The organism is Sorangium sp. So ce145, assembly GCF_051525985.1.
In the GTDB taxonomy this organism is placed as follows: Bacteria; Myxococcota_A; Polyangia; order Polyangiales; family Polyangiaceae; genus Sorangium; species Sorangium cellulosum_B.
In genome coordinates, this window is the sequence record NZ_CP150315.1 from 1,669,956 (window position 1) to 1,727,626 (window position 57,671).

At 70.6% G+C, this 57,671-nt stretch carries 45 protein-coding genes, 1 pseudogene and 1 riboswitch (2 of these 47 cut by a window edge); of the genes and pseudogenes, 22 read left to right on the forward strand and 24 right to left on the reverse strand.

Going from position 1 to position 57,671, the window contains the following annotated elements:
* From WMF34_RS06285 to WMF34_RS06300, 4 genes are all read left to right on the forward strand, one after another.
* Positions 1-138, forward strand: the 3' end of a protein-coding gene (locus WMF34_RS06285) for a response regulator (RefSeq protein WP_157906476.1). 366 nt of this gene lie to the left of the window's left edge; only the last 138 of its 504 coding nucleotides appear in the window; the start codon falls outside the window, past its left edge; its stop codon occupies positions 136-138.
* Between the two features lie 179 nt (positions 139-317).
* The gene (locus tag WMF34_RS06290) at positions 318-1,904 is read left to right on the forward strand and encodes an alkaline phosphatase D family protein (protein WP_049876178.1); all 1,587 of its coding nucleotides are present in this window, start codon (positions 318-320) and stop codon (positions 1,902-1,904) included.
* An 86-nt stretch (positions 1,905-1,990) separates the two neighbouring features.
* Entirely contained in the window at positions 1,991-3,412 is a 1,422-nt protein-coding gene (locus tag WMF34_RS06295) for a multicopper oxidase family protein (RefSeq protein WP_012233814.1), read from the forward strand.
* Positions 3,413-3,669: 257 nt separating this feature from the next.
* Entirely contained in the window at positions 3,670-4,716 is a 1,047-nt protein-coding gene (locus tag WMF34_RS06300) for a hypothetical protein (RefSeq protein WP_437992723.1), read from the forward strand.
* Here the strand turns inward: WMF34_RS06300 and WMF34_RS06305 are convergent.
* The 4 genes from WMF34_RS06305 to WMF34_RS06320 form a co-directional block, all read right to left on the reverse strand.
* Positions 4,713-5,198: a hypothetical protein gene (locus WMF34_RS06305; protein ID WP_012233816.1), complete on the reverse strand. Its 486-nt coding sequence runs from the start codon at positions 5,196-5,198 to the stop codon at positions 4,713-4,715. The two genes, WMF34_RS06300 and WMF34_RS06305, sit on opposite strands and share 4 nt — an antisense overlap.
* 1 nt (position 5,199) lies before the next feature.
* On the reverse strand, positions 5,200-6,744 hold the full coding sequence (locus WMF34_RS06310; RefSeq protein WP_157906478.1) for a hypothetical protein: 1,545 nt from the start codon (positions 6,742-6,744) through the stop codon (positions 5,200-5,202).
* On the reverse strand, positions 6,741-7,469 hold the full coding sequence (locus WMF34_RS06315) for a hypothetical protein (protein WP_437992724.1): 729 nt from the start codon (positions 7,467-7,469) through the stop codon (positions 6,741-6,743). Before WMF34_RS06315 ends, WMF34_RS06310 begins: the two co-directional genes overlap by 4 nt.
* Before the next feature lie 521 nt (positions 7,470-7,990).
* Complete coding sequence (locus WMF34_RS06320) at positions 7,991-11,347, reverse strand: outer membrane protein assembly factor BamB family protein (protein WP_437992725.1); 3,357 nt, start codon at positions 11,345-11,347, stop codon at positions 7,991-7,993.
* A gap of 543 nt (positions 11,348-11,890) precedes the next feature.
* Here WMF34_RS06320 and WMF34_RS06325 point away from each other — a divergent pair.
* The gene (locus WMF34_RS06325) at positions 11,891-13,384 is read left to right on the forward strand and encodes a hypothetical protein (protein ID WP_437992726.1); all 1,494 of its coding nucleotides are present in this window, start codon (positions 11,891-11,893) and stop codon (positions 13,382-13,384) included.
* A gap of 24 nt (positions 13,385-13,408) precedes the next feature.
* Here WMF34_RS06325 and WMF34_RS06330 read toward each other — a convergent pair whose 3' ends face one another.
* The 4 genes and pseudogenes from WMF34_RS06330 to WMF34_RS06345 form a co-directional block, all read right to left on the reverse strand.
* Entirely contained in the window at positions 13,409-13,909 is a 501-nt protein-coding gene (locus WMF34_RS06330) for a DNRLRE domain-containing protein (RefSeq protein WP_437994619.1), read from the reverse strand.
* Positions 13,910-13,960: 51 nt separating this feature from the next.
* Positions 13,961-14,266, reverse strand: a pseudogene (locus WMF34_RS06335) (thrombospondin type 3 repeat-containing protein); the annotation flags it as partial.
* 143 nt (positions 14,267-14,409) lie between these two features.
* Positions 14,410-15,081 carry a glutathione S-transferase family protein gene (locus tag WMF34_RS06340; RefSeq protein ID WP_437992727.1) on the reverse strand — a complete coding sequence of 224 codons (672 nt, stop codon included), beginning with the start codon at positions 15,079-15,081 and terminating at the stop codon, positions 14,410-14,412.
* Complete coding sequence (locus tag WMF34_RS06345; protein ID WP_437992728.1) at positions 15,078-15,227, reverse strand: hypothetical protein; 150 nt, start codon at positions 15,225-15,227, stop codon at positions 15,078-15,080. The genes WMF34_RS06340 and WMF34_RS06345 overlap by 4 nt, the downstream gene beginning before the upstream one ends.
* 408 nt (positions 15,228-15,635) lie before the next feature.
* On the opposite strand from WMF34_RS06345, the gene WMF34_RS06350 reads away from it, so the two are divergent.
* Together WMF34_RS06350 and WMF34_RS06355 are read left to right on the forward strand one after the other, a co-directional pair.
* On the forward strand, positions 15,636-17,651 hold the full coding sequence (locus WMF34_RS06350) for an ATP-binding protein (protein WP_437992729.1): 2,016 nt from the start codon (positions 15,636-15,638) through the stop codon (positions 17,649-17,651).
* Complete coding sequence (locus tag WMF34_RS06355) at positions 17,635-18,012, forward strand: response regulator (RefSeq protein ID WP_012233824.1); 378 nt, start codon at positions 17,635-17,637, stop codon at positions 18,010-18,012. Before WMF34_RS06350 ends, WMF34_RS06355 begins: the two co-directional genes overlap by 17 nt.
* On the opposite strand, the gene WMF34_RS06360 is transcribed toward WMF34_RS06355, so the two are convergent.
* The 3 genes from WMF34_RS06360 to WMF34_RS06370 all read right to left on the reverse strand — a co-directional run bounded on the left by WMF34_RS06360 (position 17,957) and on the right by WMF34_RS06370 (position 21,312).
* Complete coding sequence (locus WMF34_RS06360) at positions 17,957-18,493, reverse strand: glutathione S-transferase family protein (RefSeq protein WP_012233825.1); 537 nt, start codon at positions 18,491-18,493, stop codon at positions 17,957-17,959. The genes WMF34_RS06355 and WMF34_RS06360 overlap by 56 nt on opposite strands.
* A 289-nt stretch (positions 18,494-18,782) precedes the next feature.
* Positions 18,783-19,913, reverse strand: coding sequence for an alpha/beta hydrolase family protein (locus WMF34_RS06365; RefSeq protein ID WP_012233826.1), 1,131 nt, complete (start codon positions 19,911-19,913; stop codon positions 18,783-18,785).
* A 391-nt stretch (positions 19,914-20,304) separates the two neighbouring features.
* Positions 20,305-21,312 carry an aldo/keto reductase gene (locus tag WMF34_RS06370; RefSeq protein ID WP_437992730.1) on the reverse strand — a complete coding sequence of 336 codons (1,008 nt, stop codon included), beginning with the start codon at positions 21,310-21,312 and terminating at the stop codon, positions 20,305-20,307.
* A gap of 57 nt (positions 21,313-21,369) precedes the next feature.
* Here WMF34_RS06370 and WMF34_RS06375 point away from each other — a divergent pair, with 57 nt between their 5' ends.
* A complete protein-coding gene (locus WMF34_RS06375) occupies positions 21,370-22,281 on the forward strand; it encodes a LysR family transcriptional regulator (protein WP_437992731.1) in 912 nt (303 codons plus the stop codon).
* A 213-nt stretch (positions 22,282-22,494) separates the two neighbouring features.
* A complete protein-coding gene (locus WMF34_RS06380; protein WP_437992732.1) occupies positions 22,495-23,262 on the forward strand; it encodes a TIGR02996 domain-containing protein in 768 nt (255 codons plus the stop codon).
* Between the two features lie 64 nt (positions 23,263-23,326).
* On the opposite strand, the gene WMF34_RS06385 is transcribed toward WMF34_RS06380, so the two are convergent.
* The 7 genes from WMF34_RS06385 to WMF34_RS06415 form a co-directional block, all read right to left on the reverse strand.
* On the reverse strand, positions 23,327-25,123 hold the full coding sequence (locus tag WMF34_RS06385) for a hypothetical protein (protein ID WP_437992733.1): 1,797 nt from the start codon (positions 25,121-25,123) through the stop codon (positions 23,327-23,329).
* Between the two features lie 2 nt (positions 25,124-25,125).
* The gene (locus WMF34_RS06390) at positions 25,126-25,905 is read right to left on the reverse strand and encodes a hypothetical protein (RefSeq protein ID WP_012233831.1); all 780 of its coding nucleotides are present in this window, start codon (positions 25,903-25,905) and stop codon (positions 25,126-25,128) included.
* A gap of 73 nt (positions 25,906-25,978) precedes the next feature.
* Positions 25,979-26,626 carry a peptidoglycan-binding domain-containing protein gene (locus WMF34_RS06395; protein WP_437992734.1) on the reverse strand — a complete coding sequence of 216 codons (648 nt, stop codon included), beginning with the start codon at positions 26,624-26,626 and terminating at the stop codon, positions 25,979-25,981.
* A gap of 105 nt (positions 26,627-26,731) precedes the next feature.
* On the reverse strand, positions 26,732-27,466 hold the full coding sequence (locus WMF34_RS06400) for a hypothetical protein (RefSeq protein WP_437992735.1): 735 nt from the start codon (positions 27,464-27,466) through the stop codon (positions 26,732-26,734).
* 3 nt (positions 27,467-27,469) lie between these two features.
* A complete protein-coding gene (locus tag WMF34_RS06405; protein WP_437992736.1) occupies positions 27,470-28,795 on the reverse strand; it encodes a PAAR-like domain-containing protein in 1,326 nt (441 codons plus the stop codon).
* The gene (locus WMF34_RS06410) at positions 28,792-29,889 is read right to left on the reverse strand and encodes a 3-oxoacyl-ACP synthase (RefSeq protein WP_437992737.1); all 1,098 of its coding nucleotides are present in this window, start codon (positions 29,887-29,889) and stop codon (positions 28,792-28,794) included. Before WMF34_RS06410 ends, WMF34_RS06405 begins: the two co-directional genes overlap by 4 nt.
* The gene (locus WMF34_RS06415) at positions 29,886-30,908 is read right to left on the reverse strand and encodes a DUF2169 family type VI secretion system accessory protein (RefSeq protein WP_437992738.1); all 1,023 of its coding nucleotides are present in this window, start codon (positions 30,906-30,908) and stop codon (positions 29,886-29,888) included. Before WMF34_RS06415 ends, WMF34_RS06410 begins: the two co-directional genes overlap by 4 nt.
* Before the next feature lie 139 nt (positions 30,909-31,047).
* Here WMF34_RS06415 and WMF34_RS06420 point away from each other — a divergent pair, with 139 nt between their 5' ends.
* The 4 genes from WMF34_RS06420 (at position 31,048) to WMF34_RS06435 (ending at position 36,640) form a co-directional block, all read left to right on the forward strand.
* Positions 31,048-33,210: a type VI secretion system Vgr family protein gene (locus tag WMF34_RS06420; protein ID WP_437992739.1), complete on the forward strand. Its 2,163-nt coding sequence runs from the start codon at positions 31,048-31,050 to the stop codon at positions 33,208-33,210.
* Between the two features lie 91 nt (positions 33,211-33,301).
* Positions 33,302-34,558 carry a TIGR02270 family protein gene (locus WMF34_RS06425; RefSeq protein WP_437992740.1) on the forward strand — a complete coding sequence of 419 codons (1,257 nt, stop codon included), beginning with the start codon at positions 33,302-33,304 and terminating at the stop codon, positions 34,556-34,558.
* Between the two features lie 78 nt (positions 34,559-34,636).
* Positions 34,637-35,977, forward strand: coding sequence for a DUF2169 domain-containing protein (locus tag WMF34_RS06430; RefSeq protein ID WP_437992741.1), 1,341 nt, complete (start codon positions 34,637-34,639; stop codon positions 35,975-35,977).
* Positions 35,978-36,076: 99 nt separating this feature from the next.
* The gene (locus WMF34_RS06435; RefSeq protein ID WP_012233840.1) at positions 36,077-36,640 is read left to right on the forward strand and encodes a hypothetical protein; all 564 of its coding nucleotides are present in this window, start codon (positions 36,077-36,079) and stop codon (positions 36,638-36,640) included.
* 49 nt (positions 36,641-36,689) lie between these two features.
* On the opposite strand, the gene WMF34_RS06440 is transcribed toward WMF34_RS06435, so the two are convergent.
* Together WMF34_RS06440 and WMF34_RS06445 are read right to left on the reverse strand one after the other, a co-directional pair.
* Complete coding sequence (locus WMF34_RS06440) at positions 36,690-37,643, reverse strand: serine/threonine-protein kinase (protein WP_437992742.1); 954 nt, start codon at positions 37,641-37,643, stop codon at positions 36,690-36,692.
* 166 nt (positions 37,644-37,809) lie between these two features.
* The gene (locus WMF34_RS06445; RefSeq protein WP_437992743.1) at positions 37,810-39,633 is read right to left on the reverse strand and encodes a vWA domain-containing protein; all 1,824 of its coding nucleotides are present in this window, start codon (positions 39,631-39,633) and stop codon (positions 37,810-37,812) included.
* A 120-nt stretch (positions 39,634-39,753) separates the two neighbouring features.
* Between WMF34_RS06445 and WMF34_RS06450 the strand changes: the two genes are divergently transcribed.
* Positions 39,754-40,788, forward strand: a complete 1,035-nt coding sequence (locus WMF34_RS06450) for a lipoyl protein ligase domain-containing protein (RefSeq protein ID WP_437992744.1) — start codon at positions 39,754-39,756, stop codon at positions 40,786-40,788.
* Positions 40,789-40,803: 15 nt separating this feature from the next.
* On the opposite strand, the gene WMF34_RS06455 is transcribed toward WMF34_RS06450, so the two are convergent.
* Positions 40,804-42,258, reverse strand: a complete 1,455-nt coding sequence (locus tag WMF34_RS06455; protein WP_437992745.1) for an aminotransferase class V-fold PLP-dependent enzyme — start codon at positions 42,256-42,258, stop codon at positions 40,804-40,806.
* Between the two features lie 36 nt (positions 42,259-42,294).
* Positions 42,295-42,409, reverse strand: a riboswitch (SAM riboswitch).
* 224 nt (positions 42,410-42,633) lie between these two features.
* Here WMF34_RS06455 and ggt point away from each other — a divergent pair.
* Positions 42,634-44,550: a gamma-glutamyltransferase gene (gene ggt / locus WMF34_RS06460; RefSeq protein ID WP_437992746.1), complete on the forward strand. Its 1,917-nt coding sequence runs from the start codon at positions 42,634-42,636 to the stop codon at positions 44,548-44,550.
* Between the two features lie 24 nt (positions 44,551-44,574).
* Here the strand turns inward: ggt and WMF34_RS06465 are convergent, their stop codons facing one another.
* Positions 44,575-45,036 carry an ester cyclase gene (locus WMF34_RS06465; RefSeq protein WP_437992747.1) on the reverse strand — a complete coding sequence of 154 codons (462 nt, stop codon included), beginning with the start codon at positions 45,034-45,036 and terminating at the stop codon, positions 44,575-44,577.
* A gap of 581 nt (positions 45,037-45,617) precedes the next feature.
* On the opposite strand from WMF34_RS06465, the gene WMF34_RS06470 reads away from it, so the two are divergent.
* The 6 genes from WMF34_RS06470 to WMF34_RS06495 all read left to right on the forward strand — a co-directional run bounded on the left by WMF34_RS06470 (position 45,618) and on the right by WMF34_RS06495 (position 54,201).
* The gene (locus tag WMF34_RS06470) at positions 45,618-46,610 is read left to right on the forward strand and encodes a 3-oxoacyl-ACP synthase III family protein (protein ID WP_012233847.1); all 993 of its coding nucleotides are present in this window, start codon (positions 45,618-45,620) and stop codon (positions 46,608-46,610) included.
* Between the two features lie 35 nt (positions 46,611-46,645).
* Entirely contained in the window at positions 46,646-48,403 is a 1,758-nt protein-coding gene (locus WMF34_RS06475; protein WP_437992748.1) for a thiamine pyrophosphate-binding protein, read from the forward strand.
* A gap of 226 nt (positions 48,404-48,629) precedes the next feature.
* On the forward strand, positions 48,630-49,388 hold the full coding sequence (locus WMF34_RS06480) for a hypothetical protein (RefSeq protein ID WP_437992749.1): 759 nt from the start codon (positions 48,630-48,632) through the stop codon (positions 49,386-49,388).
* A gap of 63 nt (positions 49,389-49,451) precedes the next feature.
* Complete coding sequence (locus WMF34_RS06485) at positions 49,452-50,123, forward strand: hypothetical protein (protein WP_437992750.1); 672 nt, start codon at positions 49,452-49,454, stop codon at positions 50,121-50,123.
* Positions 50,124-50,292: 169 nt separating this feature from the next.
* Positions 50,293-53,382, forward strand: a complete 3,090-nt coding sequence (locus WMF34_RS06490; RefSeq protein WP_437992751.1) for a TonB-dependent receptor — start codon at positions 50,293-50,295, stop codon at positions 53,380-53,382.
* A 27-nt stretch (positions 53,383-53,409) separates the two neighbouring features.
* The gene (locus WMF34_RS06495) at positions 53,410-54,201 is read left to right on the forward strand and encodes a hypothetical protein (RefSeq protein ID WP_437992752.1); all 792 of its coding nucleotides are present in this window, start codon (positions 53,410-53,412) and stop codon (positions 54,199-54,201) included.
* Between the two features lie 129 nt (positions 54,202-54,330).
* Here WMF34_RS06495 and WMF34_RS06500 read toward each other — a convergent pair whose 3' ends face one another.
* Complete coding sequence (locus WMF34_RS06500) at positions 54,331-55,341, reverse strand: methyltransferase (protein ID WP_012233853.1); 1,011 nt, start codon at positions 55,339-55,341, stop codon at positions 54,331-54,333.
* 230 nt (positions 55,342-55,571) lie between these two features.
* On the opposite strand from WMF34_RS06500, the gene WMF34_RS06505 reads away from it, so the two are divergent.
* A complete protein-coding gene (locus WMF34_RS06505) occupies positions 55,572-57,404 on the forward strand; it encodes a M20/M25/M40 family metallo-hydrolase (protein WP_437992753.1) in 1,833 nt (610 codons plus the stop codon).
* 42 nt (positions 57,405-57,446) lie between these two features.
* On the opposite strand, the gene WMF34_RS06510 is transcribed toward WMF34_RS06505, so the two are convergent.
* On the reverse strand, positions 57,447-57,671 hold the 3' portion of the coding sequence (locus tag WMF34_RS06510) for an SDR family oxidoreductase (RefSeq protein WP_437992754.1). 654 nt of this gene lie beyond the right edge of the window; 225 of the gene's 879 nt are visible here — the last part of the coding sequence; the start codon falls outside the window, past its right edge; its stop codon occupies positions 57,447-57,449.

Genomic DNA, 57,671 nt, shown 5'->3' on the forward strand with positions numbered 1-57,671 from the left:
CCCGCGATCTCCGACGTCCCCGTGGTCGTGCTGACGGCGGGGGCGGCGCCGCGGGCCACGGAGCTCGGATCGGTCGACATCCTGAAGAAGCCTGTCGATCTCGTCGCGTTGCTCGACGTGGTCGGTCGCAACACCTGAGTCGGCGCCGGGACGCCCGAAACAAACATCGCCGAGAGCGCGGCGCGACGGGCGCGTTACAGCGCTCGTTTCCGCTTGCCGGGGCGGCGGTGCGTGCGTCATACGCAGCTCACCGCACGCGGTCGACAAGGGGCGTGATCATGTCGATGGCCCGGCGAAGCATCCTTTGCAGCGTATCCATGTTCAGCCTCGCTGCGCTCCCCGGATTGTCGGGCGGCTGGGGCGCCGCGCCGGACGGCGACGCGCCGTTGCCGGCGTCGGGGGACGCTCCATCGCCGGCCAGCGAGGTGTCGAAGACGGTATTCCAGCACGGCGTGGCGAGCGGGGATCCGCTGCCCGATGCCGTCATCCTCTGGACGCGCGTGACGGCGGGGAAGGCGGGCGCGGTGGCGGTGACATGGCAGATCGCGCTCGACGCCGGCTTCACGCGGATCGTGGGCTCGGGGGCGCTCCTGACGGACGAGGAGCGCGATCACACGGTCAAGGTCGACGCCGGCGGGCTCGACCCAGGGAAGACCTATTATTACCGGTTCATCGCCCTCGGCGGATCGTCGCCCGTCGGGCGCACGAGGACGGCGCCGCGCGGCCGCGCCGGGCGGCTGCGCTTCGCCGTCGCGTCGTGCGCGAGTTATGCGCACGGGCTGTTCCACGGGTACAGGCACATCGCCGCGCGCCTCGACCTCGACGCGGTGATCCACCTCGGCGATTACATCTACGAATTCGGCGCCGGCCAGTACGGGAGCGCGCGGCATTACGAGCCAGCGCACGAGATCGTGACGCTCGCCGACTACCGCGCGCGTTATGCCCAGTACCGGCGCGACAGGGACCTCCAGGCGGCGCACCAGCAGCACCCGTTCATCACGGTCTGGGACGACCATGAGCTGGCGAACAACACCTGGAAGGGCGGCGCGGGGAACCACGCGTGGCCTGCCGAGGGGGCGTGGGAGGAGCGCAGGGCGGTCGCGCAGCGCGCCTACGCGGAGTGGATGCCGATCCGCGAGCGCGGCGAGGAGCTGCGCTGCGCCGGCCGGATCTGGCGCGCGCTGCGCTACGGCGATCTCGTCGACCTCTTCCTGCTCGACACGCGCGCCTGGGGGCGCGACCGGCAGGCCGACCCGGGCGATCGCGCGGCGATCGAGGCGCCGGCGCGGACGATCCTCGGGCGCGATCAGGAGGCGTGGCTGCGCGCGGAGCTCGCGGGCTCGACGGCGGCGTGGAAGGTCATCGGTCAACAGGTGCTGATGGGCCAGCTCCCGCAGGACCTGAACACGGACGCGTGGGACGGGTATCCGGCGGCGCGCCAGCGCTTCTTCGAGCTCCTCGACGAGGAGCGCGTGCGCGACGTCGTCGTGCTCAGCGGCGACACCCACGCGTCGTGGGCGATCGATCTCGCGCCGGCGCCGCTCGATCCGGCGCGCTACGACGCCGCGACGGGCCGGGGCGCGCTGGCGGTCGAGATCGCGGTGCCGGGGATCACCTCCCCGTGGCTCACCGAGGAGCAGGCCCGGGCGGCCGAGCCGTTGTTCCTCGCGAACCCGCACGTCCAGTACGCCGACCTGTGGCGCCGCGGGTACGCGATCCTCGACGTGACGCCGGAGCGCGTGCAGGGCGCGTGGTTCCTGTACGATGCGCCCGAGCGCCCGCAGGTCGACGAGGTGTTCGCCGCGGCGTTCGCCGCGCGCCGCGGCGAGAGCCACCTGCGCCGCGAAGAGGCGGCGGCGCTCGCCATCGACGACCCGCCCGAGGCCGCGCCTCGGGTGAGCTGACCTGGAGCCGGCGTGCGGCGGGCCCGCGAAGCCCGCGAAACCACGCGGATTCTCCGCCGGCTGGTGGTACGATCCGTCCCCGCGATATGCCGTACGGGCGTTCTGCTGGTCCTTTCGCGAGCTTCTGGCTCGCCGTCGCCGCGATCGGGTGTGCGGGCGAGCGTCCGTCGCAGCCCGAGGGGTGGGACAGCGCGGTGGCGTTGCGACCGGCGCGCGATCTCGACGCGAGGCCGGGGGTGCTCGAGGTCGATCTGACGGCGCGCGTCGAGGACGTGGAGATCGTGGCCGGCAAGAGGACGCCGACGTGGACCTACAACGGCGGGCTCCCCGGCCCGCTGCTGCGCGCCCGGGTGGGAGATCGCGTGATCGTGCACCTCCGCAACGAGCTGCCGGCGCCCACGACGGTCCACTGGCACGGCGTGCGTTTGCCGGCGGAGATGGATGGCGCGCCCGGGCACAGCCAGCCCGAGACGCCGTCGGGCGGCGGCTTCACGTACGACTTCGTGGTGCCGGACGCGGGGCTCTACTGGTACCACCCGCACGTCGACTCCGCGGTGCAGGCGGGCAATGGCCTCTACGGCCCGCTGCTCGTCGAGGATCCGGACGAGCCCGCGGCGCTCGGCGACGAGCTCGTGCTCGTGCTCAGCGACATCACCGTGCGCGAGGACGGCTCGCTCGAGGACCCCGAGGCGGGCGGCAACCTCGGCACGCTGTTCGGGCGCGAGGGCGACATCCTGCTCGTCAACGGGCGCGTCAACCCGGTGATCGGGGCGCGCGCCGGGCTCAGGCAGCGGTGGCGCATCGTCAACGCGGCCAAGTCCCGCTATTACCAGCTCCTGATCACGGATCACCGCTTCACCCGCATCGGCGGCGACGGCGGGCTCCTGGAGCACCCGGTCGAGGAGGACAGGATCCTGCTCACCCCCGGAGAGCGCGCCGACGTGCTGGTGACGCCGCGCGGGGCGCCGGGCGCGACGCTCTCGGTGCGCTGGGTGCCCTACGATCGCGGCTACGGCGCGACCTTCGGGAGGCCCGAGGTCGAGGCGTTCCGGCTGCGCCTCGCGGACGAGCCCCTGGCCGAGGGCGATCCGCTCCCCGCGATCGCGCGGGGCATCGAGGCGCTCGACACGGCGGCGGCGAGGCGCGTCGATCTGCAGCTGACGCGGGAGGAGGGCCCGGGCGACCTCGTGATGGGCATCAACGGCGTGCCCTCCTGGGAGGCGGAGCCGCTCGTGGCGGCGGTGGGCGAGACCGCGGTGTGGACCGTCGAGAACACGATGGAGTTCGATCACCCGTTCCACCTGCACGGCTTCTTCTTCCAGGTGCTCGGCGCCGATGGCCAGCCGGTGAGGCCGCTCGCGTGGAAGGACACGGTGAACGTGCCTGTCGACGGCGCGGCGCGCTTCGCGGTGCGTTACGACAACCGGCCCGGCATGTGGATGTTCCACTGCCACATCCTCGATCACGCCGACGCGGGCATGATGGGGATGCTGCAAGTCGTACGTTGAGAGCGTTGAGCGCGTTGAGCGCGTTGAGCGCGGTGAGCGCGGTGAGAGGCGGCGGCGGGGGAAGGCGGCGATGCGCGCGGAGCGGGACGCGGGAGGCGGGCGGCGCGCGGTTGGATTGATAACAGCGCTGTAGAAAAACAGGGGCTCTGTCGGTATCTCGCACAACACAACACCTCCGCCGCGGCGGGCGGGGGCTTCGAGGCGCGGAAAGGCATGATCCCGAGACGGGGACGCCCTGGATCGGGTAGGATGGGAGCGTGGTGGATCTCGATGTGATCTCGGACCGAACCTACGTGGCTGCGGGGGCGGACTTCGCGTTCGTGATCACCCGGCGGGGGCGGGTCGTCACCAAACGCGTGCCGCGCGACATGCCCAGGGAGGGCCGCAGCCAGATCGTCGAGGCGGCCCTGAGCCTCGGGGAGCGGGGGCGGCTCGGGTGCGTCGAGCTGCGGCGCGAGGATCTGGTGCCGTACGGGGGCGCGGCGCCCGTCGACGTGTACTTCGGCGTGGCCGCCGAGGCGATCCTCTGCGTGGTGATGCCCACGTGGGCGGACCGGCGGGACGTGGCGTCTGCGATCGAGCGCGGCCTGCGTGCCATCGACGAGGGGACCCCGGCGGCGCCGCAGCCGATCCGGAGCGCGCCGCGGCGCACCCGGTCGCGGCCGCGGGGGGAGGCGGTGCCTGCCTCGGCGCGCCGGCCGGTCGGTGAGGTGCGCGAGGTGCCGCCGGCCATCTGCGGGGCCGCGGTCGTGTGCGAGGCGCCGGCCCCGGCCTCGTGGCGCCCGCCGCCGCCGTCGCCGCCGGCCCGCAAGCGGAGCGCCGTCGCGGGGCTGGCCCTCCTCGCCAACGGGGGGCCGCCGCGGTCGCTGGCGCGCCCGGTGGCGCTGCGCGAGGCGCCGGCGCCGCCCGGGGCGCCGGCGCGGCCGGCCGGGTCGCTGCCGGACATCCGCATCGGCGAGGCGGCGCTCGGGCGCGAGAGCCTCGACGCCATCGGGCGAGAGCTCGGCGGGGCGTGGCCGTCGGCGCCCGAGATCCGGGTCGATGCGGCGCCGGCGGGGGAGGGGGACGCGGCGGCGGCGATCGGGGTGGAGATGCCGGAGCCGGCGCGGGCGGGATCGATGCCGGAGGCGGTGCGCCTCGAGCTGGTGAGCATCAGCCGCGAGAGCCTGATGGAGATCGCGGCCGAGGAGGGGCGCATGGCGGCGGCGGGGCCGAGGCCGTGGGTGCCGCTGGTGCGGCCCGCGCAGGTCACGCGGCCGTGGGAAGAGCCGCCCGAGGAGGCGGGGCGCATAGGCGAGGCCTAGAGACGATACCCCGGATCGCGGGGGAGCTTGCCGTCGACGCGAAGCACCTTGACGTCATTGCCCGCTGCAGACGCGCGAACGAAGCCGATCGCTCCGTCCACCCTGCCCACGATCCAGACGACCGTAGCCGCGTTCGGCACGCCTTTCGGCGGACCGGATTGGCCACGAATCTTGCGATCGATCCAGTAGAGACCCACCTCCTCGGGTGACATGCCGAGGACCGCCTCGTCGAAAGCGATGCGCTCTGGAGCGGACCTGGGATAGGTGATGGGCACCAGCAGCTTCCCGTTCACCATGACCTGGCTGCCCATGTACGCGCGCTTCAGATCTCCGAACGAGATCCCCTCCGCGGGGAAGCTCTTCGAGACGACGATCGCCAGAGGTCCCAGGTCTCCCGCGCCGTACGTCTCCTCCGGCGCTGCCGTGACCACCGCCGCGAACACCAACGCGCACGACGTCAAGAGGGTTCTTCGAGCGATCATGCTAGAAACTCCACGCGGCCTGCGTGATGAACTGATCCAGATCGATGCTCTTCTCTTTCAGGTAGGGCATCCATACATGCACGCCCACGACCTTCAGCACGACGTTCTCCGTGGGGCGTATGTTCAAGCCCCCGACGATATCGCACGCCTCGTACACGAAGCTGGATTTGCCCGTGCGATCGTATTCGAAGCCGAACCAGGGCATGATGCCGTACCAGGGCAATCGATAACCCGTCTGAAAGTAGAAGCCCCAGCCACGGTTGTCAGGGGTCCATGTCCCTGGCGTAAGGCCGGCAGGCCGGTGGTCGTCGTCGTAGCGTACATCATGCATGATGTACTCGGACTGGAACAGGAAGCCGCCCCAGGTGTACTTGAGATCTGCGGCCAGGCCGAGCTCGTCGTACCTCGCGGTGACCGGGAAGCTGGTAGCGAACGCGCCGTCCTCCAGCGTCGTGACCTGCCCGGCGTCGGTGTAGCGGCCCTTGTAGCCCGATGTGCCGACGGCGACGTTGCCGAACGGAGTGTCTTGCCGTAGCCAGAGGCGCCAGCCAACCGCCTTGTTGTTGTCCAGGTCCATGTAGCTGTCGACCGGGCCACGGCCATTGGACAGCGTAAGGTGGTACCCTATCTGCGTGTCACCGATGCCATGACTTCCATGCGCTTCGATGCCGGTTTGTCGCTGGGGCAGCCACTCGGAGCCGACGATATAGGGTCGCGTGACGCTCAGGATGACGGGTGTCCCGTGGTCCACGTTCCAGATCCCATACGGGGTAAGCCACTGTCCGAGCCGGACGTTGAAGAGAGGATGGGCGGCGTATTCGAGCCACGCGCGCTCGATGATCACCCCGCCCACCTTCTTCGGCCGATTGAAGTCGGTGTAGTCTGGAAAGGCAGCGCTGATACGGGCGCTCTGGAACGTCGCCGGGTCGGTCACGATCGCCCCGTCCGGCAGGTAAGTGAAGCGGAGCTCGATCAAGGAGCGGAATTTCTTGCCCAGGTTCGAGTCGAGGTAGACGTTGAGATTGCCGACGTAGAACGTCGGGTTCGGGCCCACTCCGGTCAAGGCCCCGGAGGTCTTCTCGTCGCTGAGCAGCGTGGCGAAGGTGAAATCAGCGAAGCCGTAGACGCTGAGCTTGGTCTCTTCGGAGGTGAGCTCCTCCGCGACTTCCTCGCCGGCCAGCGCTTGAGTGAGCGATTCTCCGCCGGCTCCCGGCGCAGCGCCCGCGTCGACCGGGCCGGCAGCCCCTGCCTGTGGTCGAGGCGCCGCGGCGCTCGAAGCCGGGCTGGCCGCCGGCGAAGGTGTGTTTGCTGCGCCCGGCTCTGCGCTCGCGGCAGGTTGAGCCGGAGGCGCCGGCTCCGGAGGTTGAACGGCGCCCGAGCCGTCCGGTGCCGGAGCCTGTCCGGAGGGGGCCGCCGGACCCGTGGCCTCCGCAGGCGTCGGAGCTGCTTGTGCCGCCGCGTACGACGACCCGAGCAACAGCGCGGAGGAGACGGCGAAGGCAAGGTGAACGGGCACGCCGCGGAGCTCAATGGATCGCGTCTTCAATTGGGGCAGCTCCCTTCCGCGACGCACTGATATTGCTCGATCCCATAGGCGGTAAGGTCGCAGCACACGGTGCCGGTGAAGCAATTGTTCGGCGAGAGCGTGCAGCCTTGGACCTGACACCTTTGCGTCAGATGGATATTGCAGTACGTGGCCTCGGTCCCCGCGCAATCCGCGTCGCCGGCGCAGGGCTTCCCCGCGCCGATCGGCGGCCGGCGACAGTAGGATGGGGTGACCGTGAGGTCGCACATGTACCCACCCGCGCAGTCGGCGGAGCCCTCGCATCCCTGGCTGGTGCAGTAGCCGCTGGTCCCCGAGACGGCGTGACAGGTGTTGTAGGTGGCTTCGGGGCAAGGCGTCGTCGCGGTGTCGCACGCCGCAGCCAGGCCGGCCGGGGTCGGCGTGCATGGCGCCCCGGCGGACGCCCTGCTGAACCCGGTCGCGCATTCGCACGCCCCTGTCGCTCCGGTCACCTCGTTCTCGCCACACGCCGTGCAGGACGCCGCGGCGTCGGCGCGGCCATATCCGGCTTTGCAGACGCAGCCGCCTGGCCCGACCTCCTCGTTCTCGCCGCAGCGCACGCAGCCCGCCGCCGTCGCAGCATGACCCTCGGCGCAGACGCAGACCTCAAAGTACTCCGACTCGGCCCTGATGGTCTGGCCAGGTCCACAGGGCTGTTCGCTGTCGTACACGCAACCAAGGAACGAAAAAGCAACGGTATTGACCATCAGAAAGACTCGACCCCATCGGCGTGACGCCGAGGGGGGAGGTCCATGCAGCAGTCTCGCAGACATCACGCTCATTCCTTGTTGTTGGGTTCGTTACACAACCTTCGAACGAAGAGCTTGCAAGAGGAGCGAACCTCTCTGTTGTCGAGCCCACCGGAGGGCAGCTCGACTGTCGCCGTCGTGGCTGGTCTGCCCAGATCCCAGCGTGCCCGTCCACTGCGGCCATGCCCCCGAACCGTCCGCACATGGACGATGCTACAGAGATCGGCGGCCAGTGGAAGACGTAATCTGTGCACCTGGGACGGCGGCTCGGCGCAGGGCGACCCGAGCTCGCGCTGCGCTCCGCGGAGCTGCGTGGCCTCTTGCAGGCGTCAAGCGGGACCGGCTGCGCGCAGGTGTGAGCGATCGCGCTACACGTAGGGCTGTCGTCGGCGCCGCCTCGATCTCGGGCGCATGACGTGACGCGAAGCGCGTCGAGGTGACGGGGCGCGGCGGGCGCGCTGGCGCCGCCGCCGGGGCGCTCAGGGGCTCATCGTGGCGACGAAGACGTCGGCGCCGGCCGCGTGGGGGATCGGCCCGGTCCCGAAGTCCGTCGGTCCCTCGGCGGCGCCGGTGATGGCGATCGTGCCGTTCGGAGAGACGGTGATATCGTTCGCGCTCGCGTCGAAGCTGCTCGTCCAGAGCGCCGTCCCGGCCGCGTCGAGCCTGGAGAGCCCGTCGCCGGCGATGACGATGCCGCCGGAGCCATCCAGGGCGATCGCATCGCCGAACGGGATCGAGCGGCTGAAGACATGCTCGCCCGCGGCGTCCAGCTTGACGAGCACCGGGCCCTCGGGGAGCACGCCGCCGCCGAAGTCGACGGTCCCGTCGGTGTAGGCCGTCAGGAGGATCTCGTCGTCGGCGGTGAGCGCCAGCGCGAGCGCCGACGCTCCGAGCTCCGCCTCCGAGGGATCCGAGGGACCGAACTGGCGGCTCCAGACCACGCCGCCGGCCGGGGTGAGCTTCTGGACGGTGAACCCGTGAGGGCAGGGGCAGGACGGCTGACCGGAGATGGACGCGCTCGTCGTGATCACATCGCCAGCGCCGTCGACCGCGAGAAGAACGTTGTCGCTCTGGTGCTGGTAGTCGTTGTGGGACGGGATCGCCGTGGCGAGCGGTTGAGTCCAGAGGATGTTCCCTGCGGGATCCAGCTTCGCCAGGGAGGGAGTCGACGGGGGCAAGAGCGGGGCAAACGCCACATAGGCACTCCCGAGGGCGTCGACGGCGAGCCGCCCGAAGAGCTTGTAACCGAACCAGTCCGACGCGACGGACCTCTGGCTCCAGATGTGATTCCCGTCGGGGTCGAGCTTGGCGACGAAGATCGCTTCTTCCCAGCCCGACGCCTGGAGCGCGCAGCCGCCGAAGCTCACGGCCGACATCCCTTGCCAGTAGTTGCCGGCTAGCAACACATTGCCACTTCCGTCGACGGCGAGGGTACGGCCGGTCTCCGGCAAGTCGCTGCCGAAGCGCTTGCTCCAGAGCAACGCGCCGGCGGGATCGAGCTTGAGGAGGAACACGTCCGTGTCGCCTGCGCTGGTCAGCGGGCCGGCGCCGAAGTCGACGCTACCTTCGAAGGTGCCGATGACGTAGTAGTTGCCTGCGGCGTCGCTCGCGATGGACCAGCCGACGTCGGCGCCGGCGCCGCCGTATCCCCGCGACCATGGTGGCTGCGGAGGGCAATGGGGCTCGCCGTCGCAGCTCTCGTCCTCCGGTGTCACACAGACCTCCGCGGCGGGCGTCACCTCGCCGATGCAGGGCCCATACCCGGCACCCTCGGGGAGGCATGTCTGCGTGCCAGGAGCGCAGCGCCCGACGCCCCGGGTCCCGGCGGGGCCGGTGTAACATGCGACGACCGAGCCTGGGACGCACGTCGCCGGCGCGTCGCCGCCGGCGGAGCCGCCGCCGTCACCGCTCGATCCTGCTCCGCCGCTGCCGCCGTCATCGTCGCCGCCGCTCGCCGGCGGGTTGAAGACGGCGATGTAGGCGTCGTTGGCACCTCCATAGGGAATCGGGCCGGTCCCGAAGTCCACGGGGCCACGCGCGAGACCGGTGGCGGCGATCGCGCCGTTCGGGGACAGGGAGATATCCTTCGCATCTGCATCGAAGTCGATCGACCAGAGCTCCGTCCCGCTCGCGTCGAGCTTCGCAAGGCCGCGTCCGGCGGCGACGATGTCGCCGGCGCGATCCAGCGCGATCCTGTCGCCGAAGCGGACCGAGCGGCTGAAGATGGGCTCGCCCGCGGCATCCAGCTTGAGGAGGACGGAGCCGGCGGGGAGGGGCCCGCTGCCGAAGTCGACGGATCCATCCGTCGTGCCCGTCACGAGGATCTCGTCCGCCACATCAATCGCCACGGCGTGCGCCGTCACGCCGCCGCCGAACACAGGGTCCGTGCTGGATTCGAACTGTTGCACCCAGAGCGGCTCGCCGGTCGGCGTGTACTTGGAGACCACGAACCTGGTTGCTATGCCCTCGAAGCTCACGCCGTGGGTCACCACCGCCACGGGGTTGCCGGAGCTGTCGAGCGCGAGCCGCGCGTCGCGAACAACTTCTCCTGGCAACCTCTCCCTCCAGAGGGTGGCCTTGCTCGCGGCGTCGATCTTGATGAGCTGGGCGTGCTCCCACTGGAGGTACAAGACGTACATATCGCCGCGTGCATCGACGGCGATCTGCTCGACGGAGTGCACCGCCGGAAAGTCGTAGGGACCATGGCTCCAGATGTGATTGCCGTCGGGATCGAATTGGGCCACGAAGAAGGATATCAACGGGGCGATGTCTGAGACGGGGAGGGCACACCCGCCCAGATCGATGCTCGAGTGCCCGTACGCGTCCATGTACACGCCGGTGAGGAAGACGTTGCCGTTCTCGTCGACGGTCACGGCGCCCCCCCGCTCGTCGCGCTCGGTCCCGATGTGCTTGCTCCAGAGCACCGCGCCCGAGGGATCGAACTTGATAAAGAGGATGTCCGCCTCTCCGGCGCTGGTCACGGGGCCGGTGCCGAAGTCGATGGTTCCACTGAAGGTGCCCGAGACGTAGTAGTTGCCCGAGGCGTCGCTCGCGACGGAGAAGCCCTCGTCGACGCCAGGGCCGCCGAAGCCCCGCGCCCAGGCCGGCGGCTGAGCGCAGTGGGGCTCGCCGTCGCAGCTCTCGTCCGCCGGCGTGGCGCAGCGCTCTCGGGCGGGCGTCACCTCGCCTGCGCACGCGCCGTAGCCGAAGCCGTCGGGGCGGCAGGTCTGCGTCCCGGAAGCGCAGCGCCCGACGCCCTTCGTCCCAGCAGGACCGGTGTAGCAGGCGACGACCGAGCCTGGCACACATGTGCCCGGCGAGCCGCCGCCACCGGTCGAGCCGCCGTCGCCGCCGCCACCGGTCGAGCCGCCGTCGCCGCCGCCACCGGTCGAGCCGCCGTCGCCGCCGGTGCCGGTCGAGCCGCCGTCGCCGCCGCCACCGGTTGAGCCGCCGTCGCCGCCGGTGCCGGTCGAGCCGCCGTCGCCGCCGGTGCCAGGCGCGCCGCCGGTGTCAGCTGAGCCGCCGGTGCCGTCGGTGCCAGCTGAGCCGCCGTTGCCAGCTGGGCCGCCGGTGCCGCCGGTGCCAGCTGAGCCGCCGTCGCCGCCGGTGCCAGGCGCGCCGCCGTCGTTTGATCCTCCCGCACCCTCTGTGACGCTGCTGCTGCTCGCCCCCGGAGAGCCGTCGCTGCCGCCTGTGCCTCCTGCACCGCCGCCACCCCCGCCGCGTCCGATGGGCTCGCACGCGGTGAGGCCAACCAGGGCCGTGATTGTCAGTGCGGATGCTGCCCGCAGGCAACCCTTGAGGCTCCAACCACGACGCGCAATGTGTTCGGCCATGGCCGCTTCGTTGCGCGACATGAGCCGCATATTCATCAGGCTTCCACGCAAAAGCGGCTCGACCTCTCTCTGGCCCTGCGACCCCCCGTCCCGCGACGCTGACGTGTCCTCCTGGGAGCGTTCGACACAGCTCGGCGACAATGGGTTGACCAGGCCAGAGGCGCCGCCATGCCGGAGCCGCGGGATGTATGATGTTGACGTCGATGCCGCTCAGACCGCGCACCCAGCCCCGCTGGCGGGGCGCTCGGGGCGGTCGGTCCTCCTGAAGCGAGAAGCCACTGGACGATTTTTCTTTTGAATGAACCTGTGTACTCTTTCACCTCAAAACCTGCCTTCGCACCTCGAGAACGATGACCTGATCCCCTGCAAGCGGATCAGGACAGGCAATGACGTCTCTGACACGGAAATGTGGAACATGATTCATAAAATTGCCGTTTCAGCGGCGCGCTGGTGGCGAGGGGCAGTCCAGTGTAAAGCGAATTTTCTCATGGAGAGGCACGGCGCATGAACCAACAAGCTCGAACCGCTTTCTCGGTATTGCTCGTGGCAGCTTCGATGGGCGCGGCCGGGCCGGCCTATGCCGGCGTGTCCGTCTCGGGGAATGTGACGCCGGCTGTCGCCGACCCGGGCGACCCGTGGGATCTCGGGGCGAATGCGCTGGTGGTCGGCAGCGCGCTCAACGATGAAGAGCCGATGGGAGAGGTGATCGTCAGCCACCAGGGGACGTTGATCAGCGCCGGCGCCTCGGTGGCGGCGGTCCCCTACTCCAGCGGCAGGGTCCAGGTCATCGGATACGGCTCGCGGTGGATCAACCATGGGCAGCTCGCGCTCGGGCTTCGCACAGGCGCGTCCGGCTCGCTCCTCGTGCGGCGGGGCGCCCAGGTGACCACCGACGACCTCGTGCTCGGCGTGCGCGGCTACGCGGCCATGGGATACGTGCTCGTCGAGGGGTACGACGCCTCCCTGACGAGCCACACGAACGCGTACATCGGCCGCTCGGAGGAGCTCAGCGTCCTCGAGATCAAGCAGGGAGGGAGCTTCTTCTCGAACAACGTATTCATCGCGACGTGCCAGATCTGCCAGGGCGACGTGAACGTCACGGGCTCCGCGACGAGGTGGGTCAACACGGGCGAGTTCGTCGTTGGCGCGAACGGCGGCGCGAGGCTGCGCATCGAGCAGGGGGCCCAGATCTTCACCGCGAACGCGCAGATCGAGACCCGTCCCGGCGGGCCCTACAACTTCGCGAGCTCGGCGATCGTGAGGGGCTGGGACGCCACCTGGACCAACGAGGGGCTGCTGCGCGTCGGGGCCGCCGGCCATGGCGAGCTCACGGTCGGCGCTTATGGAACCCTCGTGACGGAAGAGACGGAGATCCGCTCCACGTACGGCCACGGGTTCGTCTGGGTGAACGAGCCCTACGCGTCATGGCGCAACAGCGGCGATGTGACGATCTACGCGACCTTCTCGATTTCCCCGTCGCTGCTCGTCGACGGGCGAGGCAAGGTCAGCATCGGCGGCCTCCTCCGGATCACGCCCTTGGTCGAAGGCGCAGCGCCTGGCCCGGAGCCCATCGTGCGCCTCACGCGCGGGGAGCTCGCCGCCGGCGCGATCGAGATCGAGGCGCGCGACTTCGACTTCGCCGGCGGCCGTCTGAGCACTGGCAGCTTCGTCGGCGATCTCGCCAATACGCAGGCCGGCGTGCTCTCCGTGGGAGAGGTCTACGCCTCGACGGACGTGGCCGGAGATTACAGCCAGGGCCCGAGCGCCACGCTGAGCGCCACCGTCGCGGGCCCGGGCGCCGCGCCGCTCCTGGTCGTGGACGGGGACGTGAGCCTCGATGGTGTGCTGGAGGTGGTCCCGGCGGACGACACGGCGCCGTTCCAGGCCGGGGACACCGTCGTTCTGCTCGGCTGGAGCGGAGAGCTCACAGGGACCTTCGCCGACGTGCACATCGCCCTGCCGCTCGCCCCCGGGCTCGCCTGGGACACCTCCGCGCTGTACACGACCGGAGAGATCACCGTCGTGCCTTCCGCCTGAGCGGAGGCGCGGTACGACGGGAGCTCAGTGGAAGCACACCTCGAGCGAGGGGCGGTCGCCGAGGATGTCGTGCTCACTCGAACGGTAGCTGGTGCGCGCCGTCAGGTTCTCCTCCAGGAGGAAACCGTGGTTCGGGTGCGCGCCGTCGACCCACGCCTGGACGAGCTCGGTCAGGTCGACGGTCGCGACGCCGGACGACGCCCCGAGGAACGTCGCCTCGACGGCCGGCTCGAAGCTGTCGGCGAAGCTGCTCCAGGTCACCGTGGACTCCGCCCAGGAGGCGTTGATGCGGTGCACCCGGATCTCGCCCGTGCCGGAGCTGTAGAGCGTGGTGCTGAACGTGGCCGACGCGACGGTGGCCCCGTACGGGATGGAGTCGAGCTCGAAGCGGTACCGCGCGTTCTTCTCCGCGCCGTTGCTCAGGCCCGTGTGGACATAGGAAGAGCTGCCCTCGTTGTAGCTCGGGTACAGCGCCCAGATCGCCGTGTCCGCCACCTGGCCGAAGGTGCCCCGCTGGATCGTCACGCAGGGGTCGCACGCGTCGCCGCGGCCGTTGAAGTCGTAGTCTTCCTGGCCGGGGTTCGGCGTGTCCGCGCAGTTGTCGCAGCGGTCGCCCACGCCATCGCCGTCTGCGTCGCTCTGGTCCGGGTTGGCGTAGAAGTAGCAGTTGTCCGGCCCGTTGCAGATCGTATCCGAGTCGAAGTCGTCCGACCCCGGGCCTGCGCAGCGATCGCACGCATCACCGAACCCGTCGCCGTCGGCGTCGCTTTGGTCCGGGTTGGCGGTCGCGTCGCAGTTGTCCTCCCCTTCGCAGAGCCCATCGCCGTCGCTGTCGTCCGATCCCGGGCCCACGCAGCGATCGCAGGCATCACCGAACCCGTCGCCGTCGGCGTCGCTCTGGTCCGAGTCCTGCCGGTCACGCGCCGGAAGGCGCGCGTGAACGAAATGGCCGACCGGTTGCCTTCGCCACGGTCGCGAATTTCAGCATGTCCTCAACGGCTTCGACAGCAGGGCCCTCCCGGCTTTCAGACCGACGGAGGCTTCGCCCCGGGGGCATCGGCGCGCGGCACCTCCGGGAGCTCCGGGGCATCGAGCCCCGCGAACGGATCGCGCCACGCGTCGAGCTGCCACAGGCGCGCGTGCCAGGCCGCGACGCGCGGGTAGTCCGAAAGCGGCAGCCCGGCGAGATCCGCGAACGGAAGCACCGACGCCATGCGAAAGTCTGCATACGAAACCGCGCTCCCGACGAGCCAGTCCCTGCCGCTCAGGACCTGTTCGAGCAGCGTCGCCGCTTCGGCAAACCCCGAAAGCCCCTCCGCCACGAGGTCGTCGCGGATGGGACCGAGCCCGTAGCGCTGCTTCGTCACGCGCTCGAAGTGGACCTTGTCGCACGCGGCGACGAAGTTGTGCGTGCCCCAGCTCAACCAGCGGATCATCTCCGGTTGCGCGGTGCCCGTGCGCCAGAAGTCCGAGCCCGTGAGCTGCGAGAGGCGGCACGCGATCGCGTCTGTTTCCCAGAGCGACTGGTCCCCCTCGACCAGGATGGGCACGCGCAGGTTCGGATTCAGCGCTCGAAACTTCTCCTGCTGTGACGGGTCGAGAGGAGCCGCGTGCACGTAGTCCACGGGTGCAGCGAGGTGGCGCGCCACGGCGACGGCGACCCGTGGATTCAAGTTTCGGCTGAAGTAAAGTTTCATGGATCGTCCTCTCCTGCCAGCTGGCTGTATGCGCCGATGACGTGCCGGCGCCGGGCATTCAGACTGGAAAGCGCTTCTTCTGTCATCCGGGCCCGCTCGGGGCGGGGCAGCAGCAGCACCTGCGCGACACGTTCGTTGGTGGACATAGAGGAGGTATCACATGGCCAGTCCCTCTGCGACTGCGACGAGGCGGGGCCCTCCCGCAGCCGGCGCTCCCCGTCCCTGAGCGGCTCGTGGCGTGCCAGCGGCAGCCTGGCGGGCGGGCGGGGAGCGGGCCCGACAACTTCCTTCACAACCACGCCCTGGCCCGCGCCGAGATCGCTCGGCTCCGCGGGGGAAGGACCTGGAGGCCACCCGGCTCCACGAGCAGGCCATCGCGGCGGCGCGGGACGGTGTCCGGGAGCCGCCGCGCTCGCCCGAGCGGCGACGGGCCGGTGTGACGTCACCAGGTCCGGGGCGCGTGCGTTGCCGGATCGCTGGGGGGTCGGTGAGCGTAATCGTGGATTGCTTGACAACCTGATGGTCCTTCGCACGATTCGTCATCGTGGGGGAGCATGCGTACCGGACCCGACGATCACACGGAGCCAGGCGCGCCCGTTGTCGACCATGCCCGCCACCCGGGGCCGGACGAGCCCGCGCCCTCGGAGCCCGCTGCGCGCGCGGGCCTCGGGCCGCACAAGGCCGCCTCGGGCTGCCCGCCGGAGCAACGTACGGACGATCTCGGGACGAAGAGCCCTCGGCCGGGGAGCGGCCGGACAGCCCAGCCGAGCACGGTCGCGACCGACATCCCGACGGACATCGCTCGCAAGTGGCAGGAGATGACCGATCTCCTCGCGGAGATCCTGCGCGTCCCGGCCGCTCTGATCATGAGGATCGAGCCGCCGGACATCGTCGTCTGCGTCTCCAGCGAGTCGAAGGGGAACCCCTTCGCGCCCAACGAACGAGCGCGCCTCGGCTCCGGGCTCTACTGCGAGAGCGTGCTGAAGAGCCGAACGCCGCTGCTGATCCCAAACGCTCTGAAAGACGAGCAGTGGAAGTCGAACCCGGACATCGAGCTCGGATTGATATCCTATCTCGGTTTCCCGATCTCCTGGCCCACGGGGGATATCTTCGGAACCATCTGCGTGCTGGATGACCGCGCGAACCATTACAGCAAGGCCTACCAGGCGCTCATGGAGCAGTGTCGCGACGTGATCGAGATGGACTTGAAATCCATCTTCGCCCTCGATGCTCGCCTGACAGAAGAGGCCCGGGCGAAAGAGCGGCTGGAGCAGCAGGTCGCCGAGCGCACCGCCGACCTGCGCCACGCCAACGCCCAGCTCAGGCAGAAGATCGCCGAGCACGAGCGGACGGAGGCGGCGCTGCGGAAGGTCGCGGAGGAGTGCAGGTGCGCGGAGGAGGCGCTGCGCACGAGCCAGGAGCTCCTGCGGGCCATCATCGACAGCTCGACGGCCATCGTCGCCGTCAAGGACATCGAGGGGCGCTACCTCCTCGTCAACCGCCGCTTCGAGGAGCTGTTCGGCGTCGCGCGCGAGGCCATCGTGGGCAAGCGCGACGATGACGTGTTCTCTCGGGAGCACGCCGAGGCGCTCCGCGCTTTCGATCGGCGGGCGCTCCTCGCCGGGACGGCGCTGAAAGACGAGGAGGTGATGCCCGAGGACGACGGCGTGCACACCTATCTCACCATCAAGTTCCCTCTGCGCGACGCCGCCGGCGTCCCGTACGCGGTGGGCGGCATCTCCACGGACATCACGGAGCGGAAGAAGATCGAGGCGGAGCGCGCCCTGGTCCTGGAGCACGAGCAGAGGGCTCGGACCGCCGCCGAAGCAGCGGTGCGGATGCGCGACGACTTCCTGTCGATCGCCTCCCATGAGCTCTATACCCCCATCGCGGGCCTGAAGCTCGCCGTGCAAGGCTTGATGCGCGAGGCGACGACGCTCCCCGCCGGCGCGACGAAGCTGGCCAGGATGGCCGAGCGGCAGTGCCAGCGGCTCGTCAGGCTCATCGAAGATCTGCTCAACGTGGCTCGGATCCAGGCAGGCAAGCTCGATCTGAAGCTGGGAGACGTCGATCTCCGGGCGCTTTCGGAAGAGGTCGTGGAGCACTTCGACGTGGAGCTGAAGCAGGCGGGAAGTACAGTGAGCTGGCGGGCAGACGCTCCCGTGGTGGGCATGTGGGACAGGGCCCGTCTGGAGCAGGTGGTGACGAACCTGGTGCTGAACGCCATCAAGTATGGGAGGGGCAAACCGATCGAGATCAGCGTCGCGGCCGAGGGCGAGGTGGCCAGGCTGGTCGTCGCCGATCGCGGCATCGGGATCGATGCGAGCTGCGCGCCGTACATCTTCGAACGCTTCGAGCGAGGCGTCTCGGCGCAGCACTACGGCGGTCTCGGCCTGGGGCTGTACATCAGCCGCCAGATCGTGGACGGCCATGGCGGCTCGATCCGGGTCGAGAGCGAGCTCGGCGCGGGGGCTGCCTTCATCGTGGAGCTGCCCCTGCGCCGGCGGCGCGACGCGCTGCCGACCGAGGTGTCTGCGCCGGCGGGAGGTCCCGATGAGCCCGCGGGATGATCCTCACGACGGTGTCTTGATCGTCGACGACGACAGCGGATTTCGCGCCGTCGTGGAGGAGCTCTTGCAGGCATGCGGCTACGAGGTCGTCTGCGCGGAGAATGGCGCGGTGGCGCTGGATCTGCTCCGCAGCGGCCTCCGCCCGAGCATCATCCTGCTCGACCTCATGATGCCGGAGATCAACGGCTGGGAGTTCCTCGCGCTCAAGCGACGGGAGCCCGCGCTGGCGGACATCCCGGTGGCGATCCTGTCAGGCGTCGACGCACTGGAAGCCAAGGCAGCCACCCTGGACGTGTGCGCGCTGCTCAAGAAGCCGATCGATCTCGACGCCCTTCTCGCCGTGGTCGCGAAGACACGATGAGCTCGCGCCGGGGAGCTCGTTCGGCGCTCGAGACCTCCTCCAGCGACGGCGTCGACCCCGGCGAGAGCGTCGCCGCCTCGGCAAACCCCGAGAGCCCCTCCGCCACGAGGTCGTCGCGGATGGGACCGAGCCCGTAGCGCTGCTTCGTCACGCGCTCGAAGTGGACCTTGTCGCACGCGGCGATGAAGTTGTGCGTGCCCCAGCTCAACCAGCGGATCATCTCCGGTTGCGCGGTGCCCGTGCGCCAGAAGTCCGAGCCCGTGAGCTGCGAGAGGCGGCACGCGATCGCGTCTGTTTCCCAGAGCGACTGGTCCCCCTCGACCAGGATGGGCACGCGCAGGTTCGGATTCAGCGCTCGAAACTTCTCCTGCTGTGACGGGTCGAGAGGAGCCGCGTGCACGTAGTCCACGGGTGCAGCGAGGTGGCGCGCCACGGCGACGGCGACCCGTGGATTCAAGTTTCGGCTGAAGTACAGCTTCATGGATCTTCCTCTCCAAGGCCCTGCGATCACAGGCCGCAGATGGCTGTCGCACAGATAGACATGCTGCGAGAAGCTCGGCGGCGGGGCGCCGGCCGAAGCGGGGCTCGTGACATGAGGAGGGGGAGCACCAGCACGCGGACTTTCATCCTGATCACCTGTCCGTTTCGTTGCGGGGAGGCGGCGAGGCCCATTGCATCGTCGCAGGGCGGACCGAGCAGAGGAAGTAGCGGGCCCGCTGAAAGCCAATGTCTTCGCGAGGACCCGGATCGAGAGCCAGCGGCCACTTGGTCTATTCCTGTTCCTGCAATTGCGGTGATAGCCAGCCGTCGATGGTTGTCGTCATTTCTCGTGCGTGGCTCAGCCACAGGAAATGGTCTGCCGGAAACGTTTCGATCTTCACATGAACCCCGCTTCCCCGTAGCGTTTCGGTCGTGCGCTGGATGTCGTCCAGCGGAAACCGCGTGTCCTTCGTGCCTGCAATCAGAAGGACGTTCGCCCCCAGGTTCGGCTGCACGACCTCGCCGATCCCGGAGACGAGGACGAATCCGCGGAACTGCTGCGCTAGCTCTGGATCTTGCAGGATCGCAGTCGCGCCAACGGCGCCGTTCGACAGGCCGATGAGGAAGATACGCGCTCGATCTACCTCGGCGGGCAAGTGCTTCGTGACGAGAGCGCTGACCACCGACTTGCCGCGCGGTGTCCAAAATGCGCCCGTATAGTCGAGGAAGGGCGCAACAATGACGAACCGATCGCCGAACGCCTGGTGGAGCACCCGTAGATAGGCCGTGAGTTGACCGCCGAAGCCGTGCAAAAATACGATACATGGAACGGCCGTTCCGCTGCTTGGAACGTGCTCGAGGTGCCTCAAGGCATGGGATGAGGACTCGACGAGGACAGCATTCGGCCAGGGGCGCGATGATTCCGAGTAGGCGTTGCGAAGGAGCTGGTCGAGGTGATCCCTCTCACGACCCTTGACGAACCCCAGCGACTCCGAGAAGTACAAGCCAGCCAGGACTGTCTCCCGCTCGTCCGCGAGCCGGCTGAGCCATGGAGGCGACGCATCGCGACGACCTTCGTCGACGAAGCGAAATTCCTGAGGCGGAGGTACAGCGCGGAATCTGACGACGACGAACGTCGAAACACCCATCAAACACAGCGCTGTCGTCGTGATCCATGCGACCCGCCTGGCGCCATCGGGCGGAGGTCGTACCATGGTCGTCAGGCAAATCGCCACCGACAGCGCCCCGAGGGTCAGGGTGGAGGCCGTCACGCCGTTTGCGGCAACGAAGAGGAGCTGAGCGGCAGCAAGCAACACCAGTGCTATGGCGCCAAGAATGCGCGCGACAACACGCCCGCGCCCGACCGGCTTCATGGCAGCTATTTCGCGATCGATGTCGTCAGTGGGGGTCGCCTGCCACATCCGTAGATGCCCTACACCTGCGGTTCTCTTCGTCTACCCAACCATCCGTCGATGGGTCAACCGAAGCCGCCGGCCCAGGTCTGTCCAGATCGTTGCCTTTCGTGGTCTGCCCAACGAAAGGTCTCACAGATCGGCTCTGAGCCGCAAGGCCCAAATGCTGGCCAGCGCCAGGCGCCGCTCGTCAAGCCGCTGCCGCTATCGCGCGAGCTTCGCCCTCACTCCACAGCACGCGAAGCAGAGCGAGAGCGTACACAGGGAGACGGGGAGGGGAGAGAACTAGAATCCCATCTCTCGTCTCCCCGCCTCCCCGCCTCCCTGTGAATCCTTCCTTCTTCCTCTCCGCCCACCCCGATCAATTCATCCACGCATCGACGATGAGGCCGCCCTGAGGTCACCTCTCGCTGTCGAGCATCGCCATCATGGGCGCGGGGTAGCGGGTGCCGGCGATCTCCTCCGCGGGGACGGCGGCCTCGAGCTCGGCGAGGTCGGAGGGCGCCAGCGCGATCTCGAGGCCGGCGAGGGCATCGTCGAGCTGCTTCCGCGTGCGCGCGCCCATCGTCGGGATCACCGTGACGCCCTGCGCGGCGCCCTTGGCGCGGACCCAGGCGACGGCGAGCTGCACGGGGGTGACGCCGCGCCTCGCTGCGAGGCGAACGAAGGCGTCGACGAGCGCCTGGTTCTTCCGGGCGTTCTCGCCCGAGAAGCGGGGCATGTGGGCCCGCAGGTCGCCCGCGCCGGCCGGCTTGCTCCCGGCCAGCAGCCCGCGCGAGAGCACGCCGTACGCGGTGACCGCGATGCCGAGCTCGGCGAGCGCGGGGAAGATCGTCGCCTCGGGGCCGCGGCTCACGAGCGCATACTCGATCTGGAGGTCCACGATCGGGTGCACCTGCGCGGCGCGGCGGATCGTCTCCGCGCCCACCTCGGAGAGGGCGATGTGGCGGACATAGCCCGCCTTCACCATGTCGGCGATGGCGCCGATCGTGTCCTCGATCGGGACCGCCGGGTCCAGGCGCGCGGGCCGGTAGACGTCGATGTAGTCGACGCCGAGGCGCGACAGGCTATGGGCGAGGAAGCTCTTCGTCGCCATCGGACGGGCGTCGAATCCCAGGAAGGTGCCGTCGGGCGCGCGCAGGCCGCCGTACTTCACGCTGAGCACGGCCTTGTCGCGCCGGTCCTTGATGGCCCGGCCGACGAGCATCTCGTTCTTGCCCATGCCGTAGAAGTCGCCGGTGTCGAGGAGGCTCACGCCCCGATCGAGCGCCGCGTGGATGGTCGCGATGCTCTCCGCGTCGTCGCTCTCGCCGTACCAGCTGCCCCCGCCCATGCTCATGCAGCCGAGGGCGAGGGGGAAGATGGAGGGGCCAGTGTTGCCGAGCTTGGTGGTGTTCGTCGTCGTCATGCCGTCACCCTAGGCACTCGCGTTTCATTGATCCAATGAATAGTATGTATTATCTACATGTCTGAAATTTATGGGATAAACCTCGACCTGAACCTGCTCCGCGTCTTCGCCGTCGTCGCCGAGGCGGGCAGCGTCACGGAGGCGGCGAGCCGGCTGTACCTGACGCAGCCGGCGGTGAGCGCCGCGCTCCGGCGCCTGACCGCGACGATCGGCGCGCCGCTCTTCGTGCGGAGCGGGCGCGGGGTCGCGCTGACGAGCCGCGGCGAACGGCTGCGCGCGTCGCTGAAGCCGCACCTCGGCGCCCTGATCGAGGCCGCGCTGGCGCCGCCGGCCTTCGACCCGAAGACGTGCGAGCGCACCCTCCGCCTCGGGCTCTCCGACACGGCCGAGGTGTGGCTGCTCCCGCCGCTCTTGCGCGCGCTCGAGCGCGAGGCGCCGCGCATGCGCGTCGTCGCCGTGCCTGTGCAGTTCCGCACCGTGGGCGCGGCGCTCGCGGGCGGCGTCGACGCGGCGATCACGGTCGCCGACGATCTACCTTCGAACGTCTGCCGGAAGCGGCTCTTGAAGACCGGCTTCACCTGCCTGTACGACCCGCGCCACGCGCGCCTGCGCAAGCTGACGGAGGCCCAGTACTTCGCGCACGATCACGTCATCGTCTCGTACAACGGGGACCTGCGCGGCTTCGTGGAGGACCTGCTCGGCAAGACGCGGAGGATCCGGTGCTCCGTCGCGAGCTTCTCCAACCTGGGCGCGCTGATCGACGGCACAGCGATGCTGGCGACCGTGCCCGAGATCGTCGCCGACGACATCCGCGCCGTCAGGCCGCACCTCCGGACCAAGCCCCTGCCGTTCGAGGTCCAGCCCGGGTACATGGAGCTGCTCTGGCCCGCCGCCACGGACGACGACGAGGCGTGCAAGTTCGCGCGGGAGAAGATCGTCCAGATCGCGCGGCCGCTGAGCAAGGGATGACCGGCCTGCCCGAGCGCACGGAGGAGCGCTCCGGGGGCGGCCGAGCGCGGCGGCGCGAGCGGAGCTCGCCGGGGCCGCGCGGCCTGACCGCCGGGCCGTCCCGTGCGTGTCGGCTCTTGCCCTGTGAAGGCGCGAGGGCACGCCGATGCTCGGCTCATCGATCGCGGTTGGCGCGGTGTGCGAGGCCATGTAGGCTCGGCTGCGTCGAGCGCCATGGCGGATGAAGCGACACTCTTGAAGGCGGTCCTGGACGCGCCGGACGACGACGCTCCCCGGCTCGACTACGCCCGGTGGAGCGACGCCCAGGGAGACGCCGTGTCCATCGCGCGGGGCGAGCTCATTCGTGCTCAGATCGACCTCATGCACACGGCCCCGGAGGTCATCAAGACCGGCCGCGCGTTCGGCCTCCAGCACCGGATCTGGGAGCTCATCGAGCGCCACGGCGCCTCGTGGGCAGGGGCGATCGCGGGGTCGGTCGACGCGTACCACTTCGTGCGGGGCTTCGTCGGCTGGATCAAGCTGAGCGCTCGGCGCTTCCTCGACCATGGCGATAGCATCATGGCGCTGGCGCCCGTCCAGCACCTCGATCTGACGGACGTTCGCGACGTCGACGAGGCGCTCTTCGACTCGCCGCTCTGGTCCCACATCCGGTCATTGTCGATGGACGCGTGTGGCCTTCACGACCTGCACCTGCAGATGCTGGCCGCGTCGCCTCACGTCACCAACCTGCGCTGGCTCTCGGTGGCAGACAACCACTTGACCCTCGCCGCCGCGGAGGCCCTCGCCGCGTCGCCCTTCCTCCGCGACCTCCGGTATGTCGAGCTTCGCGGTAACCCGACCGACCCCGTGGAGCGCCTCGGGTACGACAGCGGCATCGTCGTCGCGAGCTGGATGCCCCCGGAGGGCAAGAGCCTCGAGGCGCGCTTCGGCCATCAGGCGTGGTTGCATCGGGAGGTCATTCCCGGTCGATTCGAGGTGTAGGCGCGCTGGACGCGCGCGGGAGCCATCGAGGCGTTGGCCGCTTCGCGGCGGCTGCGCGCGAGGTCTACCCTGCTACCGGGTAGGCGAACTCCAGCTGGGCCAGCCTGGCATCTTGGCTGTTACAGGCATCCCGGAGCTGCTGCAGGTTGCTATAGCCGTTTCTGGTGTTGCGCTCCGCGATGATGCGCGCCGCGAGAACGTCGCCCACGACCCCGGCGAGCTCGCCGGGGGTCATCGTGTTGACGTTCCTGTTCGGGTGATCCTCGAAATAGCGGTTCGCCAGCGCGGTGTTGACACCACAGATGATGAAGCCGTCGGGCACCGCCGACACGGGCAGCGTCGCGTGAAAGATCCACATTCTATCCTTCGGCGTGTTGCCGTGGACGTTCCGCGTGCCGATTCCGTACCCGGGATAGTTGTTGCACGCGGCTCCGAGGATCCGCACGAGGTGGTCTGCCGTCTCGAGGGCGACCAGCCGGCCTGCCTCCTCCACGGCCTGAAAGACCAGGTGATGAGCGAAGGAGCGCGGGTGCCCGACCGCGTCCGTCTCCTGCCCGTTGGGGATGACCAGGCGATCGTACTCGCGAGACTCTACCACCTCCAGCCCGGCGACCTCCTGCTCGTACTCGTTCGACAGTGTCCAGCGGGCCTCCTGGGCGTTCAACGGGCTCCGGTTGGCCCACCAATCACGGATGTTGTTCTCCCCCTGCGCGGCCGCCAGCCGCACCTCGACGGCCTCGTCGGCTGCCGCGGCACTGGCCAGGATGGCGCCGCGCCCCATGCGGGCACGCCTGGAGGAGGCGATCAGGTCGTCCTCACCGTCGATGCCGACGTCCCGGCGTCGCGCCGGCTCACGCGCGACGTTCGTGTTCGGGTCTTTCAGGAAGGTGATGTTCCTCGGGTTCTCGAAGATAGCCATGAGGCCCGCGCGGCCGAACCAGTCGAGGGCGCATTGCCTGTTTCGTGCCTTCTCCGCCGCGTTGAGGCCCACGCCTCCGCCGGCGGTGACACAGACCCTTTGTCCAACGTTCCACACCACCTCATCCCGGATCGCGTCCACGCCGTTGAGCGTCCTGCGATTGCGCCATCGCTCGACCAGCGACCAGACCTCGGGGCTGAGCCACGGGGGAGTCCGCGCGCCCGTGGTCTCGGCGCTGTCCCCGTCCCGGGGCGGCATGACGAGCGGGCGGCCCGGGCCGGTGCAGATGTCGATCTTCGCGGCGTAGACCAGGCGGGCCGTCCCGTTCGCTGGATCGTACAAGCACAGACGATATGGAGCCTCGCCGTCTGCGAAGGCCGGCCACGGGTCCTGGATTCGCAGGTTGATCGCGTCGCGAACCGCGCCGCCGCCCTCCTCGGCCGCGATCCGGGCGTCGATCGCCTCCATCCCCGCGCGCGTCTGGATCAGCCCGACCCACTCCTCTGCGACCCCGGCGCCGAGCGTGTCGAACTCTGCGCTGATCTGCGCGCCGAAGTGCTGGGAGTCGAGCCCGCCGTCGATCGCGTTCCCTCCCACGGAGGGTTGATTGGCGAACGCCGGGAAGCTCAGGAGGTGATTCGGTTGGCCCAGGCCGTGTTGCAAATACCTCGGCCAGGGGTTGGGAAAGCCCACATGGAGGACCGGGAGCTCGCCGAGGCGACCCTGCCCCCACGCGGACTCCACCAGCGTGCGGTGGTTGACCACCGCCATCGGACCTCGGCCGACGATCACATAGTAGACGGTGGGCAGCAGTACATTGACGACGTTGAGCCCCTCGAGGCCGGCCTCCACGTCTCGCGCGTCGTTGTCGGGCTCGTCCTGGACGAGACGGCGCTGTTCCGCCTCGTCGTCGACGGCGCCGGTCCCGCAGCAGCACCCCATGGTCAACCTCCCGATGTGCGTGTTTGCATGAGCCTGTCGAGCCTCGTGTAGCGGCGGAGGGTCTCGATGGCCCTCTCGTGGAGCTCGCATCCCCGCGGCGCGGGACCCGAGGCGGCGGCGGTGGCGAGCGCCTCGCTGGCCCAGGGGTGAAACGGATCCCGGTCGAAGGCGCTGCCGAGCAGGAACATGAGCCCGAGGTACACGATGACGGCCGGCCCCGCGGTGAGGCCGTGCTGCCTGGCCGCGCTCCGCGCGCCCTGGATCAGCCGCTCCACGGAGTCGTCGCCGAGAGCGTCGTATTTCCGGCGATACAGCTGCCTCAAGAAGCCGCGCAGCCCGTCGTCGCTGTCGTCGTGGGCCGCGGCGATCTCCTCGAAGCCGCGGGCGTCCGACCAGGCCAAGGCGCGCCTGTAATACTCGCCGCTCCGGCCGACGATCGGCTCCATGCGCCGCGCCGTCTCGCCGAGCAAGCCGGTCATCGCGTCGGCGCGGCTCGCGCGGGCGCTCTGGCGGAGATGCTCGCCTGCCCAGGGGAGCTGTGGATCTTCGTCGAAATGGCTCCCGAGGAAGACCATGAGGCCCACGAAGGGGCGGATGTCCACGGCGTCTCGAAAGCCGTGGCGGGCGGCGCGAGCGATGCCGACGTCGATGGCGCGGCGGCTCCGGGGATCGGTCAGGACGACGCAGTGCTGCGGATAGCGCCGCCAGAGGTAGCTCAGGACGTCTTCGCGGAGCCTCGTATAGGCGGGGCTGCCGGGCGCGGGGAGCTTCGTCGAGCGCACGGCTCAGGCCCCGGCCCAGGGTTCGGGGGCGCCCGGGCGGCGCTCGTGGTCGGAGGCAGCGGCGGGCATCGGCTCAGCTCGAGCTGGTGTGGCGCTCGGACAGCGCCGATGCCGTGGCCTCGTCGGGCTTGCCCGTGGCCTCGAGGTCGTGGTCGCTCTGGAAGCGCTTCAGCGCGGCGATCGTGGCAGCGTCGAGCTCGCCATGGCGCGGACCGCTGTAATAGCCGAGGTTGGCCAGGCGTGCCTGGATTCCGTCGACGTCTCGGGAGGGGTTGAGCGTCCGTGGAGCGATGTTGTAGACGTGCACGTCGTCCCCCTCGCCCACCGTCAGCCTCGCGCGCGGCATGTCCGGGGGGACGAAGGCCTCGACCAGCCCCTGGGCGCTCGTCGTTCCCTCGATCTTCCGGTCGCCGTACGTCAGGACGTAGGGGAGGTTCGCGAGCGGTTTATCCATCACGAGCAGCCGCAGGCGCAGCTTCGCGGGCACGCCCTTGCGACGGAAGGTGTGCTTGGCGCCCGTCGCGGCGCTGACCTCTCGCAGCGTCAGCTCAGGGACGTGGACCACGTCGCCCGGTCGGAGCACGAAGGGGCTGTCGCGAGACTCCTTCAAGGCGGCGTTCTCGGGGTGCGACCAGAGCGTGTTCCAGAAGAACCCGTTCTCGAAGGCGATGCTCGACATGCACTCCCCTTGCTTGACGATGTGCTTCTTCGCGGATCCCACCTGGACCTCCTGCCACGCGCCAGCGTCGATGATAGACGCCCGCGCCGGAGGGCGTCCACGGCGGCGCGCGGCGGCCATGTCGTTCACGGCGAGGCGCGCGCGCCGCTAGACCGCCGCGCCTCGCCACCGCGAAAGCCCGGCGGCGTCCTCGATGACGGCCTCGAAGCCTCGGAGCTTCGCCGGATCGAGGAACCCGACGCGCAGCGAGAAGCCCGGGTCGTCAGGGCGTCGGTAGAGCAGGATGCCCGCGTCGTGCCGCTCGAACAGGAGGCAGCGCCGCGGATACGGGAGCCGCGTGAACCCCAGCCGCTCGAGGATGACGGCCACGTCCTCGGCGCGCGGAGGCGCGCCCGCCGGCCCGCCGGTCGAGAGATATTCGGCGCGGTGAGGGAAGATCGGGAGGTGGACGTTCGTCATGGCCAGCACGAAGAGCATCTCCCGGAGGCTCACGAACCGCCGGGTGAGGCGCGTCGTCCACGTCTGCTCGCCGAAGGGGAAGCGGACGACGTGGCAGTCCTCGGCCTCGGACGGGGCGTCGAGATCGAGGAAGTAGTGCTGCCCGTCCGGGGACGCGTCGCCGAAGACGTAGAGAAAGCGGCGCGGCGGCATCCATGGAGCGAGGGCGTAGAGGTCTGCGATCTTGGAAGGGTGGTACTCGTGAAGGCCCTCGAGGAGCGGCCCGCCCTCGGCGCCCATCGCCAGCGCGAACGCTCGGTAGAAGCCCGGGCAAGGGCGGCCGAAGCGGTCCTCGATCTCGTCGAGCCGCCAGCCGTACACGCCCTGGACCCGGCCGCGGTACCCCGGCGCGTAGCGGTCGAGGAGCGAGAGGAGCTCTTCCATGGCTCAGGAGCACTCCTCTTGGTTCTTGCAGAGCATCTCCGGGATGAGCTCCTGGCAGGTCTCGCACGAAGGCACCGACTCTTTGTGCCGGAACTCCTGCAGGTTCCTCGATTTCTCTCCGTCTTTCGTCTTCGTGTACGTGACCTTGACGGTCACGCCGAGCGGCGAGTACCACTTCTCCGACATGGTCTTGACCTTGTGTCCCCCCGCGCCTCCTGCCTCGAGGAGCTTGGGAGCGGCGCAGTCCCAGGCGTTGCGGTTCAGCCTCTCGAGGGCGCCCTTCTGCCGGTCGCTCTGCGTGAAGCCGTCGACGAGCACGAACTTCCCGGTGGCCTTCACGGCGTCGCTGAAGCCGGGCGTGACCTTGCCGGAGGCGGCCGCGAGCATCTTGGGGGCCTGGCTGCACTTGCAGATACACGCCCCGATCATATAGGGCTTGGTGTACGTGCCGGTCCTCTCGTCCTCGCCGAGGACAGGGGGCTTTGCCCCGAGCTCGTCGTTGATCTTGCGGAGCTCTTTCGTGAGGTCCTCGGTCGCGACCTCGGCCTCTCGCCTGAGGGCCTTGATCTCGTCCCGCTTCGTCGTCACCTTCTTCTGGGCCTCGTTGTAGCTCTTGCCGAGCTCGGCCTTCTTCTCCTTGGGCGCGTTGTCGAGGTCCGTCTTCGCGGAGGCCGCAGCCGTCTCCAGCTGCTTCAAGGACACGTTCTGCTCATCGATCTTGCGCTCGAACACGGCCCGCTTCTCCCGCCGTTGCTCCACGAGAGCGAGGTACTTGCGCAGGAGCTCCTCTTGCGCGCGGAACTTTTTCTCGAGCTCCGCGAAGAGGGCGAGCAGCGTCTCGACGACCGCGCTCGTCTCGTGGACGCGGTGGTTGTCCAGCGCCTGCCGGCACACCACGCACGGCGCGTCGTCGCCGTAGGCCAGGCCCGTCTGCCCGTTCGAGATGAACGCGCTGTTGAACGTGTTGCCGTTGTGCATGGTCGGGTCGAGGAACCGGACCACGCCCTTGCCCTCCACCTTCACGTCCATGCTCGACCCGCTCCAGGTCAGCTTGCCCTTGATCTTCGACGAGATGACGCCCCCGGCCGACCCCGGCTCGTCGCCCGTGCTCGTGCTGAGCTCCGAGCTCGCGAGGGCCACGGGGTTGCCCGCGATCGCCGTCTGCTTGCTCCCCTTGGCGAGCATCGCGTCCTGCGCCGTGTTCACGAACGGCGTGGGCACCGGGCCGGCCGGCGTGGGCACCTTGCAGACGTCCGGCGGCGCCGCGATGTGCGTGAGCCCGTCGCCCTGGTGCAGGACCAGGCGGCCGTTCGCGAAGACGTTGCTCACCGCTCCTCCCTTCCTCGGGCCGCGACGGCCCCTTCCACCACGCAGGCCCCCACGCGCCCCCCGCGGCCCGGCGCGCCGTCCGCGCTGCCGTACACGAGCGCGCGCGGCGCCTGCCCCGGAGGGAGCGCGCGCCGCCGCCGCCTCTGGAGCGCCGCGGCCAGCATCACCGGCGCGGCGCCCGCGCCCGCGTCGCCCAGCCACTCGCCCGCGGCCGACAGCGCGAGCGGCTCCGGCATCAGCGCGGCGTTGCGCAGGTACGCGCGCGAGAGCTCCGTCGCCCAGAACGAGTCGCCCGGCTGGCAGCTCATCACCTCGTCCACGCGCCGCGCCCCCGCCGCCGCGTCCCCCCGGAGCGCGCGGAAGACGCCCGTCAGCCCGTCGGCCGCGCTCGGCACCCGCGACGCGAACGGGGCGGGCTCGGCCCCCAGCGCGACGCCCAGCACGACGCCCAGCGCGTCGAGGCCCATCGTCGCCGCCGCGCCGGGCCGCGCCAGCACGACGAACCCCGCCGCCTCCCCCGGGATGCGCCCGTCGCGGTTCTCCGCGCCGAGGTGCAGCCGCGCCGCCGAGAGCGCCGCCAGCGAGCCCGCGTCGCAGAGCGAGTCGACCGCGCCCACCACAGCCAAAGGCCCCGCCCGGCCCGCGCGCAGGTCCTCGATCGCCGCGGAGAGCGCCTCGAAGAAGCCCGCGCGCCCCGCCTCGTAGGCCCCGGCGAGCTCGATCGCGCCGCGCGCCCCGGCGCGCGCCGCCGGATCGCGCCTCGCCAGCGCCGAGAGGAGCGGCTCCCGCGCGATCTCCGCCCCGAGCCCCGGCTCCGGCAGCCCGAGGTAGAGCGGCGCTCGCCCGGGGAGGGCCTCGAGCCGTTGCCGCAGGCCGTCGAGCGCGGCGCGGCCGAGCTCGATCATCCGCTCCGTGCGGGTGGACGTCGGATCGAGCGTCGAGAGCCGCGACGCGCGCACGGGCTGGCCGGCGCCGTCCCGCACCGAGGTCTCCGCGAAGCGGGCGAGCCCCGCCCGCATCGACGCGAGCGTCATCTCCGCGGTCGTCCCGACCGGCGTGCACAGCCCGAGGCCCACGACGCGCTCGCCGCTCACGGCGCGTTCTCCCACGGCTCCAGCAGGCGGACCGTGGTGGCCTCGTGCCCGGCGAGCTCGCCGTGGGCCACGAACGTCGCGCGGTAGATGAGCGAGACGCGCCGCTCGTCCGGCTCCAGGTAGACCGAGTCGAGGGTCATGAGCCGCCGCACCACGCGCCGCGCGAAGGCGCACTTCGCGACCACCCGGCACACGGGCAGCGAGAACGCGAGCGGGCCGTCCGGCGAGACGCCGTCGAGCACGACGGGCTCGCCGCCCCGGAGGTGCGGCGAGGCAGAGAGGCCGCGCGGCGCCGCCTGGAAGAAGCGCTCGTCGAAGTCGGCAGGCCAGAGCGGGGCGCGCCGCTCGATCCACGCCGCGTCGTACGTGCCCGCGAGGGCGAGGCGCGGCTGCCAGCTCCGGGCCACCGGACCGAAGCCGCACGGCGGAGGCCGGTCCGACCAGCGCTCGATGGGCGCGGCGGGGTCCTCGATGAACGGCAAGGGGCGGTCCTGCGCCTCGCGCTCGCTCGCGTGGAGGCCCATGCCCACCGGGTTGCGCGCGTCGTATGCGCCGGCCGCCGCCCCGCCGAAGCTCTGCTCGTAGCGGAGCGGCATCGACCGGAAGGGCTCCGGGATCGAGGCGGAGAGCCCCGCCACACCGCGCTTCCAGACGCGCGCGCCGAACACCAGCGCGCGCTTCTCGAGCCGGCCCACGCGGATCGCGACCGAGGCCGTGGCCGCCCGCCGCCCGCCGGCGGTCCATGCATGGCCATGGAGCAGCACGTCCGTGAGCGGGCGCGTGTACGCGGCCTCCGATTCATAACGAAGGCTCGACGCCCCGGGCTCGCCCCAGTACGCGTCGGCCGCGCGCGGCGCGGGCTGCTCGTCGCAAAGGCGCAGCGGCCCCGCGGCGGGCCGCCCCGGCGCAGGCAGGACGAAGCTGCCGGCGGCGACGACGACGAGGCACTCCGCCCCGTCCCGGGTGAGCGACGGGAAATCGGCGGCCGCGAGCGGGGTGAGGTTGTCGAGGGCGGGCATCCAGCCAGTGCGCGGTGAGCATTTCATACCCGTCTGGGCAGCACAAGCAGCTCGACATCGCGCCGCAGGGAACATGTATCATCGGAGCGCTCGCGCGCGCGCGCTCCCGTGCGCTCGCCTCTCGGGAGGAGCGGGGCACGTGCACACATTGCAGATCGAAGGGTTCAGCGCAGATCTCCGGATCGTCCATTTCGAGGGACAGGAGGCGATCTCCGAGCTCTTCCGGTTCGATATCACGCTGGTGAGCCTCGATGGCGACATCGCCCTCGGCGATGCGGTCGGCAAGCGCGCGTCGCTCACGTTCCGGGCCAACGAGGACGTCCGCCACGTCCACGGGATCATCGCCCATTTCGAGCTGGGAGAAGAGGGGAGGAGGCTCACCGCCTACAGGGCCGTGCTGGTGCCCGACGTCTATCGCCTGCTCCACCGGCGCGACAGCCGCATCTTCCAGGAGCTCTCGGTCCCCGACATCCTGAAGAAGGTCTTTGGCGCCGCCGGGGTCGCCTCCGACGGCTGCCGCTTCTCGCTCCGGAAGAGCTATGCGACCCGCGAGTATTGCGTGCAGTACCGCGAGAGCGACTGGGCCTTTGCCTGCCGGCTGATGGAGGAGGAAGGCATCTCCTACTGGTTCGATCACGACGCCAGCGCGCACGTGCTCGTGCTCTGCGACGCGCCCTCGGCCCACCCCCCGATCGACGGCGAGGCGACGGTCGTTTTCCGCCCGCCGCTCGGCGCGCTCATCAGCGGCGAGCACATCTCCCGCTTCCGCTATGCCGAGCAGCTCCGGCCCGGCAAGGTCACGCTGCGCGATTACAACTTCAAGAAGCCGGATCTCTCGCTGGAGAGCTCGGAGCAGGGCGAGCGCGACGACGATCTCGAGATCTACGACCACCCCGGCGACTACGATGCGCCGGGCGCGGGCCGGGAGCGCGCGCGCGTCCGGCTGGAGGAGCTCGCGGCGAGGCGCCGCACCGCCGAGGGCGAGGCCGTGTGCCCTCGCCTGCTCGCCGGCCGCACCTTCTCGCTCGCCGAGCACCCGAGCGACGACATCAACCAGTCTTATCTCCTCGTCCGCGTCGAGCACAGCGGCCACGAGCCTGCGATGGATGCCGTGGCGAGCGAGGGCAGGTCGCCCTGTGAAACCCGGTTCCAGGCCATCCCCGCCGCCGTCCCGCTCCGCCCGCCGCTCATCACGCCGAAGCCCTCGATCAGGGGCGTCCAGACCGCGATCGTCACCGGCCCCGCGGGCGAGGAGATCTACACGGACGAGCACGGGCGCATCAAGGTGCAGTTCCACTGGGACCGGCAGGGCAAGCGGGACGAGCGCAGCTCGTGCTGGATCCGGGTGAGCCAGGCGTGGGCCGGCGGCGCGTGGGGAGCGGTCATCCTGCCGCGCATCGGCCACGAGGTCGTCGTCGACTTCATCGAGGGCGACCCGGATCGCCCGCTCGTCGTCGGCAGCGTCTACCATGGCGCCAACGTGCCGCCGTACCCGCTGCCCGCCGAGAAGACGAAGAGCACCCTCAAGTCGAACAGCTCGTCCGGCGGCGAGGGGTTCAACGAGCTCCGCTTCGAGGACCGGAAGGGCTCCGAGGAGATCTTCCTCCACGGCCAGAAGGACTGGAACACCGTCGTTCGCAACGACAAGACCCAGGAGATCGGCCGCGACGAGGCGCTCCACGTCGTCCGCGACCGGACGAAGCGCGTGGACAACGATCAGCGCGAGGCGGTCGGTGGCCACAAGACCATCGAGGTCAAGAAGACGCACACGGAGAGCATCGGGCAGGACGAGCGCCTCGACGTCGGCGGCGACCGGAGCGTCTCGGTGTCGGGCGGCCATACCGAGTCGGTCGGCAAGGACCAGTCGGTCGACGTGCGCGGCGGCCAGAGCGTCTCGATCGGCGCGTCGGCGTCGATCTCGGTCGCCAAGAGCAAGACCGAATCCGTCGGCGAGGCGAGCGACGAGACGGTCGGCAAGAACAAGTCGGTGAGCGTGGACGAGGCCTACGCCATCACGGTGGGCAAGGACATGACCGTCACGGTCAGCAAGAGCGCGAAGGATGAGGTCGGCGAGAACAAGGCGATCATCGTTGGCAAGGAGCTGACCATCCAGGTCGGCGACGCGCGGATCCTGATCAAGAAGAGCGGCGACATCGTTGTGCAGGGAAAGCAGCTCGTCGTGAAGGCCGACGGCCCGATCCAGGTGGAAGGGCAGAAGCTCGCGGTGAAGTCCGGCGGCGACGTGAGCGTGCAGGCCTCGGGCAACGTGAGCGTCAAGGGCGGCAAGATCGGGATGAACTGAAGGCGAGCCCGGTCGAGGCCCGCGGGTCGAGCGGAGGAGGGCGCATGGAGAAGCGAGCGAGCGGTGGGGGAGGGGGGGCGGCGGTGGCTGGATGAGCTCGACCCTGGAGGCCTCGCTCTGCGAGGAGCACGCGGACCAGGCGGCGTTCCTGTGGCTCGTCCGGGACCGCGCCGCCCGGAGCGCGGCTTATGACCTCGATGACCTGGCCGAGCTCGACGACCGGCTGGAGGCGCACCTCGACGGGCTCAGGGTGGCGGGAGACGCGGGCTGGCAGGCGTGCCGCGCGCTGCTCGAGCGGGCCGAGGGGGGCGAGGTGTTCGGCGCGGCGGTCGTGGCCGTGCATCGCTGGGACCTGCGGGGGCTCGCGCGGGTCCTCGACGTGGGCGGCGGCGCGCCGGACCTGTCGCGGGGCATCGCGTCGGCGCTCGGGTGGACGCCGATCGAGCGCGTGCGGCGCCTCCTGCCGGGGCTCTCCTCCGGCCGGTGCCCGCCGGCGCTACAATGGCTGGGGATCGCGGCGTGCGCGGCGCACGGGGAGGACCCGGGCGCGCCGCTCGGCTACGCGCTGCTCGCAGGCGACGCGCGGCTGCGCGCGCGAGCGCTGCGGGCGGCAGGGCAGCTCGGGCGGGTCGACCTGCTCCCGGAGGTGCGCGCGTCGCTCCGCTCCGACGACGAGGCGTGCCGCTTCTGGTCGGCGTGGGCAGCGGCGCTGCTCGGCGAGAGCGCGTCCGCGCAGGTGCTCTGGGAGCTCGCGGGCGGAGACGGGCGGTTCGCAGCGGCGTCCGCGAGCATGGCGATGCGGCGGATGGACCCGGCCGCCGCGTCCACCTGGCTGCGCGCGCTGGCGAGGTCCGCTCGGGACCCGCGGACGGCGGTGGCGGCGACGGCGGCGCTTGGCGACCCGGCCGGCGTGCCGTGGCTCCTGGAGGTCGCGGCAGATCCTGCCCTCTCGCGCCTTGCGGGTCAGGCCATCGCGCTGATCACCGGGCTCGATCTGGCCGCAGAGCACCTCGCGAGAAGGGCGCCCGACGGGCTCCGGGCGGGACCGACGGACGATCCGGACGACGAGGACGTGGCGGCGGCTCCGGACGAGGACCTCGCATTTCCCGATGTCGCCGGCGTGGCCGCCTGGTGGCGCCGCCGTGCGGCGGAGTACAGGCCGGGGACGAGGTACCTGCTCGGGCGGGCGATGACGCGAGAGGGGCTGGAGAAGGCGCTGCGGGGAGGCAACCAGGTCGCGCGCGGGGCCGCGGCGGTGGAGCTGAGCTTGCGGGAGCGAGGGCGGAGGGTGTTCGAGGTGCGGGGGCCGGGCTTCGCGCAGCAGGAGGCGCTCGGGCAGCTCTGGTAGCGAGCGCTGCGCGTGGCGGAGAGGGCGGCGCGCGCCGTCCTCGCGCCGGGAAGACGCGGTGTGGTACTGGGATGGACCGTGCACCGCGCTCGATGGCCCGTCGCTATCACGTCGCTGGGCCGCGCCTCGGCGGCGACGCTGGTCTGGCAGCTGCGCGGGCAGCGGTTCGTGACCGCGGTCGTCAAGGCGACGTTCGGGCTCGTCGCCGAGGGCACCGTGACGCTCGGCGAGCCGGATCCGATCGTGCCCGGCGAGGTTCCGGATCCCTCGGGCGTGGGGCTGCGCGCGGCGGGGGATCTGGCGCCGTACCTGCGCGAGGCGGACGTGCTGCTGACGGGGCACGCCGAGGTCCCTCCGACGGTCGCCGGCGAGATCACGGTCCGGCTGGCCGTCGTGCAGGAGGGGGCGCTGCGGCTCGACCGATGGTTGGCGCTCGACGGGCCCGTGCCGGGGAGCGAGGGGCAGCGGCGCGTGCGGGTGGACGGGATGGGGCCGCTGTCCCGCCGCTGGCCACGGCGCGAGGCGCTGCTCGGCGCGGCGGATCCCAGGCGGCTCGAGGGCGTGGAGCTGGAGGTGCCCGAGGGGCTCGACTGGGCGTACTTCCAGGCAGCGCCAGCCGAGCAGCGGATGGAGGGCCTGCGAGGGGACGAGTGGGTCGTGCTGGGAGGCATGTTCGCGCAGCGGCCGCGGCTGCGGACGCAGCTCGCGGGCGCGCGGGCCGTCGCGCGGCTGTTCCGGCGCGAGGGGCGGGCGCCGCGCGAGGGAGCGGCGCTGGCCATGCGCGCCGACACCCTGCAGATCGACGCGGATCGGCGGTGCTGTTCGGTGGTGTGGCGAGGCTACACGGCCGTGGCGGGCGAGGATCTCGCGGCGCTCCGGATCGTGGCAGGCGTGGAGCTGCCAGGCGAGCCGCTGCGGTGGGTCGACCCCTTTGCGCAGGAGTCGGGGCGATCGGCCACGCCGTCGGCGGTGGCGCCATCGCGCGCGGTGCTGCCGCTGCCCGCCGCGGCGGCGCCCGTGATGGAGCAGGTCGAGGACCACCCGCTCGAAGGGACGATGGTCCCGCTGAGCGCGCGCGCGCGCCGTCCAGCGACGCCGTTCGAGGCCCCGTCCGTGCTCCCTCCGGCCCCGCAGCCGGCCGGCCCGGCGGCGCCGCGGGCGCCCAGGATCCAGGACCATCTGCTCGAAGGGACGATGGATCCGCTGAGCATGCGCGTCCGCCGGCCAGCGACGCCGTTCGAGGCCCCGCGCGAGCTCCCTCCGGCCCTGCCGGCGCTGCTCCAGGCACCCGCGCCCGCTGACCCCTCGCGGCCCGACGTCGCAGCCCCGCCGGGGCCGCTTCTAGGGCTCGCTGCCGAGCCTGCGGGCCTCGGCGACGCGTTCCTCTCCGCCATGGCCGAGGCGGGCGCCCTGCCCTGACGAGCGCGCGCCAGGCGCCGGACGGCCGCTTTCAGCGGAGCTTTTCTCGCGGGAAGCCAGGCTGTATGCTCGAGCGAGCCCGGGAAGGAGCATGGTGGTTTGAAGCGGCTGCTATCGCTGGGTCCGCGGCGCTTCGCGATCGAGCCCTCCGGCGGCCGCGAGGACGGCGCGGACCTGCTCCACGCTCGCGCGAGCGCGGCCGCCTGGCTGCGCCAGCTCTTCGCCGAGCCCCACAACCGCCCGACGCTCCGGCGGCTGCTCGATGACGCCGCGCCGGCCAGCGTCGTCCACCGCCTGGCCGACGCCGACGTGCTCGACGCGCTGAGCCGGCTGTTGATGAGCGGCCGGGTGCGGCTCCGCGAGGCGCCCCTGCCCTGGCTGCCGTCCTACGGCGGCGACGCGGCCGACGCCGAGGAGCAGGCGCCGGCCAGCGCCGCCCCGCGCGCGCCGAGGACCGAGCTCACCTGGATCGAGATCCGTCTCCTCGGCGAGGATGACCGGCCTATCCCGTACGAGCGCTACCGGGTGGAGCTGCCCAACGGCTCGATCCGGGAAGGATCGCTCGACGACGAGGGCCGCGCCCGCCTCGACGGCATCGAGGCGGGCGCGTGCCTCGTCACCTTCCCGGCGCTCGACCAGGAGGCCTGGGAGCGCGTGGGATGATGCTCTTCCCGCCTTCTGGTTCCACGTGGAGCGCTGCCTGCTCCGGTCCCTACGCCCCCATCGCTCCGCGCGGCTGCCGCGCCGCGGCCGTCGCATAAGGCGGCTCGCGGCCGGCGCGCACGGCGGCGAGATCGGCGCGCATCGTCCTCGCGTCGGGATAACGCTCCTGCTTGAGGAAGGCGAGGGCGCGGTCGACCACGGCGCACAGGCCGGGCGGCGCCGTGGGGGCGTGCATCGCGAGGGGCGGCGCCTTCTCCGTGGCGACCGCGATGAGCAGGCGCGCGTCGTCCAGGTTGCCGTGGATCGTGCGGCCCGCGAGCAGCCGGAACATCGTCGCTCCGAGGCCGAAGAGGTCTGTCCGGCCGTCGATCTCGCGGATGAGGCCCAGCGCCTGCTCGGGCGCCATGTAATCGTCGGTGCCGATCGACACGCCGGTCGCGGTCTTCGTCATCTCCGGCACCCCGGCGACGTCCTCGAGCAGCGGGTCGAGGACGCGCGCGAGGCCGAAATCGAGCACCCGCACGCGCCCGTCGTTGCCGATGTGGAGGTTCTCGGGCTTGAGATCGCGGTGAACGACGCCGTGCTCGTGCGCCACGATCAGCACGTCGAGCACCCGCTCGCCGAGCGCGAGCACCTGGCCGACAGGGAGCGTCCCGTGCCGCGCCATGCGGTCGAACACCGTTTCTCCCTCGAGCACCTCCATGGCCATGTAGACGAGGCCGTCGTCCGTGGCCCCGGACTCCAGCACCTGGGGGAGCCCGTCGCAGAGCGGGGCCACGGCGGCCAGCGCGCTCCCGATCGGCCCCTCGCGCAAGAACCGCTTTCGCACCGCCTCGATCTCGGCGAGCTCGGCGTGCAGGACCTTGAGCGCCGCCACACACCCGTCAGCCCGGCGGCAAAAGAAGACGCTCGCCATGCCGCCGACCCCGAGGACGCTCTCCACCGCCCAGGGGCCGATCCACGTGCCGACGCGCTGCTCCGCCAGCTCCTCTTCGGTCACCATGGAGCGATGCTACCACCGGCGGCTGCCCGCAGGGCCCCGTCCCGCAGGGTCTCGTCCGCGTCCCTCTTGCCGGGCCCTGGCCGCGCGCCTCTTGCCGGGCCCCGTCCGCGTTCCTCGGGGCGAGTACTGCGCTCTTGCGGCGGAGAGGACAAGCAAAGGCTGGTGGTCACGTCCCCGACTGAGCGAGCGCCTGGACCGCTCGCCATAGCTGGGTCACCACGTCGCGATCCAGGCCGACGGTGGAGAGCTTCTCGAGGCACCCGGCGCAGACATGACCGGCCTGGAGCTTGATAGCCACATCGGCCTTCTGCTGGCAGAGGTCGAAGAGGCAGGCGAGGGTCTCGGTGTGCAACAGCTTCGCGGGCTCATAATCGGCGGAGAGGGCGTGCAGCCCGTAGAGGAGCAGCTCGTAGGCCACGAAGGACGCGGCTGGCAAGGAGATGAGCTGATCCAGGCCGGCCAGCGAGATCACCGCCGTCCGGTATCCCAAATGCCAGTGCGAGAACCAGCGGTCCAGCAGGGGCTGCTCCACGAAGACCACCTTGAGGGCGCCGGGATCCAGCGAGTCCGCGTAGGCGGCCAGCTCGTCCTCGCCGCGCTGCGAGAGCGGACCGGCAGGGATCGGAGCCCCCTGGAACGGCACGTCCACGTCGAAGGCCGGCGCGCCCTTCACACCGCCGAGCGCCTGGGATGCCGTCCGGAGCAGCGGGGCCAGCCGGGCATCCGTGGGGACCCCGAGGACCCGAGGGCCGGGCCGGGCGCGGCCGCGCCCGCCCATCTTCATGGCCATCGTCGCGTCGTAATAATGGTTCTTCTTGCTCAGGGAGGACATCGGCCTGGAATAGGCGTCTCGCTCGGCGTCGAGCCGGTCCGCTTCGGCCCGGATCTCGGGATCCCCGTCGGCGTAGCCTCGGAGCCGGCTGGCCGCGTCGGTCAGCGCGGACGCGGCTTCCTTCCACAGGCGATCGTCGTTGAGCCCCAGGGCCACCCGGCGAGCGCGGGCGGCGTCGAGCGCAGCCGCGGCCCGGAGCACCTCCGGATCCGCCGGCTGGGCGCGCGCCTGCTCCTCCGCGACCCGAGGCCATGCCAGCGTCCAGGGCTCCTTCGACAGCGCGCCGTCCCGGTCCGCGAGCGCGACATCGATTGCGAGCGTCTCGGCGATCGCGCCGGCGGGGAAGCGCAGCCGGAACATCGGGGCCAGCACCATCCCGCCCGGGAGCGAGCCGAGCGAGAAGGAGCAGGTCCCGCCGTCGCGGGTGCAGGGGTAGTCATTGAGCGACTCCACCTCGACGCCCCCGGGTGCGCGGATCACGAGCGCGGCGTCGCGGGCGACCACGGAGAGCACCTCGCCGATTTCCCGGCCGACGAAGCCGGGGAGCTCGTCGGCGCGCGCGGCGAAATAGAAGTTGCCGCCGCCCTCCTCGGAGAGGCGGCCCAGGAGGAACTCGTTGAAGCCCTCGCCCAGGCCAATGGTGCTGGTGGTCACCCGGCGCAGCCGCTGGGAGCGGGCGCGGGAAGTCAGCTCGTCGGGCGAGGTGAGCCCGTGGTTGGCCTGGCCGTCGGTGAGCAGGAGGACGCGACCGATGGCATCCTCGGGCAGGTGCGCGCCCACCTCGGCGCAGCCGCGGAGCCAGCCGCCGCCCAGGTCGGTGTTGCCTCGCGCGGTCACCGTGTCGAGCGCGGCCTCGGCGCGCAGCCGCGCCCCGGGTGTGGCGTCGGTGGAGGGGATGGGCACCTCGACCTGGTGGTCGAAGGTGACCACGCTGAAGCGGTCGCCGGGCTGGAGGGTGCGGATGGCCTGGCGAGCAGCTTCCAGCGCGAGCCGCAGCTTCTCGCCAGACATGGAGCCGGAGCGGTCAATCACCAGCGAGAGGTGGACAGGCTTGCGGGCCTGGCCCCTCTCGGGTCGGGGTACCGTGATCTCCACCCGGAGCAGTCGCTCCGAGGGCTCGGCGGGGAGCCATGGTCGATCGGGGCGGGCGTTGAACATGGCACCATGGCACACCCCGCCCCGGGCTGCCGTCAACGGGTCGATGGCTTCCGCAGGCCGGCAGATCGCCGCATCGCCGCATCGCCGCGCGCCGAGCTTCACGCCAAGGAGACTCCCTCGATGCCCGCCATGCACTCGCTCCCGCCGGTTCATCGCCCTCTCGAGGACGCGCTCGCGCTCGGCCCCGCGCTGCTCGCGCGCGCCCGCACGGCAGAGGCGGCGCCCTGGCTCGCCGCCAGCCTCGTCGAGGGCCCCGCCGTGGTGCTGGGCGCGGCCCAGCGCGCGGCGCGCGTGGTCGACCTCTCGGCCTGCGCCGCGCGCGGCGCGAAGGTCCTGCGGCGCGCCACGACGGGCACCGCCGCGTTCCTCGGCGGGCGCGGCGTCGTGTGGACCCTCGCGCTGCCGCACGCCGCCGCGCTCGCGCCCGACGCCACCGCCCGGACGCTCCTCAACCGCAACGTGCGCGGCTTTCTCAAGGGCTTCTCCCGCGCCGGCGCGCCCGCGCATTACTTCGGGCGCGAGTGGATCTCGCTGCAGCACCGCCCCGCCGCGCTGCTCGGCCTCGACGCCACGCCGGACGGCGCGGTCCTCATCGAGGTCTTCGCGGGCCTCGACGCGGCGCCCGCGATCCCCCCGGAGCTCGCGGCGCCGGACGAGCGCGTCATCGACCGCTGGCTGGGCAAGGCCCCGGCCGCGCTCTCCGACGTCCTCCCGGCGCGCCTCTCGCTCGAGGCGCTCGCGCGCGCCGTCGTCGAGGGGGTCGCCCTCCGCGCCGCGCTCCCGCTGATCGACGGCGGCGAGGCGCCCGAGCTCGCGGCCGAGCGCTTCCAGCCCGTGACCGCGCCCGACGACCCGGTGCCGCCGGGCGCCTCCGCCGCGGCGCTGGCGCGCGTGCCCATCGGCTGGATCGAGGCCGCGGCGCTCGCCGACGTTCCGCACGTCCCGCGCGTCCCGCGCGTCCCGCCGGCGCGCGCGTGGCTCGGCGGCGACGTCCTCACGGCGCGCTGGCTCCTCGACGCGCTCGGCCGGGGGGATGCGCCGGCGCGCGGCGAGGACGTCGACGCTGAGGCCTCGCCGCTGGAGGGGGCGACCCTCGCCGACCTGCGCGCGCTCGCGCGGCGCGCGCTCGCCCTGGGCCGCGCGCCCGGGGGCTGATCCGCCTCAGAGGCCTCAGAGGGACGCCTGGCACGGCGCGAGCTGGCTCGCCAGGGGCCCGAGCGCCGCGCCGGCCGCGCCCCCGGCGAGCAGACCCGCCAGCGCAGGGCGCGGGCGAGGATCCGGATCGGGGACATGCCGCCCTCCGTCGAGGCGATAACGCCATCGGGGACCCCGGGCGACGAGATCGGCGATCGCGAAAAGGAACCGGTCGATGTCCGCCGCGCTGGTGCCGACGCCGAAGCTCGCCCGCACCGCGAGGGGCACCGCCGCGCTTCCGCTCGCCTCCGGCGCGCGATCCCCGGCGAGCGCCGTCATGAGCGGGTGCGCGCAGAACGACCCGTCCCGCACGCCGATGCCGTGCTCGGCGCTCAGGGCCGCGGCGACCGCGCCGGGATGGAGGCCCCGCACATTGAACGTCACGACGCCGATCCGCGGGCTCTCCGGGCCCCACATCGCGAGGCGCTCGACGCCGGGCACGGCGCAGAGGCCGCGCGTGACGCGGTCGAGCAGGCTCGCCTCGTGCGCCGCCACGGCGGACATGCCCACCTCGGAGAGCGCGCGGCACGCCGCCGCAAGCGACACCGCGCCGACCACGTTGGGCGTGCCGGCCTCGTGGCGGGGCGCGCCGTTCGCCCACTCGACGCCGTCGTGCGTGACGCGCCGGACGGCGCCGCCGCCGGCGAGGTAGGGGCGCGCGGCGTCGAGCCAGTCGCCGCGGCCGACGAGCACCCCGCCGCCGAAGGGGGCGTAGAGCTTGTGACCGGACAGCGCGACATAATCGGCCCCGATCCCGGCGAGCGCGATCGCGCGGTGCGGCGCGAGCTGGGCCGCGTCCACGGCGAGCCGCGCGCCGTGGCGATGGGCGACCGCGGCGAGCTCCGGGAGCGGCCACAGCTCGCCCGTGACGTTGCTCGCCCCCGTCACGGCGAGCAGCCGATGGCGTGAGAACGCGCCGCGCAGCGCGCCGTCGGCCCGCGCGATCGCCTCGTCCGCGCTCGCGGGCACCGGCAGGACGACGGATCGACCGCGCCGCCACGGCAGCTGGTTCGCGTGGTGCTCCGACGCGAACATCACCACCGTCGTGTCCTCGGGCAGCGCCGCGGCGAGCAGGTTGAGCGCGTCGGTGGTGTTCCTGGTGAACACCACCGTGTCCTCGGCGCGCGCTCCAACGAAGTCCGCCACCTCCTGGCGAGCGGCGGCATAGAGCTCCGTCGTCACGGTGGACGCGAACCCCGCCCCGCGGTGCACGCTGCTGTACCAGGGCAACAGCGCCGCGACCGCGTCGAGCACCGAGCGCAGGCACGGGGCGCTGGCCGCGTAATCGAGGTTCACGTAGCCCACCTGCTCGCCGGTCACGAGCGGCACGGAGAGGTCCGCCCCGACGACGGGCAAAGGGAGCGCGCCGAGGGCACGCGGCGCCGGCGCGCCCGCGTCAGGGCGCGAATTCACGATGGAAGCGATCGACATATCACCTCACGAGTCCAGGGGACTCCGGGCGACCAGAGTCCGCGCTTGCCCGCCGCACATGCGGCCGGCCAGGTCGTCACCCGGGACACCCCACCGCGGATCGGAGGGTTGTCGGCCAGCGAGCCGGGGCTACGCGCTGGCGCTCATGACCTGCCGAACCATTACCGCGATGGTCGCCTCGTGGCAAGGCCCGGCTCGACCTCACAGCCGCCCGCTCGGCTGCGACCGCCGGTACGCTGGTTGCATTGTGAATCTCCGGGGCAATGCGATGCCGCACATGGCGGCTCCGGGACAGGGCCCTCACGGCCGACTCTGCCGCACGAGGCGGGGTGCGACCGTGAGCCGTCCGTCCTCCAGCGCACCCCGAGAGAACCCATGAAGACACCCAGACTCCTTCTCGCCCTCTTCCTCCTTTGCGCCTCCTGCAGCGCCTGCAGACCGGACGAGAGGCTGGCTCCGGTGGGCCACGGCGGCTCGGCGCCGGGCGACGCAGGCGCCGAGCCGGACGCCACCGAGGGCGGCGCCGAGGGCGACCTGTTCGCCCGGCTCCCGGAGATCGCGCCGACGGCCACCGGGCGGCGGGGGGCGGCGGCGACGGTCGATCTCCGCGGGACGCTGGCCGCCATCGAGATCCTGAAGCGAGGGGGGAACGCCGTCGACGCCGCGGTCGCCGCGGCGGGCGTGCTCGGCGTGACCGACCCGTTCTCCTGCGGTATCGGCGGCGGCGGCTTCATGCTCGTCTACCTGGCCGGCGAGGACGAGGTGATCGCCCTGGATCACCGGGAGACGGCGCCGTCCCGGCTCGAGGCGAGGTCCTTTTATGAAGACGGGGCGCCGATCGCGTTCAACGAGCTCGTCACGAGCGGCCTGTCGGTCGGCGTGCCCGGCACGGTGCGGGGCTGGAGCGAGGCGCTCCGCCGCCATGGAACGCTCGGGCTCGGAGACGTGCTGAAGCGGGCCATCCAGGTCGCCGAGGCGGGGTTCGACGTCGACCAGACCTTCCTCGACCAGACCCGCCGCAACCTCGCCCGATTCCAGGCGATCACGAGCAGCAAAGCGCTCTTCCTGGGGCCCGGCGGCGAGCCGTGGCCCGTGGGCACGATCTTCAAGAACCCGGATCTGGCCGGCACCTACCGGCTCATCGCCGAGGGCGGAGAGAAGGCGTTCTACGAAGGGCGGGTCGCCGAGGCGATCGTCGCCGCGGTGAAGTCGCCTCCGGTCGAGCCCGGGAGCGCGCTCGACGTCCGGGCGGGGGTCATCGAGCTCTCGGACCTCCAGGGCTACGAGGCCCGCGTCCGCCCCGCGCTCTCGACGACGTACCGCGACTACACCCTCTACGGCCTGGGCCTCCCGAGCAGCGGCGGGATCGCCGTCGCGGAGGCGCTGAACCTGCTCGAGGGGTACGACCCGGCGACGCTCACGCCGGTCGAGGTGCTGCACCGCTATCTCGGCGCCTCCCGGCTCGCGTTCGCGGATCGAGGCGCCTTCCTCGGCGATCCCGAGTTCGTGGACGCCCCCGTCAAGGGGCTGCTCTCGAAGGACTACGCCGACGCGCGGCGCGCCCTCATCGACCTCGCCGAGGCCCCTTCGGCGGCGGCGCCGCCGGGCGATCCCTACGCATTCCAGAGCGATCCGAGCCCCGCGCCCGGCCGCGCCCCGGCGGCGAGCGGCGGGGACGCCGGCCCGAGGGACGCTTCCGACAACGAGACGACGCACATCACGGTCAGCGACGCCGCCGGGAACATCGTCTCCTATACCTGCACCATCGAGTACGAGGGCGGCAATGGCATCGTCGTCCCAGGGTACGGCTTCCTGCTGAACAACGAGCTCACCGACTTCAACATCCCGCCCGACCCGAGCTCGCCGCACCCCAACGCGGTCGAGCCGGGCAAGCGCCCGCGCAGCAGCATGAGCCCCACGATCGTCTTCAAGGACGGCAAGCCCGTGCTCGCGCTCGGCTCGCCAGGCGGGTCCACCATCATCACCACGGTGCTGCAGATCCTCGTCGGCCATATCGATCTGGGCCTCCCCATTGACAGCGCGCTCGCGGCGCCGCGCCTGTCGCAGCGCAACTCGGGCGACGGCGCCACCGACGCGGAGACCGCGTTCCTGAGCGCCCCGGAGGCCGAGGGGCTCGCGTCCCTGGGCCACGTCCTCTCCGACGCGGGCACGATGGGAGGCGAGATCGGCGCGGCCACCGCCCTGCGCTTCAACGGCGATGGGACCGTGACCGCGGTCGCCGAGCCGGTCCGGCGCCACGGCGGGAGCGCGATGGTCGAGCAGGAGCGGTGAGTCCCCTCGAAATGAGGCGATTTGTCAGGGCGCCGGGGGCCACGCGCCGATCTGCGCCAGCGCGGTGAACCAGTCCTCGAGGTGCCACGTCCGCGCGATCCGGCCCTCCCGCAGCGCATGAAAATCGTGGCACGGGATGCTGATCTCCCGCCCGCTCGGCGCTACCCCCAGAAAAGCGTCTCGATGGGTCCCCGTGAGGACAGACCGGACCGCGGCCCGGCCTGGCTCCTGGAGGATGTCCAGCACCGTGAGCTTCACGTCGGGAAAGGCCTTGAAGAACGCGCGCAGGATGGGCTTGATGCTCTCCGGGCCTACCCCTTGACCGGGGGGCAGCGGGATGTCCTCCCAGTCCTGGGTCACCGCCTCGTCGATGAGCTCCGGCCGCCGCTCGCTGAAGGCGCGGTAGAACGTCAGCAAGGCCGCGCGCTCCGCCAGGGCCGCGGCCGTGGCAGGGGCGATCGGAATGACGGCATCGATGTTCGCCATGGTTGCCTCTTCTCCGTCGGGTGTGACGGCGGACTGACCCCCCGGACAGCAAGGGCGTGCCGCTTCGCAATGCGCGCGCCAGCGGGCGGCCATCGTGCCCGCCGGCGCACCTCCTCGCCGCTCGTCCGAACGAGGCGCACAGCGCGCCGCCCTGGGGAGAGCGGCAGGGCGAGGCATGCCGCACGCGCCGGTGCTGCCGCAGCAGCAGTCGATAAGTAACGCTGATGCTTTAGCAGCAGCGGCCATCGCTTCCCCCAATGGATCGCTGACGCTGATTCCGTCCACGCATAATCCATTGCGGTCGCTCGGCATGGCTGTCGGTGAAGCAGGGCCGAAATCTGCACGACAGGTCCAGACTACAAATCAGTGTGTCGAGACGCCGGGGGCGGCGAGCGGCAGCAGGCTGTGCGGCACGTTCCTTGTTTACCTGGTCGCGAGTCGAGCGAAGGTGTCGGCGCCCTCGGTAGTCCGGGGAGCGGTGATTGGCTCCGCGCGCCGCTTTGGGTCGCTCGCCGTGGCAGCATTTCGACGCTCGCTGTTCGAGCGCTGCGTCGACACGCCTGCTCCGGGGAAATGGCACTATGAAGGCTCAGATCGTCGATGTTGTCAGCTTCATGCCGGAGCGCCGGGTCGTGAACGAGCCGCCCGAGGGCAGCTCCGAGGACGCGCTGGCGGACAACGCCTTCTTCAGCGGGGTTCACGAGCGGAGGTTCGCGTCGCCGGATTACCTCTCCGAGGACCTCGGCGTGCGCGCCGTCGAGCGGCTCCTCGAGAGGACAGGGATCCTCCCCGAGACGATCGATCTCCTCGTGTGCTCCTGCATCTTCTCCGACACGTTCTGGCCGGGCATCGGCCCCGCGATCCAGCACCGCGTCGGCGCCCGGCAGGCGACGATCCTCAACATCGACACGAGCTGCTCCTCGTACCTGTCGGGGCTCAACACGGCCCGCGCCTTCATCGAGTCGGGCCAGTACAAGCGCGTCGTCGTCGTGACGGTGACGAACTTCATCTCTCGCCTGCCCGAGTTCCAGAAGTCCCGCAGGTCGTCCGTGCTCGGCGACGGCGCCTCGGCCACGCTCGTGGCGCCCGGCGCGGCGTCGATCCTGGCCCGGTACGAGCGCTCCCACGGCGAGCACTACGGCCTGTTCCGCTTCGAGCCCGACGTCGTCGACGGGCAGTTCAAGAACTACTGGGAGCGCGGCTGCGGCCCGATCACGGTCAATTTCTCGAGGGACATGGTCGAGGCGATCCGCACGAACGCGCTCGGGCTCGTTCCTGACGCGGTGGGGCGGTGCCTCGCGGAGGCCCGGCTGTCGCCGAGCGACGTCGACCTCCTCGTCACCCACCAGCCGAACGAGACGTTTCTCAAGGAGTGGCGCGCCCGGATAGGGATCCTCCCTCCGCGCACGCACGACACCCTGGCGCGTTATGGCAACCTGTTCCAGGGCTCGATTCCGGTCACGCTGGCGGACGCGCTGGAGAGCGGCCGCATCCGGCGCGGCGATATCGTCGCGCTCGGGACATTCTCGAACGGCGGAGACTTCGTGAGCTCGATGGTGCTGCGCTGGCAGTAGTCGCCCGAGGTCCACACACGGAAGGTACACGCTGTATGAAGTTGGCCGACGCGTTGGTCCAGATGCTGAGGGATTGGGACGTTCGATACGTCTTCGGGGTGAGCGGCGCGAACATCGAGCACCTGCACGACGCCATCCATCGGCACGGGCAGGGGAGGCTGGTCTCCGTCCTGGCGAGGACGGAGACGGGCGCCGCGTTCATGGCGGACTGCAGGGCGAGGGTCCACAGGCGCCTCTCGGTCTGCTGCGCGACGTCGGGCGGGGGGATGCTCAACCTGGCTGTCGGGATCGCCGAGTCCTACGCCGAGGCGGTCCCCGTCCTCGCGATCGTCGGCCAGCCCCCGACGTCGCTCGAGGGGCGGGGGGCGTTCCAGGACTCGTCGGGCATCGGCAACTGCGTCGATGCCGTCCTGCTCTGGCGCTCGATCTCGAAGTACGTCGGAAAGATCAGGAGCCCACACGACTTCTGGCCGATGCTGCGCGATGCGGTCGTGGCGGCGACGTCGGGCCGGCAGGGCCCGGCCGTCCTCCTCGTGCCCCGGGACCTCTATGAGCAAGAGGTCGGCCCGCCCCCGGTCGACTGGCCTCCGGATCTGCCGAGCTTCTGCAGGTCGCGGCCGATCGGGATCGGCGAGGTGATGCCGCTGCTCGAGGCCATCCGCAGCGCGCGCCGCCCGTTGCTCCTCATCGGTCAGGGGGCGCGCCGCTCCGATGACGCCGGCGCGGTCGAGGCGTTCGCGCGCGCGGTCGGTCTGCCCGTGGTCACCACGATGTCGGCCCGCGCCGATTTTCCGAACGACGACCCGCTGTATCTGGGGACCGTCGGCGCCGCGGGACACCCGTCGGCGCACGCGTACCTGCGCGACGAGGCGGATCTCATCATCGCCGCGGGCGCGACGCTCGACGTCATGACGCGCGCCGCGGTCGAGAAGAGCTTCAAGGACAAGCGCTTCGCCGTCATCGACGTCGATCCCGAGGCGATCCACCGCATCCTTCAGCCCGAGATGACCCTGTATGCGGACGTCGGCCGCGCCTTTCGCGCGCTGCTCGATCTCCTGGAGAGGCGCCCGATGGCACCGCTCCCTCCGATCGAAGGGTACACGCGGCGCTGCTACGAGCCCCGCCTCGCGCCGGCCATTCCGGGCGATGACCCTGGCGCCACGGGGCCCGACACGCTCCTGCAGAGCGAAGCCCTCGCCATCCTGGCGGGGTACCTGCCGGCGAAGGGCCACGTCGTGCTCGACGCGGGCAACTGCGCCGCCGCGGCCATGCACTACCTCCCCGTCCCGGAGGGCTCGACATCGACGATCGCGCTCGGGATGGGGGGAATGGGCTACTCGATCCCCGGCGCCATCGGCGCGCAGCTCGGCTCGGAGCCCGGGACGCGGACGACGGTCATCTGCGGCGACGGCTCGTTCCTGATGCTCGGCCTGGAGGTGCACACGGCCGTCGATCTCGGCCTGCCCATCCTGTTCGTCGTGTTCAACAACGCGATGCACGGGATGTGCGTCACGCGTCAACAGCTCCTCTTCGAGTCCCGGATCGAGGCCGTTCGTTATCCGGAGGTCGATTTCGCGGCGCTCGCGGGCGGGCTCGCCCCGGGCGGCCGGCTCTGGGTGGGCTCCGCGTCCACGCCGCAGGAGCTGCGCGACCGCCTGAGCGACTATCACGACAACCACCGCGACGTGCCTGGCGTGCTCGACCTGCGGCTCTTGCGCGAGGAGATCCCGCCGTTCGCGCCGTTCCTCGGGGCGGACGCGCCGACGATACCGACGTCGGCGTTCGCGGCATGACCGCGCCCGGAGGCGTCATCGCGCGGCGATCTCGAGCGAGCTCGTGCCCCCTGGAGTCGCGAGCGGTCGTGTCGTGTCCGATGGCCTCGATGGATCGAATCGTGTTGATGTTGAGTGATGTCCATTGTTGTTGTTCGAGGTCCAGTCATCATTGGTTGATTGCCGGCGCTGGAGTCGGCGACCTGAGGAGGCTTTGATGGTTCTGCGTGGTTCCGTGAGTTCCCTGGTGCTCGCTTCCATTTTCACCGCCGGTTGCGCCGTGGAGGCCGTCGATCCCGAGATCACCGCTGAAGCACGGCAGGAGATCCGGGGGTTCAGCGTCAGCTTGTCGAATGTCGTCGAGACGATCGGCCTGGAGCTCGTCCCGACCGACGAGGCAGATGCCCTGGTCCCGGACGAGTTCGTGCTCGCGGGCGAGGGAGGGCCCGTCACCCCCATCGTCGTGAGGACGTCGCACGCCGGCGGCATCTCGGTGAACGGCGGCACGCCCACGCCTGGCTCGGTCGTCCAGATCGGCCTCGCCGTCGCCCCGCCCGACGGGACCGGGGACGTCAACAGCTACACGCTCTGGTATTACACCGACCACGCGCTGCTCGCGTACAAGCTCCTTCAAGCCGGCTTCCTGGCTCAGTACGTGCCGTCGCTCGAGTACGATCTCGCGCTGTCGGGCGGCGTCGGCGACCTCCACGTGCGCGTGCCGTTCCCCGGCTTCCCTCGGCTGGTCGTCGACGGGACGGTCGCGGCGCCCAGCGGGCCCTCGGCGCCGTTCGTCGCCAACTGGTGGGTGTCCACATGGCGCGGCCCCGTCAAGCAGTCGACGGCGATCCCGGACCTCTTCTTCGGTGGCGCCGACGCCGCCCTCGAGACCCGCGCGCAGAGCCCGCTCGGGGCCCTGATCGGCGGCTCGACGGCGGAGTTCTCGGTGCTCGACAGCTACAACGAGTTCTCGACCGCCGAGGTCACCGTGGGGCTGTCGCCGTTCTAGAGCGGGGCGCAGGCCAGCGTACGACGTGATGTGATTGTGATGTCGAACTTGAAGGAGAGCACGATGACCGCACATGACGACAGAGGGCCGTGGAGCCGATCCGGGCTCGTGAAGAACGGGGTCTCCAGCAGGGAGATCCCCGGGCTGTACGTCTCCGAGGATCACTCCATCGAGGAGTGCGTGAAGCACCTGGAGGGGATCACCAAGCCGACGTACTCGCACGACGAGATCTTCGGCCAGTATTGCCACCTCGGCGAGTACATCCATGTCCCGGTCGAGGTGGCGTTCGAGTACGCGGCGAACGTCTACAGCCTGGAGGAGTGGACGTTCAGCCTGAGGAGCCTCCACCACATCGGCGGCGGCCTGTACAAGGGGAGGGAGTTCCTCGCGAAGGACACGTCGATCTACGTTCGAGCCGAGGCCTACCCGGACAGCCGCGTCGTCGATTACCCCTGCGCCTGGGACCAGGGAGACGAGCTGTGGATGCGGTATCACTTCCGCTTCGTCGACGCGAGGCCCACCATTCGCAAGCCGGGCACCATCGTGCTCTGGACCAACGTGAAGCACCCGTATTACGACAGGGCCACGGAGGATCTCCCCGACTACATCAGCAAGCCGCGCGCGCGGACGGACCGGGCCTGGGTCGGCGACATCTGGCCCCATTTCGACGCGATCCACAAGATCGAGATCGCCAACTTGAAGGCCATCCTGGAGCACCGGTACTCCAAGCTGTAGCGCCGCTCGCGTCTTTTGCTCACCGCGATGGCGAGGCCGGTCCCATCCCCGTGCGCTCCTCTGCTCGCGTTTCTTTGGCGGCCTCGCGACGGCCGCCGCGCGCGCCACCGGCGGTGGGCCGACGGCGGGCCGGCGGCCCTCACACCGTGATAGGAGATCTGTGAACTTCATGCATGAAAGGCGCGGTGTCTGGGCCGCGCGGCTGGCGGCGGCCGCCAGCGTGCTCCTCCCGACCTCGGCCTTTGCCACCGGCTCCGGCGTCCTGACAGGCACGGTCCTCGATTCGTCGACGAGGCAGCCAGCCGCCGACGTCGTCGTGACCGTGACCTCCCCCGCGCTCCAGGGAGAGCAGCTGGTCGTCACCGACCCTTCCGGCCAGTTCCGGATCCCGAACCTGCCGCCGGGCACGTACACGCTCCGGCTCGACAAGGACGCGTACCGGCCGTACAGCCGCGGCGGCATCGAGCTCCGCGTCGACAGCACCATCCGGGTCAACAGCGAGCTGCTCCCCGAGGCGCTGAAGGCCGAGGAGATCGTGGTCGTCGGCAGCGCGCCGATCGTGGATGTCGGCTCGAGCGCGACCGGCGTGAACGTCGGCTCGGAGTTCGCGAGCCGCATCCCGCTCATCCCCACGGGCGCGAAGGGCGCGGCGACCCGCTCGTTCGAGGCGCTCGCCGACGTGGCGCCCGGCGCGAGCGCCGACCGGTACGGCGTGTCGATCAGCGGGACGACGTCGCCGGAGAACCAGTATGTGATCGACGGCCTGTCGGTGAACAACCCGGCCTTCGGCGTCATCGGGACGCCGCTGTCCGTGGAGTTCATCAAGGAGGTCAAGGTGATCACCGGCGGGTACCTGCCGGAGTACGGCCGCGCCACCGGCGGCTACCTCGACGCGGTGACCAAATCGGGCTCGAACGAGCTTCACGGCGCGGTGTTCTTCAGCGTCACGCCGGGCCTCTTCGAGGCGTCGCAGACCGGGGTGCAGAGCGAGGCGAGCACGATCACGACCGACACCCGGCTGTCGTCGCTCCGGGACGCCGGCGTCGAGATCGGCGGCCCGATCCTGAGGGACAGGCTCTGGTTCTTCGCCGGCGTCTCGCCCTCGGCCGCGAGCTACCGCCTCGAGCGCGAGCTGCGCTTTGGCCGGTCCGACCCGATCCCCGGCACGCAGCGGGTCTACTACGCCACCCAGCAGAGCGTCCAGTACCTCGGCAAGCTCACCTTGTTGATCGACCCGGACAACACCGTGTCGCTGTCGGTCTACGGATCACCGACGACGTCGGGGGGCGACGGGAACTTCGGCATCAACCCGAAGGATGGCACCGTGGAGCTGAACAACAGCTCCAGCAACAACGTGATCAACGGCAGCTTCGGCGCCCTCGCGCACAGGTACGTGTCGAGCGCGACGGACGCCGCGGTCAAGTGGTCCTCGGCGTTCCAGAACAAGACGTACCTCCTCGACGTCACGCTCGGCGTCCACCACGAGGAGAACGCGATCCGCGCCGCCGACGGCTCGAGGATCGGGAGCGGCAAGGGGCTCTCCGACATCGCGCAGGTCCACTGGCAAAGGAGCGATCCCGGGTTCCACTCCATCAACGATTTCGAGCCCTCCGAGGCGACGCGCGATTGCGAGCCCGCGGGCACGCAGGCCGCCGAGCGGTGCCCCGTCGCGACGTACTTCAGCGGCGGGCCGGGGGCGCTCAGCGAGACGACCCTCGACCGGTACCAGGGCAAGGGCGTGTTCACGGGCCTGTTCACCGCCCTCGGCCACCACATCGTCAAGGCGGGCGTCGACCTGGAGCTGATGCGTTATGCGTCGTCCCGCGGCCACTCGGGGCGCAACGTCTTCGCCGAGACGACCGATGGGGGCGCGTTCACCGGCTTCCGTCGGCTGGGCTTCATCGCCAACCCGGACGACGCGGTGCCGCTCGACAGGTTCGAGACCGTCTCGAAGTCGACCACCATCGGCGGCTTCGTGCAGGACAGCTGGAGCATCCTCGACCGGGTCACGCTGAACGCGGGGGTCCGGTACGACGCGCAGCTGCTCTATGGAGGCGACGACAAGCTGGCGATAGCCCTCCCCAACCAGTGGTCGCCGCGCGTCGGCGTGATCTACGACTTCACCCAGGCCGGCCGCTCCAAGCTGTTCGTGAACTACGCGCGGTTCTACGAGAGCGTGCCGCTCAACATCATCGACCGCGCGTTCCCCGGCGAGCGGCAGGTCTTCACGCTTCACGCCGCGGCGGCGTGCGACCCTCGGGACCGCGCGCAGCAGCGCGGCGCGTGCGACCGGAACGAGAACCTGATCCCGACGAGCGCCCCGTACAGCCCCAACCAGAAGTGGCGTGTCATCGGGGGCGACGGAGGCATCGATCCGGACCTCGAGCCGCAGTCGACGGACGAGATCGTGCTCGGCGGCGAGCTCGAGATCTACCCCCGGCTGCGCGTGGGGGCGCAGTACACGAAGCGCTACCAGAACCAGGTCATCGAGGACATCAGCCGGGACGAGGCGCGGACGTACCTCATCGGCAACCCCGGCTACGGCGTCGCCAAGGATTTCCCGAAGCCGACCCGCGACTACGATGCGGTCACCATCCATGCCGAGAAGGCCTTCGCCGACGCGTGGCTCGCGCAGGCGAGCTACACGATCTCCTACCTGCGCGGCAACTGGGCCGGCCTCTTCCGCCCCGAGACCGGGCAGCTCGATCCGAACGTCAACTCGGACTTCGATCTGGTGTCGCTCCTGCCGAACCGCACCGGGCCGCTCCCCGGGGATCGGAGGCACCAGATCAAGGTCTTCGGCGCCAAGGACTTCACGATTCATCACCGCGTGATCGTCAGCGTGGGCGGGACGTACCGGTCCGCCTCCGGCGGGCCGACGAGCCACCTCGGCTCGCACCCGCTCTATGGCCCCGATCAGGTCTACATCCTCGAGCGCGGGAGCGGCGAGCGCCTCCCCTGGGCGCATTCCGTCGATGCCCACGTCGGCGTGGGCGTGCAGCTCGCCAAGGAGAGCACGCTGAGCGTCACGATCGATTCGTTCAACGTCTTCAATTTCCAGGCGGCGACAGCCGTGGACCAGCGGTACACGGTGGCCTCCGTCCTCCCGATCCCGAACGGGACGAAGGGCGATCTCGGCCAGCTCAGGAACGTCGACGGCTCGGCGTTCAACCCGGTCAACAAGAACCCGAACTTTGGAAAGCCTGTTGCGTATCAGGCGCCGCGCACGTTCAGGATCGGCGCCAAGGTGACCTTCTAGGGCGATGGCCCCGAGAGACACACGATTATGAGACGAATCCTCGGAACATCTCTCGCGCTTGCCGCGCTCTTCACGCTCGCCGCGTCCTGCGAGCAGCGGCGGGTCGCGTGCACCGCGGCGCACGGCGGCTTCGCGGCGAAGTACACGCTGAAGCCCGGCTCGAAGCGGGGCGAGGGCGCCTGCGACACGCTGAAGGGGGAGATCATCGGCCTCGAGAAGTACAACCCACGGCAGGCCGGGAACCCGCAGCGCCCTGATCCCACGAGGGCCCACCTCGCGGTCCGGGCGTCGGGGATCGCCTTTCCCGCCTTCGCGGCCCAGGGCGCGCAGGTGGAGCTCGGCCCGACCGTGCTCGACGCGCTCGGAGACTTCGCCTCCGTCGATCCCGATGACAACGACGTTTGCGCGATCCCCTCGTTCACGGAGTCCACGCTGAGCGTCCCGGCGTACGAGGAGCCACCGCCTCCCGGCGCGCCGGAGGGCACGCCGCCCGCGCAGCACCCGGCCGTCGAGATCAGCTATGCATGGAGCAACTTCCGCATCTACGTGACGGCCGCCTACCCGGGCACGCAGATCGTCGGCGATCTGACCTACACGCAGGACGGCTGCTCCGCGTCCTACAGCGTCGTGGGCCTCTATCCCGCGGTGGAGTGCGCGCCCGGCGGCGTGCCGGATCCGAGCCTCTGCGATCCGCACCCCGATCTGGCGAACGGCCGCGCGTTCGGCTCCGGGATCAACCCGGACTTCGCGGACCGCGTGACCTGCGACGCCGAGACAGGCCTCTGCGTGCTCACGTCACTCCCGGAGGAGCTGCGATAACGCCGCTCGCTTGCGACTTTGCGTCTTCGCGTCTTTGCGTTGAAATCTCTCGCCGGATCCCTGGCGGGCGGAGCTCGTGGAGGGCAGCGCGCGGCGCCCCGCTGGACTCGCTCCAGCGGGGCGCGCTCCTCACTTCACGCCAACGACGAACGAATCCGACCCGATGAGCTTCTCCGCGCGGACGTCGCGGAAGCCTTGCTCGCGAAGCCAGCCCGCGCAATCGGCGCTCGTGTAATCGAACCCCTCGGGCGTCTCGAGGAGGATGGTGAGGCTCATCATGAACCCGGCCACGTTCTCGCGGCGCTCGTCGTCGATCATCGCGTCGTAGACGACGAGCACGCCCCCCTCGGAGAGCGCGTCGTACGCCTTCTTGATGAAGCCCCGTTTGTCCGCGAGCTTCCACCCGTGGAGGATGTGACCCATGGTGATCACGTCCACCTTGGGAATCGGGTCCTTGAAGAGATCGAACACCTGGAAGCGCAGCCGATCCGCGAGCCCGTGCTCTCGGACATAGTCCTCGAAGACCGGCTGCACGGGCGGCAGATCGAGCCCGATGCCCGTCACCTGCGGGTGGGCCAGCGCGACCTGGACGGGCAAGCCGCCCTGGGCCGTGCCGACATCCGCGAACGTCTTGTAGCGATCCCACGGGAACTTCGCCGCGAGCGCCCGCGCCGACGGCAGGCTGAGCCCCGTCATCGCCTGCGTGAACTCACGATATTTCTCGGGGGTCTTGGAGAGCCACGTGAAGATGTCCTCGCGCGCCCCGATCTCGTTCTGCGGCGCGCCCGTGCGCAGCGCCTCGCTGAGCGAGCCCCAGATCCCGTAGAGCCGCGCGTTCGACATCTCCAGCATCCCGCCGATGTACGATTTCTTGGTCTTGTCCAGGTAGAGGTCCGCCTCTCGTGTGTTCGAGTACCGGCCGTCCTCCCGCCGCAGCAGGCGGAGCGCCACCAGCGCGTCGAAGAAATCGCGCGCCGCGCGGGGGTGGATGCCGATCCGCTCGCGCAGCGTCTGCCAATCGAGCGGCTCTCTCGCGAGCGCCGTGAACACGCCGAGCTCGACGGCGCTGAGCAGCGTCTTCGATTCGGCGTAAGCCATTCCCAGCCGTACAATCGCGTTGTGATCGATCTCTTGCGTCATATGGATCACCTGTGTTCGTGCTTCGGGGGCACACCAATGTATTGCATATAAGGATCACAGGCGCTCTCGAAAAGTCGGGATCATTGCTGTCATTTCTTCGCGACTCTCGCCCTCTGGGCCCTCGGTTCGCGAGGTGGCGAGCAGACGCGGTCGTGTCTGCGCAGTTCAACTGGATTCACGCGAGTCGAATCCGCTCTGGAGGCTGTATGAGGTTGAGTAGACTGGTTCATGTGGGCTGGATTGTCGTCGCCGCGCTGGCGTACGGCGCCTGCCGGGAAGACGATGCTTCGAGCCCGGCGCCCTCCGCCGCCGCGCCGGCCTGCGCTCACGTCGACGCCGAGCTCGAGGCCAGCTTCGACGCGCTGGCCAGGCTGGTCGCCGCCGAGACCTACCGCGCCGAGCAGTTCGCGAACGAGGACGCGTTCGTCGCGAGCATGCAGGCGATCGTCGATGACCTGAAGGCCCAGGCGCAGCAGTTCAACGAGGGGCAAAGGACCCACAGGATCGAGCCGTGGGAGTGGAAGGTCGAGAGCGGCGACGCGGCCGAGCCCAGGTACTACTGGGTCTTCGGGTTCCGTCTTGGCAATGGGCCCCGGAAGATCTCCCTGAACACGCACTTCGATACGGTGTCTCCGGGGGACACCGACGTGTGGGAGCCGTTCGTGCTGACGAAATCGAGGGGCGAGACCAAGCACGGCGGCGAGCAGGAGCTGTGGGTCGGCCGCGGCGCCATCGACGACAAGGGGCCGGCGCTGGCGACGTTCCTCGTGCTCAAGGACATCGCCCGGGCCTACGACGGCAGTCCCCTGCTCGACGACATCACGGTGGAGCTCATCTTCGACACCACCGAGGAGATCGGCGCCATGTCGATGCGGCGCTACCGCGAGGAGAACGCCGGGGAGGCGGCGGACCTCGAGATCATCTTCGACACGTTCTGGGCCGTGCGCGCGGAGAAGGGCATCGAGCGCCCCGTGTTCACGGTCCCGCGCGAGGCGCCGCCCACGGCGGGCGTGTGGATCGACTCGCTGAACACCCCCTCCGGCCCCGTCAACCAGCTCCCCGACCGGGCCGAGGCGATCCTCCGCGGCGATTCACCCGCGGCGCTCGAGGAGCTCGCCCTGCGCATCGAGGCGGACTACGCCGATCATCCGTTCGACGATCCGTCGTACAGGCGGGCCGAGCTCACGGTCGACACGTCCGGCCTGCCGGACGCGCTCAAGCTGACGACCCTGGTGGCGGGCGCGCAGCACGCGTCCGTGCCCCAGGAGAACCGCGCGAACGGCGCCAATCCGCTCGTGTCGCTCACCAATTTCCTGGGCGCGCTCGCGGAGGAGCAGGTCCTCGCCGACAACGACGTCGCCCGGATGTGCCGGTTCATCAAGTCCACCTGGGGCACGAAGACATTCGGGGAAACTCACCCCGAGCTGCTCGAGCGCCACGACGAGGTGTTCACCGAGGGCAACGGCACCACCTATGCGCTGACCCGGCTGTACACCGAGCCGTCGCCCGGGGCGATCACGCTCCACCTCGACGTCCGGTACGCGATAGGCCACCACGGCCAGCCGTGGGACGGGGAGAGCGAGGGGCTCCTGTGCGGAGACGCGAGCGAGTTCGCCGGTATCTTCGGGCAGATCGTCGACGAGTTCAACGCCACCTCCGGCGGCGCGCCGATCACGTTCGAGACCGTCACCCGGGTTGCGCCGGACATCCGCCGGGTCGACGGCCCCACCTTCAGCCGGATCAGCCGCGCGTTCGAGGAGGTGACCGGCAAGCCGGCGCCCGCGGTGGCCATGGGCGCAGGCACCGACGCCAAGGCGTACGTGAAGGCGATCGCCGCGGGCGCGCTATTCGACACCACCTTCGGCGCCCCGGTCAATTACCATGGAATCAGGGAGGCCGCGCCGGTCCGCGATCTCGCGCTGAGCACCAAGATCCTCTGCGGCGTCGTCGAACAGGAGATCAAGCAAGCGAAGGAGCAGCACCCGGAGCCGGTCGCTGGCGTGTGCGAGGCCTCCTCCGCGCGCAAGCGCTCCTCCGCCGTGGACGACGGCCACGACCATTGACGGCGCACCGCCAGGAGAGCGGCGCCGTCACGCCGCTCTCCCTCACTGGAACGACGCGGCGAAGGTGGCGACCGTCGTCTCCGGCTTGCCGAGCTCCTTCCAGGTCGCCTCCGCCTGGAACGGCTCCGGCGCGTTGTTGATCGCGTCGGAGATGTGCCAGACGTAGTTGAACGTCGGAGAGAACAGCCCGAGCACCTTGAAGATCCCGAGCGGCGCCGCCCCCACGGCGAGCTTCTCCTTCGTGTAGTGCTTGGCGAACTGCTCCGC

Coding starts and splice junctions, on each gene's coding strand:
- WMF34_RS06290 (WP_049876178.1), top strand. CDS start 318: ATGTTCAGCCTCGCTGCGCTCCCCGGATTGTCGGGCGGCTGGGGCGCC.
- WMF34_RS06295 (WP_012233814.1), top strand. CDS start 1,991: ATGCCGTACGGGCGTTCTGCTGGTCCTTTCGCGAGCTTCTGGCTCGCC.
- WMF34_RS06305 (WP_012233816.1), bottom strand. CDS start 5,198: ATGATCGCTCGAAGAACCCTCTTGACGTCGTGCGCGTTGGTGTTCGCG.
- WMF34_RS06315 (WP_437992724.1), bottom strand. CDS start 7,469: ATGGTCAATACCGTTGCTTTTTCGTTCCTTGGTTGCGTGTACGACAGC.
- WMF34_RS06320 (WP_437992725.1), bottom strand. CDS start 11,347: ATGGCCGAACACATTGCGCGTCGTGGTTGGAGCCTCAAGGGTTGCCTG.
- WMF34_RS06340 (WP_437992727.1), bottom strand. CDS start 15,081: ATGAAACTTTACTTCAGCCGAAACTTGAATCCACGGGTCGCCGTCGCC.
- WMF34_RS06345 (WP_437992728.1), bottom strand. CDS start 15,227: ATGTCCACCAACGAACGTGTCGCGCAGGTGCTGCTGCTGCCCCGCCCC.
- WMF34_RS06350 (WP_437992729.1), top strand. CDS start 15,636: ATGCGTACCGGACCCGACGATCACACGGAGCCAGGCGCGCCCGTTGTC.
- WMF34_RS06355 (WP_012233824.1), top strand. CDS start 17,635: ATGAGCCCGCGGGATGATCCTCACGACGGTGTCTTGATCGTCGACGAC.
- WMF34_RS06360 (WP_012233825.1), bottom strand. CDS start 18,493: ATGAAGCTGTACTTCAGCCGAAACTTGAATCCACGGGTCGCCGTCGCC.
- WMF34_RS06365 (WP_012233826.1), bottom strand. CDS start 19,913: ATGTGGCAGGCGACCCCCACTGACGACATCGATCGCGAAATAGCTGCC.
- WMF34_RS06370 (WP_437992730.1), bottom strand. CDS start 21,312: ATGACGACGACGAACACCACCAAGCTCGGCAACACTGGCCCCTCCATC.
- WMF34_RS06375 (WP_437992731.1), top strand. CDS start 21,370: ATGTCTGAAATTTATGGGATAAACCTCGACCTGAACCTGCTCCGCGTC.
- WMF34_RS06380 (WP_437992732.1), top strand. CDS start 22,495: ATGGCGGATGAAGCGACACTCTTGAAGGCGGTCCTGGACGCGCCGGAC.
- WMF34_RS06385 (WP_437992733.1), bottom strand. CDS start 25,123: ATGGGGTGCTGCTGCGGGACCGGCGCCGTCGACGACGAGGCGGAACAG.
- WMF34_RS06400 (WP_437992735.1), bottom strand. CDS start 27,466: ATGGAAGAGCTCCTCTCGCTCCTCGACCGCTACGCGCCGGGGTACCGC.
- WMF34_RS06415 (WP_437992738.1), bottom strand. CDS start 30,908: ATGCCCGCCCTCGACAACCTCACCCCGCTCGCGGCCGCCGATTTCCCG.
- WMF34_RS06425 (WP_437992740.1), top strand. CDS start 33,302: ATGAGCTCGACCCTGGAGGCCTCGCTCTGCGAGGAGCACGCGGACCAG.
- WMF34_RS06440 (WP_437992742.1), bottom strand. CDS start 37,643: ATGGTGACCGAAGAGGAGCTGGCGGAGCAGCGCGTCGGCACGTGGATC.
- WMF34_RS06445 (WP_437992743.1), bottom strand. CDS start 39,633: ATGTTCAACGCCCGCCCCGATCGACCATGGCTCCCCGCCGAGCCCTCG.
- WMF34_RS06450 (WP_437992744.1), top strand. CDS start 39,754: ATGCCCGCCATGCACTCGCTCCCGCCGGTTCATCGCCCTCTCGAGGAC.
- WMF34_RS06455 (WP_437992745.1), bottom strand. CDS start 42,258: ATGTCGATCGCTTCCATCGTGAATTCGCGCCCTGACGCGGGCGCGCCG.
- ggt (WP_437992746.1), top strand. CDS start 42,634: ATGAAGACACCCAGACTCCTTCTCGCCCTCTTCCTCCTTTGCGCCTCC.
- WMF34_RS06465 (WP_437992747.1), bottom strand. CDS start 45,036: ATGGCGAACATCGATGCCGTCATTCCGATCGCCCCTGCCACGGCCGCG.
- WMF34_RS06470 (WP_012233847.1), top strand. CDS start 45,618: ATGAAGGCTCAGATCGTCGATGTTGTCAGCTTCATGCCGGAGCGCCGG.
- WMF34_RS06475 (WP_437992748.1), top strand. CDS start 46,646: ATGAAGTTGGCCGACGCGTTGGTCCAGATGCTGAGGGATTGGGACGTT.
- WMF34_RS06485 (WP_437992750.1), top strand. CDS start 49,452: ATGACCGCACATGACGACAGAGGGCCGTGGAGCCGATCCGGGCTCGTG.
- WMF34_RS06490 (WP_437992751.1), top strand. CDS start 50,293: ATGCATGAAAGGCGCGGTGTCTGGGCCGCGCGGCTGGCGGCGGCCGCC.
- WMF34_RS06495 (WP_437992752.1), top strand. CDS start 53,410: ATGAGACGAATCCTCGGAACATCTCTCGCGCTTGCCGCGCTCTTCACG.
- WMF34_RS06500 (WP_012233853.1), bottom strand. CDS start 55,341: ATGACGCAAGAGATCGATCACAACGCGATTGTACGGCTGGGAATGGCT.